Here is a 55,650-nt window from a genome sequence, read left to right on the forward strand (position 1 = left end):
GTCCCGGTAGCGATCCCTGTCGGAGGGCAGCCACCATGAGAACGCGATGTAGCAGAGCACCGCCGATATCAGAGCCAGCAGGATCAGCAGCACGCCCGTGGACCGGATCCGGCCCGGCGACCGCCGACGGGCACCGTCCTTGTCCAGCCGCCCGCCCACGCCCTGAGCCGTGGCCCTCGCCCGTTCCGTCATGGCCCACCCCCTCCGCCCCATCCTCCGTGAGACGGAAACGGGGATACAACGAGGTCGGACGGCAGTCCGTGGGAGCTGCCGGCTTCCGCATCCCGGCAACCGGAAGCGGGCCTACAGCCGTGCCACGCCGTCGGGCACTCGCCCCCGCAGGCACTCGCCGCAGAATTCCTCGTCGCCCTCCGGCCGGAACAGGCGCGCCTGCGTATGCACGCCCTCACATTCCCGCAGCTGGGCGATACGTGGCTGTACGGGTCCGGGGCAGCGGGACTCTTCCTCGACAGGCGCCGGTGGTACGTCGCTCAGGATGTACCGCAGCAGGCCGCCCGGCTTATGGATCGGCTGCTTCGGGCCCGGCAAGCTGCGCCGCACATGCGCCCGCACGCCACCTGGCGTGTGCCCCGCCTCCATCCAGGCGCTTGCCAGGGCCGCCAGCTGCGGCAGTATGCCGCGCGGTACGCGGAGCCTTGGCTCCAAGTCCATGATCGTGGCGATGAGTTGGCGCCCGGCTTCCGTGGCCGCGGGAGCCTCGGGCGCCTCCGTCTCCGGAGGCGTCTCGGGATGGTGGGGGGTGTTCTCAAGAACGGGTTCTTCTGGATGACGGCCGACGGTCCGGCCGGTCGGCTCACCGGCGGCCGGGTTTCCGCCCACCGGAGCCCCGTCCCGTAAGACAAGCGCCTGCTCCGGCTTCAGCGGCACATTCGAGACGAGCTGCACGGTCGACCACAGCCCACGAACGCCCTGCTGGCGCCACTCGTGCAGATAGCCCTCGCGCTTCAGTTCGCCCTTGGCGCGGTTGAAGGCGCACTTGCCGATCCCGGCCTGACGGGCGGTTTTCGACAACGGGTCCTTGGCGTCATCGGGGAGTGACAACTGCCAGGTCAACAGCCGGACGGCGTCCGACGAGAGGCGGGGATGGCGGAGGATTTCGTTCGGCACCTGACTGAAGAAACGGGCAGGCGCGATAGCATGACGGAGCATTTTCCGGTGGCTTCTTCCACTGGTGATGAAGGCCCTCTTCGCTGGCTGGAACCGGCGTTGAGGGCCGCCTCATGTCCGATCGAAATGACTTTGAGGCGTGCTGTCGCGCTCACCGTACCGCAACTTGCGTATGCGAACGGTCACTTGACGTAGTCACCACTGTCCGCCGTATCTCTGCGCGCGCTCCCGCAGCCACGCCCGCACCCACACCTCTTCGCTTTCCGAGGCCGGCCGCAGGTCTCGCGCCGCGATGGTCGCCACGAAGTACACGAAGCGCACGCGCCGCGATTCCCCGTCGACACCGAGCACCTTGCCGGGCCCGTAGACGTCCGTACCGGTGTGGGCGACGAACGCACCTTCCCCGTGCTGCATCTTCCGCACTGCCTCTCGATCTCGCTCTGCGTATGAAACCGATCACAGATTGAGGTCGGCGCAGCTAGGCTCGCCAGTGGTCCGAGCGTGACAACGCAAGTCGCACATGCGGGAGTTGCGGATGGCGATCGAGGACAATCCCGGTTCCCGGACGAGTTACGGGGATGAGCTGCGGCGGCGCCGTGAGGCCGCCGGATTCACCCAAGAAGAGCTGAGCGCGCGGGCGATCATGTCCCGCACGCACATCGCCCACATCGAGGCGGGGCGCCGCCGGCCGTCGCTTGAGGACGCTCGCCGTCTCGATCAGGTACTCAAGACGGGCGGGGTATTCGAGAACTTCCTGCCGACGCAGGGGGAGGGCCGGGTCGCCGAACACTTCGCGGAAGCACTGGAGTTGGAGCGCCAGGCGACGGCGATCAGGACGTACGCGCCGAAGCTCGTGCCCGGCATGCTCCAGACCGAGGCGTACGCCCGCGAAGTGCTCCAGTCCGGCTTCCCGCCGAAGACTGACGAGGAACGTGACAGCCTCCTTGTCACACGCCTGGCAAGGGCCCGTGTCCTGGACGACTTCAAGTCACCAGTGACGTGGTTCCTCCTGGACGAAGCGGTGTTGCGCCGCCCCGTGGGAGGCCCTGCAGTGATGTGCGAGCAGCTCCGTCACATAGTGGAATTGGGCGAAAGCCGCCGCATTCGCGTCCACGTGCTGCCCTTCTCTGTGGGCTTGCACGCTCTCCTGGAGGGCCCGGTGTCCCTCATGTGGTTCGAGGACCTGCCGCAGGTCGCGTACGTGGAGGGCCTCACTTGGGGTCGGGTCCTCGAACTCCCCTCCGTGGTACGCGAATGCCAGACGGCCTACGATCACGCCATGGGCGACGCCCTGTCGCACCGTAAGTCCCTGGCGCTGATCAGGTCCGTCGCGGAGGATTGCGAGCATGACGCACAGCAGCAGTGAGCAGCAGTGGCAGGGCATCCGCGTCCCCGACGCCTCAGTTCTGCCGATGTGGCGTAAGTCGAGTTACAGCGGTGGCGAGAGCGGCCAGTGCCTCGAAGTAAGCGACGCCTGGCGCAAGTCCACGTACAGCGGCGGCGACAGCGGGGACTGCCTCGAAGCCAACGACCACGCCTGCGCCGCCCACGTCCCCGTACGTGACAGCAAGAACCCTCACGGTCCGGCCGTCGTGTTCACCAGCGGCGCGTGGACGGCGTTCCTCGGTGCGGTGAAGGCGACCGACCGCCCGCGCCACTGAGCGGCGGGCCTACTGGCCCACCCTTCCGTCGATGCACTCGCGCAGCAGGTCGGCGTGGCCGCAGTGGCGGGCGTACTCCTCGACCCGGTGCACCAGCAGTTCCCGGACCGGGATCTCGACCTTCCCGAGGCGCTCGCCCAGATCCGCGTGCCCCGCGAGCGCGGCGTCCGTCGCGGCCTGCTCGCGCTCCAGATCGGCGTACGCGGCGTCGATCACGGCCTGCTCGGCGACGGCGCCGTTGAAGTCCCCGTCACGCTCGCCGTACAGCTTCCGCAGCGGTTCGCCGTCGGTTATCCAGTTGAGCCAGTCCCGCTCCGCCTCGGCGAGATGCCGGAGCAGGCCGAGCAGCGACATCGTCGACGGCGGAACCGACCGGCGCGCCAGCTGCTCCGGGTCCAGGCCCTCGCACTTCATCCGCAGGGTCAGGCGGTAGTCCGTCAGGAAGGTCCGGAGCGTCTCCAGTTCGCCCTCTGCACTGACGCCTTCGGCGCTGCGGGGGTCGTCGTCCGGGTCGGCCCACATGTCGGGGTAGACGGACGCCTGGCTCCATCGTGCGGGTTGGTCAGTCATACGTCGCATGGTCGTCGGTGGGGGCCGGGCCCGCCACTGATTTGCGGTACGCGTATCCGACGGAGTCCTGCGGGACTCCGAGCGACAACCGAGTGCACGAGGCCGAACCTCGGCTGGGCCGGCACTCCGCGAGACATCGACGACGTGCCGTCACCTCGGACCTACTCCTCGTCCTCGAAACTCTGGAACCAGTGCCTGTCGTAATAGCGGGCGACCGAGTGCGGATGCGAGCGCTCGGTGAGCATGCGGAAGACGAACTCGGCGGCGGTGCCGTCGAATCGCGTCCAGGTGTCGGCGATGTCCTGCGACGCCAGGACGGGCCAGCGGTCGGGGTCGTCGCCTTCGGTCAGCCAGTAGTACTGGTCCGCCTGCTCGGACGCCCCCCACTCCAGGAGTCCGCCGGGCGCCGGATGGATGCCGTACGGCCTCCACAGGCTCGTGCCCGAGCGGGCCGCGAACCCGGCCAGATGCTCCGCGTTCTCCACGAAGTCCATGCCGGGGACGTCGGACTCGGGCACGTAGAGGGTGAGGAAGCCGTCGAAGGCGCCGTAACCGAAGATCTCGGCAAGCTGCTTGAAGTCCGTGGGCAGCCGGGTGCCGACCCGCGCCTCCACCGCATCCCAGTCGACCGTACGGGCCTCACCCGCCCACCCGGTCACGGCCACGACCCGCTCGACCCACGTGGCGTCGTCGGACAGCTCCTCCACAACGGGCACGTCCCGCTCGGCGACCAGGACGACGTGCCGTATGTCGTCCCCCACCCGGACCGTCCCGGCCCCGATCCACTGGTCGGCGTGCGCCCAGGCCCGCATGTCGATCACCTCGGTGCCGAAGGGCGCGAGCAGGGGCAGCCCGGTCGTAGCGTCCACGGTGGGATCGGCGAAGCCGCGCATGGCGAGGTTGCGGGAGGCCCCGTACCGGCCGCTGATCCCGTCGATCAGTTCGAGGAGGCCGAGCTCTTCGGAGAGGGCGAGGCATACATGCCCCGAGCCGTGCCCCTCCTCGCAGCACTCGAAGCGCCGAGCGCCTTTGCCGACCAACCGCGTCACGGCATCAACGAGTTCATCCGGTTCCATGACCGCCTCCCGCCTCCTGCGCTCGCCTCGTGCGAGTCTGCTGTCTTCCTTGATCGCCCGGGCCTCCCGCCGGATGCGGAATCCGATGTAGCCCCACGCGGGGAGCGTCCCGACGAGGGCCGCCAGCCGGTCGCTCAGGTCCTCACCGGCCCCGAAAGTGATCGCCCCCATGAGTGCCACCCAGCACATGGCGTAGCCGAGTGAGCGATTACGAGCGACTCCTCCGGTTCTCCTCGGGGAAACCGGGCCGGTTCTACAGCACGCCACCCTCAGCGCGCGAGCGGCCGGAGCTTTCGGACATCGCTACGCGTGACGGCCGGTTCCGGCAGGACGTCCGGGCGCGTACCGGGGACGGCCGGCCGTCGCTCCTCGCGCCTGCCCAGCGCCGCGAGAGCCAGCGTCACGGTGACCGAACCGGCCGCCATCAGCGTGATCGCAGTGGCAGAGGAGGTGAGTTGGGCCAGCGTGCCCGCGAGGAGGGCGCCGATGCCTTGGAAGGCGGCCATGCCGGTGGCGTGCAGGCCGAGGGCCTGGCCCGCGAGGTCGTCCGGGGTGAGGGACAACAGCGGACTGGGGGTCGTGTTCACTGTTTCGCCGACACGCGAAAGGTCGTACGTGCGCATGGGCTTGTGGCAGATCGACGCGGACAGCCTCGCCCGCCGCCGGTTCGTGCTCCCGCTGTTCGCCGAGACCTCCGCGAGCCTGAGGCTGCTGCACGCGGGGACCGGTTCCCATCCGGGCGAGGACGCCTGGCTGCGCACGCACCTGCCCGGCCACCGTGCGCGCCTGGCGGCCGAACCGGTGGCCGCACTCCTCGTACAGGCGGTCGGGCTGAGTGCCCGTCAGCCCACGTCTGTGGGAAGGCTGATGCTCTCTTTGAACACCCCGCCGTTCACCTCACCCACGTCCTGCCGGTAGTTGATGTACCCGCCGTTGTGCGGAATGAGGAAGGTGAACCCGAGCCGATGGGCTTCGATCCGCCCGGTCCTGGCGTCCAGGGTCAGCGTCTCGTTGAGCCGGGCGAGCGTGATCTGGGACTTGCTGATGGTGATGCCGGCGGCCTGGAGCCGGGTGAGGACGGGGTCGAGCTCGCGGACGGCGGTCTTCACGTAGGCGCGGTCCTGCACGTCCTTCAAGCTCGATGGCTGGAGCCTGACTTGAAGCTCGGCCGTGTCGCCCTTCTTCACTGCGGTGACGTCCTTGTTGCCCGCCTTGAGATAACCCCGGTACGCGTCGATGGCGGCCACCGAGTCCTCGACCTTGTTCTCCATCGCGGGGTCGGTGGAGGCGCCCTTCTTCCAGGCGGCGGCCCCCTCCTTGACGTAGGTCGTACCGCCGACGACAAACACCTTCTCCGCCTTCTGTACACCCTTGCTGCTGGTGATGACACCCTGCGAACGGAGGGCCTTTGGCTTCCCGGTGCGCGACACGGTGGCCTCGTAGGACGCGCCGCTCTCCTGCTCCTCGAGGGTGAGAGCCTCGGCGCCCTCCACGGCGAAGGTCCAGCCGGGTTCGGCGGCCATGGCTTTGTCGGCGAGGTCGAGGAAGTCGGCGGGGGTGGTGGGCGCGGGGGCTTTCGCCTCTCCCTCCGCCTTCTCCTGCACCTTCGCGTCGGCCTGCTTCGTTGCGGTGGGCCTGGCCGCGTCCGAGCCACCCACCCCCACGCCGCAACCGGCCAACACGACGCACAGGGGCGATATAGCCGTCAGATGTCCCAGACGAAATCTCTTCACTTTGCGGCCTACTCCTCGTCCTCGTAACTCTGGAACCAGTGGGTGTCGTACCTGGCGATCGAGTGGGGGTGCGAGCGCTCGGTGAGCATACGGAAGATGAACTCGGCGACGGTGCCGTCGAAGCGCATCTACATCCGGATCTGGTCGCGTCTGCGGCCGTCCGTCGACCGGTTCGGGTCCGCCGTCACCGTCGCCGGACTCACCGGGGACGGCGTCGCAGGCCTCGCGATCGGCGCCGAGGGCGAGCACGCGGGCGACGGAACCGTGATGACCGTGAGCGGCGGGACGGGTGCCTCTTACGGGCCCACCGCGCTCGGGACGGCCGCCGGTGCCGGTATCGGTGGCGAACCGACCCGGTGACTTACGGGTGATTACCGGGCGATTTCCAGGTGGATTCCAGGTGACGTGCAGCACACCAGCACAACCAGTGACGTTTCCCGATGGTCGATCGCTGGATAGAGCAGCTACCCGCGTGACGGGTGTGGCATTTGTGAACTTATTCGAGGGGTGGGGCATTTGAGCCCGCGTAATCCGCGTGCGCGCAGATCACATGCGTACAAACCGCTGAGTCTCAAGCGCAGGGCCTGGGTGACGGTGGGGGCCGTCGTCCTCGGTGGCGCGGGCGTGGTGACGTACGCCGTCGCCAGCCCGGAGGCGTCCGGCGGCTCCGGCCCCTCCGCGACGACTCCGCGGCCGGTCAAGGTGCGCTCCGCCGAACTGAAGGCCGACGGCAGCACCAAGCGGGAGCTCCCGCGCACCGGCACGGAGCCGTTCTCTCTGGTCGGGGTGACCTGGGACAAGCAGAGCGCCGAGCTCAAGGGCACCGCCCAGGTCCGCACGCGCAGCAGCGTGACCGGGAAGTGGACCGACTGGGTGTCCGTGAACACGGACTCGCACCTGCCCGACCCCGACACCGCCGAGAGTAAGAACGGCGTGCGGGGCATGTCCGAGTCCCGGTGGGTCGGGCCCTCGGACGGCGTCGAGGCACGCGTGGTCGCCGCCGACGGGTCGTCGACCGCGCTGCCCAAGGGGCTCACCCTTGCGATGGTCGACCCGGGTGTCACCTCGAAGGAGGCCAAGGCCGCCAAGACCTCCGCCGCGGCCGGTGGGCCGCAGAACGCGGCGTACACCACCGACCTCGCCGAGTCCCCCTCGCCGTCTCCCTCGGACTCCGCCCCGGAGAGCCCCTCGCCGTCGGCATCGCCCAGTGACTCGGCTCCGGCCGGCTCCCCGAGCCCGTCGGACTCCGCCTCGGCGAGCGCGAGCCCCAGCCCGTCGCCGACGCCCACCAAGCCCCCGGCCCCGCCCTCCACGGTGAAGCAGCCGCCGATCATCATGCGGTCGGAGTGGAAGCCGGACACCTCTCTCGCGGTCAACTACAGCCCGCCGGAGTACATCGACAAGGTCCAGGCCGCGTTCATCCACCACACCGTGGACGCGAACGACTACAGCTGCGCCGACTCGGCCAAGCTGATCCGCGCCGACTACGCGTACCACGTGAAGCCGGAGCCGGACGGCAACGGCTGGAAGGACATCGGCTACAACTTCCTGGTCGACAAGTGCGGCCAGATATTCGAGGGCCGCGAGGGCGGCATCGACGAGCCCGTCCTCGGCGCGCACACGTACGGCTTCAACTCGTACTCGACCGGCATCGCGATCCTCGGCAACTTCGTGGACTCCAAGCCCTCGCGGGCCGCGATGGAGTCCGCCGCACGCGTCGCCGCGTACAAGCTCGGCCAGTACGGCGTCGACCCGAACGGCTCGGTGAACCTCGTCGCCGCCGCTGACACCGGCGTCTACAAGACCGGCGAGACCGCGACCCTGCGCACCGTCTCCGGCCACCAGGACGCGTACGCCACCGAGTGCCCGGGCAAGCAGCTCGAGGACCGGCTCGGCACGATCCGCTCCTTCGCCGCCGGCGCGGGCCGCAGCTCCGCCATCCCCACCGCCGACGTGAACCGCGACGGCATCAGCGACCTCGTCACCGGCCTGCCCAGCGCCTCCAGCGGCGGCCGCGTCGTCGTCGTGCCGGGCGGCGCGAGCGGCCCCGACAGCGCCAAGAAGATCTCGCTCACGCAGTCCAGCCCGGGCGTGCCCGGCGCCGGTGAGACCGGCGACCAGTGGGGCGCAGCCGTGGCCACCGGCGACATCAACGGCGACGGCCGCGCCGACCTCGCGATCGGCCAGCCCGGCGAGAACGACACCTCCTCGCACGCCGACCGCGGCGCCGTCACCATCCTGTACGGCCCCGCCTTCACCACCGGCGCGCAGATGAACCTCGACGAGGGCTTCTACGCCAACGGCGCCAAGTACGGCTCCGCCGTGGCAGTCGGCGACTTCAACGCCGACGGCAAGGCGGACGTCTTCGCGTCCTCCACCGGTACCGGTGGCACCTGGACCGCGCGCTACGCCGAGGGCCAGGAGAGCAGCTCCAACATCACCAGCGGTGACACGGCGCTCTCCTACGAGGACGCCACCAGCGGCGACTTCAACAAGGACGGCTACGCGGACGTCGCGCTCAACTACCGCGACTCGACATCCATCGGCCGGGTCGTCTGGTTCAAGGGCGGCAGGAACGGCCTCACCAAGGCCGGCACCCTCACCGTGAAGGGCGGCCGCTCCATCGCCGCCGGCGACATCAACGGCAACGGCGTCGACGACATCGTCATCGGCCAGCCCTACACCGCCGAGTCCGGTGCGTACGCGGGCGGCCAGGTCACCGCCGTCTACGGCACGGCGGGCACGGGCCTCACCGCCACCGGCGCCAAGGTCATCCACCAGGCCACCACCGGCGTCCCCGGCTCCGCCGAGTCCGGCGACGCCCTGGGCGCGTCCGTCTCCGTCGGCGACTACAACGCCGACGGCTACGCGGACGTCCTGGCGGGCGCCCCGAACGAGGACATCACCCGCACCAGCAACCGTTCCAACGCGGGTACGTCGCTGCTGTTCAAGGGCTCGTCGACCGGCCTCACCGGCACCGGCGCCATCGCCGTATCGCAGGACGAGCCCGGCGTCGCCGGCTCGACGGAGACCAACGACAACCTGGGCTCCGCCGTCTCCCTCACCGACCTGACCGGCTTCGGCCGCGCGGACCTGGTGATCGGCGCCGCGGGCGAGGACGCGGGCAACGGCACGCTCCTGTACGTCCCGAGCAACAGCACGGGGCTCGGCCTGTCGACGTCCAAGTACTACGGACTGACACAGCTCGGCACCGCGACGGGCAACCACCTGGGCACCACGCTGGCGCCGTAGGACTGTCCTGCAGAACCTCTCGCCGCGCGGCTCCCGACACTCTCGGGCGACCGCGCGGCGAGAGCCGTTTCGGCCCCCGACGGTCACGTCCGCTTTGTGCCCGTACTTGCGCCGCCACGCCCGAATGGGTTACTCACTACCTTCCACGGAGGCGGACCCGACCGCAGGAGGGGGCGGCCGGGCCCGGTTCCGTTCAGGTCCCGGAGATCCCGTGCATCAGACGCGGCCCCGCGCCCGCCGCGACACGACGGCCCGCAGGATGCGCCGGCCCTCCGTCGACACGTCGAGCGCCTGGCGCAGGCCGCTCGCGCCCCGGCCCGCGAGCAGCTCAAGGATCCTGACCTGACGCCGAAGTTCGGCCGCCACCAGCGGGGACATGCCGTCCGTGCGGCCCTCGCGCCGGGACCGTACCGAGCCCGCGCCGTCCTCCATCGTGTCCAGCATGCGGTGGATCTGGAGCGCGCCGACCGAGCAGGCGTCGGCCCACTCGCGCAGCGCGGGCGCCGACGGGGTGTCCGGCACGGCGGCCAGCATGCGCCGGGCGAGCCCGGACGCCTCGTCCGCGTCGTCGTCCGGCCCGGCCGGGAACGCGGCCCGCGCCTTCGCCAGGCACTCGCCCCACTCCGGACCGCCCTCGGCGAGGCTTGCCCACAGCGGGCGCAGCGCCTCGTCGTCCTCAGCGCCCAGCAGCGGCACGCAGCGGTCGAGGCAGGCGAGACCGCTGGCCGCGAGACCCCGCTCGTCGGCCTGCGCGATCAGCTCCACCAGGCTCATGAAGTACGCCCTTTCCCTGCCGACCCGGCATTTCGTCTCTACTGGGCTCTACTGCGTGCCGGGGCGCAGGAACGTCACAGCGGTGCGACGCCGAGCCGGTCCAGGAAGCGGAAGAAGAGCGGCTCGGCGAACGGGTCGGGGTCCTGGCCCAGGACGTCGGCGAGCGGACCCTGCTCGACGGTGCGGCCGCACTCCTGCGCCCACGCGACCGCGCGCCGCGCGGCGTCCGCGGGCTCCAGGAAGTAGTCCTCCAGGGTCAGTTCGTCCGCGGAGAGATATCCGGCCATGGCATCGCGCGCCAGACACGTGGTCCACGCGCCGCTCTCCGGCGCGGCCGCCTCGATGACGACGCAGTCGCTGTCCATGACGTAGCCGAACAGGGCGGGCGCGCCGGTCTCGGTGGCCAGCGCGTTCATGCTGCCGACGTCGTGGCGCCGGTCCCCGCCGTCCGGGCACTCCCAGACCTGCCAGCCGTCGGCCCGCCGCTCCAGGAGCGTGAGCCCGTCGCGCGCCCCGCCCAGCGCGTCGAGCTCGGCGAGCGGCCGCTGACTCCTGGCCACGACGTAATAGCCCCAGTAACCCATGCCGGTGTCCCCCCGGTGCCTTCGAAAGCGGCTGATCTCGGCTCGGGCCGAATACACCACAGCCGTACGTGGCTCCGCCACCGAAAACACAGATCCGGCGATTCAGGCAGGGAACGGCGCCATCGCGGGCCCGCGCAGAGCCTTCTCGTTCTGCATGCGGGTCAGGGCGCGGACGAACATGATGGCGGCGACGGCGGCAGCGATGTCGAGCGCGTCGGAGAGCATCAGCATCTCGGTGGCCGTCTTGATCTCGCCGATGCTTTCGGCCTTGTCGTACTGGCTGCCCGCCAAGCGGCCGATGACATTGCTCACCAGCCACAGCGACCACCAGCTGTTGATGACCTTGCGCGAGTACTTCCGCGGGATCAGGCCGGCCTCCGGAACGCTGGCGTCCCAGGTGTCGGTGGCGACCTGGCGCGGCGCCCACAGGTTCACGACGGGCACGAACCAGCCCCAGGAGGCCCAGCCGCGCGACCTGCTGTGCCCGTCGGGCCGGAACACCTCGGCGTTGATGCGCACCCGCCGGAACCACACGATGAAGACGACCGCGGTCGCCACCATGGCACACAGCTGTGCGACGCCCGCCGCCGAGTACAGCGAGTCGATGCGGTCGGCGTCCGCATCACTGCCCGCCGAGAAGCGCCCGGCCACGAAGTCCGCCGCGAGGCTGCGCTGCTCGAACCCCACCCACAGCGCGAACAGGTCGATCGCGCCCGTCACCCCCAGCAGCACGACGACAGCCTTCGAGACGCCGACCGGCGACTTGAGCACAGGAAAACCACTTTTGGACACGAGGGACCCCCCACGGGTTCACGGTGAGCCGGTCGCGCGCATCTCCCCAGAGCGCGTCGATCACCGGCCAGCGGAACATACGGTTCAGGCCACCGCGCTGTCCACTGCTAAGCCGCTCAGGATCCCAGCCGGTTCGCGAGCGCCACGAACTGCGGCCACGTGAGCGGCGGTTTGCCCGGATACCAGAGCTTCTGGATCGTGGCCCGCAGCGGCATGCGGATCCCCTGCGCGACCTGCGCCTGCGTCTGCGAGTTCGCCAGGTCGCACCACACGGCGAACGTGCCGCCCAGGATCTGGCTGTCGTACTTCGCGGGCACCGGCGTCGTGCCGCGCACGACGAGCGGCGTCCAGCTCTCGTAGATCCGCTGCCCGGTCGGGTACACGAAGTCGTTGGGCTGACCGAGGACGTAGTAGAGGAACTCGTCGTTGTAGTTGGTCATCTTGCGGCCCTCGGCCAGGTACTCCTCCGGCGGGCGCGCCCCGATCTCCTTGCCCGTCCAGTAGGCGACCTCCAGGCCCTTGTCGGCCTTGACGACACCGCCCCGGAAGAACCCGTCGTTCCACGCCTTGAGGGAGCGGTTGAACGGCTTCATCGTGGCGACCCGGTCGTTCAGCCAGCCCGTCGTGAGGTCCTCGACCGTCGCGTTCGCCCCGTACTTCTTCTGGGCGGCGGCCGCGAGCTGCGGGAAGGACGCCTCGGGGTTCTTCACCGTCAGGGCCTGGTACTCGTCGCCACCCAGGTGCCAGAACGCGCCGGGGAAGAGGGGAGCGTACTCACGCAGCAGATCGTCGACGATCTTCGCCGACTCGGGGTTCGAGATGTCGACGGCGCCGCGCGTCGCGACACCTGCCGTGTTCCGCAGCTGGAGCTCCGGGTGCGCCGCGATCACGGCACCGAGGTGTCCGGGCGAGTCGATCTCGGGGATCACGGTGATGTGCCGCTCGGCGGCGAGCGAGACGATCTCGCGGACCTGCGCCTTGGTCAGGTGGTCGGGCGAGACGATCTCGGGGTGCGAGTCCGACTGGATACGGAAGGCCTGGTCGTCGGAGAAGTGCAGACCGAACTGGTTGTACTTCAGGTCGCCGATCTCCCGGATCTGTTCCTTGATCCATCCGACCGTGAAGGGCTTGCGCGCGATGTCCAGCATGAATCCGCGCTGCGGCTTCGCCGGCGCGTCCTTCACCACGCCCTCCGGCGCGGTCCCCCCGCCGTGCACCTCCTGCTTGAGCGTGCGCGTGCCGTAGAAGACACCCGCGTCACCCGGCCCCACGATCCGCACCCGGCCGTCCTTCACGGCCATCGTGTACGACTCCGGGTTGCCGCTCCCGCCGAGTGCCAGCTCCACGTCACCGGCGCCGGCCCTGACCTTGCCCGCGTACTTCAGCTTCAGCTCGCCGGCGATGAGCTTGCCCTCGTCGGAGAGCTTCGCGTCCCCGATGACGACACGGCCGCCGGTGGGGCGCCACCCGGTCCCGCGCGCCGCCGTGTGCTCGCGCACGGAGGGGATGGTCTGCGGGGTTTTCGACAGGGCGTACGACTTCGAGGGCGAGGGCTCCGCCGAGGTCTGGGCCGAGTCGGAGGTGGGGGACGCGGACCTTCCGTCGGAGGGGCGCCCGGCACGGGTGGCGTTTGCGCCACCCCCGTCGCCGGCGCAGCCGACGAGGACCATGGTCAGCGCGACCGTCCCCGCCGTGACAACTCCCGCGCCGACCGTCGATCGACTCCGCGTGCCCATCAGTGACCGCCCTCCGGTTTCGACAGCAACCTCGAGATCGAATTCCGCGTCCTAGGAGGCGACCGTAAGGCCCCGCTCCCCCGACCTCCTGTCCACCACACGCCCCCAAACTCTCCCGTCCGGGTGAAATCGGTGCATCCGCCAGACAACTCCAAGCCCGGATCGCTAGCGTGTACGCACATCCGTCACACCCTCACCACATGTCCCGTGACACTCCTGACTGACGTCTCGTCCCAGTGTCAGCCCAGCCACGTCCCACGTCTCGCCGAGGAGCGCACGCTGCCTTCGCACCGTTTCTCCCGCCTCCCCGGGCATGCCGCCATACCGGTGCAGTGCTCACCAGGGCATGCGTCGCCGCTGCAGTCGTCCCCGCACGGCCTCACGCGGTTCAACACGCTGCCCGCGACCGAGGCCGAGCGCGCGCTCCTGACCTGCTGCGGATCACTCCACTGGGCCTGCCGCCTCGTCGCCCACCGGCCTTACCCGGACCTCGACGCCCTGCTCGCCGCCGCCGACGAGGCGGTCTACGACTTCGCGCCCGCCGACCTCGACGAGGCCCTGTCCCGCGAGTCGCTCCCCCTGACCCCGCACCGCTCGTACTCCGTCGCGCACACCGCGCTCGGCGCCGCGCACAGCGCGTACGAGAGCCGCTTCGGTCACGCGTTCGTCATCTGCCTCGACGGCTACGGGCCCGACGAGGCCCTGGACCAGCTCCTGGCCGGAATCCGGTCACGCCTTGGCAACGATCCCGAGGAGGAGCGCGTCCTGTCCTGGGACGAGCTGCGACGACTCGCCCGGGGACGACTCGTCCGGCTCGTACGGTCGCTCGATGCCCGGACAGAGCCCCAGGAAGCGATAGACCCGCAGGAACCAGCGGATTCCGGGCGCCCCGACAGCGCGTCCGATAGCCCGTACGTGGCTGTTTGATTGCCTGTTTGATCACACCGGCGGCCCCCGGGCGAGCGAGCCGACAACTCGTCGATACGATGACGAGCGGCCGGTGGACCGTACCCGGCCGGGCCCGACCGACAGAGAAGCCGGCGCGGCCCCAATCCCCGCTCCCGGAGGGTTCTTCCGTGCCGGCTGGAACGCTGTACCGCGGCCGGGAAGGCATGTGGTCGTGGGTGGCTCATCGAGTCACCGGTGTCCTCATTTTCTTCTTCCTGTTCGTACACGTCCTGGACACCGCTCTCGTCCGCGTCTCCCCCGAGTCGTACGACGACGTCGTTTCCACCTACAAGACGCCGATCGTCGCGCTCCTCGAGTACGGCCTCGTCGCCGCCATCCTCTTCCACGCGCTCAACGGCCTGCGTGTCATCGCCGTCGACTTCTGGTCGAAGGGCCCGCGCTACCAGAAGCAGATGCTCTGGACCGTCGTCGGCATCTGGGTCGTGCTGATGGTGGGCGCGCTGTACCCGGTCCTCGGCCACGCCGTCCGTGAACTCTTCGGGAGCTGACGCCAGACATGTCTGCTGACACCACCCCTGCGAAGACGCCCGGCGTCGGACCCGTCGAGGGCGTCGCCGTCTATGACGTCGACAACCCGGCGCCCTTCATCGAGGCCCCCCGCAAGCGCACCTCGAAGACCCCGCGCTCGACGCGCGGCAACTTCGAGATGGCCGCATGGCTCTTCATGCGCCTGTCCGGCGTCGTCCTCGTCGTCCTGGTCCTCGGCCACCTGCTCATCCAGCTCGTCCTCGACGGCGGCGTGAGCAAGATCGGCTTCGCGTTCGTCGCGGGCCGCTGGGCCTCGCCGTTCTGGCAGGGCTGGGACCTCCTGATGCTGTGGCTCGCGATGCTGCACGGCGCGAACGGCCTGCGCACGGTCATCAACGACTACGCCGAGCGCCCGAACACGCGCCTGTGGCTGAAGGGCCTCCTGTACACCGCCACGGTGTTCACGATCCTGCTGGGCACGCTGGTGATCTTCACCTTCGACCCGAACATCCGATAGGCACGGGGCTGAGGCAACCACTCATGAAGATCCACAAGTACGACACCGTCATCGTCGGCGCCGGCGGCGCGGGCATGCGCGCGGCCATCGAGTCGACGAAGCGCAGCCGCACCGCGGTCCTGACGAAGCTCTACCCCACCCGCTCCCACACGGGCGCGGCGCAGGGCGGCATGGCCGCCGCGCTCGCCAACGTGGAGGAGGACAACTGGGAGTGGCACACCTTCGACACGATCAAGGGCGGTGACTACCTGGTCGACCAGGACGCCGCCGAGATCCTCGCGAAGGAGGCCATCGACTCCGTCCTCGACCTGGAGAAGATGGGCCTGCCGTTCAACCGCACCCCGGACGGCACCATCGACCAGCGCCGCTTCGGCGGCCACTCGCGCAACCACGGCGAGGCCCCGGTCCGCCGGTCCTGCTACGCCGCGGACCGCACCGGCCACATGATCCTTCAGACGCTGTATCAGAACTGCGTGAAGGAGGGCGTGGAGTTCTTCAACGAGTTCTACGTCCTGGACCAGCTCATCACCGAGATCGACGGCGTCAAGCACTCCGCCGGTGTCGTCGCGTACGAGCTGGCGACCGGCGAGATCCACATCTTCCAGGCCAAGTCGGTCATCTACGCCTCGGGCGGCACCGGCAAGTTCTTCAAGGTGACGTCGAACGCGCACACCCTGACCGGTGACGGCCAGGCGGCCTGCTACCGGCGCGGTCTGCCGCTGGAGGACATGGAGTTCTTCCAGTTCCACCCGACCGGCATCTGGCGCATGGGCATCCTTCTCACGGAGGGCGCCCGCGGTGAGGGCGGCATCCTCCGCAACAAGGACGGCGAGCGCTTCATGGAGAAGTACGCGCCCGTCATGAAGGACCTCGCGTCCCGTGACGTCGTGTCCCGCTCCATCTACACGGAGATCCGTGAGGGCCGCGGCTGCGGTCCCGAGGGCGACCACGTCTACCTCGACCTCACGCACCTCCCGCCGGAGCAGCTCGACGCCAAGCTCCCGGACATCACGGAGTTCGCGCGCACGTACCTCGGTATCGAGCCCTACACGGACCCGATCCCGATCCAGCCGACCGCGCACTACGCCATGGGCGGCATCCCGACGAACGTCGAGGGTGAGGTCCTGTCGGACAACACCACCGTCGTCCCCGGTCTGTACGCCGCCGGCGAGGTCGCCTGCGTGTCCGTGCACGGCGCCAACCGCCTCGGCACCAACTCGCTGCTCGACATCAACGTCTTCGGGCGTCGTGCGGGCATCGCGGCCGCCGAGTACTCCGAGAAGGCCGACTACGTCGAGCTGCCCGAGGACCCGGCTTCGATGGTCGTCGCGCAGGTCGAGCGCCTGCGCAACTCCACGGGCACGGAGCGCGTCGCGGTGATCCGCAACGAGCTCCAGGAGTGCATGGACGCCAACGTGATGGTGTTCCGCACCGAGCAGACGATCAAGACGGCCGTCGAGAAGATCGCCGAGCTGCGCGAGCGGTACCGGAACGTCTCGATCCAGGACAAGGGCAAGCGGTTCAACACCGACCTCCTGGAGGCCATCGAGCTGGGCAACCTGCTCGACCTGGCCGAGGTCATGGCGACCTCCGCCCTGGCGCGCAAGGAGTCCCGCGGCGGCCACTACCGCGAGGACTTCCCGAACCGCGACGACGTCAACTTCATGCGCCACACCATGGCGTACCGCGAGGTCGGCGACGACGGCTCCGAGTCCATCCGTCTGGACTACAAGCCGGTCGTCCAGACCCGCTACCAGCCGATGGAGCGTAAGTACTGATGGCTACCCCGACCATGGACAAGCTCGAGGCTCTCGAGGCGGACAACGGCTCGCACCTCATCACGGTCACCTTCCGCATCCGCCGGTTCAACCCGGAGGTCTCCGCGGACGCGGTCTGGGAGGACTTCCAGCTCGACATCGATCCGAAGGAGCGTGTCCTCGACGCCCTCCACAAGATCAAGTGGGAGCTCGACGGCTCGCTGACCTTCCGGCGCTCCTGCGCGCACGGCATCTGCGGCTCGGATGCCATGCGCATCAACGGCCGCAACCGCCTGGCCTGCAAGACGCTGATCAAGGACATCAGCCCGGAGAAGCCGATCACGGTCGAGGCCATCAAGGGCCTCACGGTCCTCAAGGACCTCGTGGTCGACATGGACCCGTTCTTCCAGGCCTACCGGGACGTCATGCCGTTCCTGATCACGACGGGCAACGAGCCGACGCGCGAGCGTCTGCAGTCCGCCGAGGACCGCGAGCGCTTCGACGACACGACCAAGTGCATCCTGTGCGCCGCGTGCACGTCCTCGTGCCCGGTCTTCTGGAACGACGGCCAGTACTTCGGCCCGGCCGCGATCGTCAACGCGCACCGCTTCATCTTCGACTCGCGTGACGAGGCGGGCGAGCAGCGCCTGGAGATCCTCAACGACAAGGACGGCGTGTGGCGTTGCCGCACGACGTTCAACTGCACGGACGCCTGCCCGCGCGGTATCGAGGTCACCAAGGCGATCCAGGAAGTCAAGCGCGCGCTGATCACGCGACGCTACTGACCTTCCCGGTCGTACATCTCGTACATCCCTGAGGGCCCCGCTCCCGGTTTCGCACCGGGGGCGGGGCCCTCGGTGCGTCACGTGACAACTGGCCGCTCGAAGAACGTCTCCAGGGCCACCGTCGCCTGTGTGCCGCTGACGCCCTCGATCGCGTACAACCGCCGGAGCACGTCCTGGAGTTGCTGCGTCGTCTCCGTTCGCACCTTCACCAGGACCGACGCGCTGCCGGCGATCACGTGCGCCTCCTGGATCTCGGGGATCGCGGCGAACTCCCCGGCCGACTCGCCCATCCACGACGACGACTCGACCATCACGAACGCGAGCACCCCCTGCCCGAGCGCGGCCGGGTCCACGTCGACGGTCGTCCGCCGGATCACGCCCCGCTCGCGCAGCTTGCGCACCCGCTCGTGGGCCGCGCCGGCCGAGAGGCCGACCTCCTTGCCGAGCGCCGCGTACGCCGTCGTCGCGTCCCGCTGGAGCAGCGCGACCAGCTTCCGGTCGATCTCATCCACTGCCACTGTGACCCACTCCCGCTCCGTCGACCATGGCGTAACCGTATCCCGTTCTGCCATAGTCCCATACGACAGGATGTCATTCGGTCTACAGTTCCTGGGGGATAACCATGTCTGGCCAGAACCAGCCCAGCGTGTACGAGATTCTGGACGAGCGCTTCCGTACCGGACGGTGCGCTTTCGGGGACGACAGCCTCACCACCCTGCACACCGGCAGCCGTTGGGCCGAAGGGCCCGTCTACCTGCCCGCCTGGCGCCAGCTCATCTGGAGCGACATCCCCAACGACCGCCTGCTGCGCTGGGACGAGGCGACCGGCGCGGTCAGCCTCTTCCGCACCCCTGCCGGACACACCAACGGCAACACCCTCGACCGCGAGGGGCGCCTCGTCAGCGCCGAACAGGGCGGCCGCCGCGTCACCCGCACCGAGGCCGACGGCCGGATCACCGTCCTCGCCGACCGCTTCGAGGGCAAGCGGCTCAACAGCCCGAACGACGCGGTGGTCCGCTCGGACGGCTCGATCTGGTTCTCCGACCCGGACTTCGGGATCACCAGCGACTACGAGGGCTTCCGCGCCGAGTCCGAGATCGGCGCCAACAACGTCTACCGGATCGACCCCGCCACCGGCGAGGTGCGCCAGGTCGCCGACGGCTTCGGGGCGCCGAACGGCCTCGTCTTCTCGCCCGACGAGCGCCAGTTGTACGTCTCCGACACCCGGGCCGGATGCATCCGCGTCTTCGACGTCCAGGACGACGGCGAGAGCCTGAGTGACGGCAAGGTCTTCGCCGAGACCAGTGGCGACGACGGCCGCTTCGACAACATCCGCTTCGACGACGGCGGACGGCTGTGGGCCGCCGCCATGCACGGCGGTGTGCACTGCTACGACCCGGACGGCACGCGGATCGGCCGCATCGACGTCCCGGAGCCCGTCTCGAACGTCGCGTTCGGCGGCCCCAAGAACAACATCCTCTTCATCACCGCGACGACGTCCCTGTACTGCCTGATGACCTCCGTGACCGGCGCGCCACGTATCCGCCGCTGACGATGTACCGTCCCGTTCGCCCGAAACATGGCTAATCTGACGGTATGTCACTTGAGCTTGAGCTGCTCGGCTTCGACAACGTGCTGTTCCCCGTCGGCGATCTCGGCGAGGCGGTCTCCTTCTACGAGCGGGCCGGTTTCCACGTGAAGTTCCGCCTCGACGAGGCCGGGATCGCCCTCCTCGAAGCCGGCAAGGAGACGCCCGGCGTACTGCTGCGCGCGGAGGAGGACTTCGACCGCCGGCCCCCTCCGCAGCCGGGGCCACGCGTATGGCTGGAGGTGCGCGACGCGAAGGCGGCGGCCCGCGCGCTGACGGAGGCCGGGATCCCGCCGGCCGACCCGCCGTTCTCCACCTCCACCGGTTACGTCGTGGAGTTCGCGGATCCGTGGGGCAACGTCATCGGCCTCACGGACTATCTCAAGCGGCCCGAACTGGCGCGGAGTTGATAGCCGGGTTCGTCGATCCCCATCGGCCGACCCTCGCTTGAACATGTTCAAAAACAGGTCTACAGTCCTTCTCGACAGCGTTTTTGAACGCGTTCAAGGAGGGGTGGGGAAATGGACCTCACAGTCGTCGCATACGTCGTCTACCTCGTCGTCAGCATCAGCCTGACCGTCTGGGTGGCGCGCACCCTGAGCCGTAACGGAAGGGTCTTCCTCGCCGACGTGCTGCACGGGAACGAGAAGCTCGCGGATGCCGTCAACCATCTGCTGGTGGTCGGCTTCTACCTCGTCAACCTCGGCTTCGTGGCGCTCTACCTGAGCGGGGACGACGACATCGCCGACACCCGCGGCATCTTCGAGGCCCTGTCGACGAAGCTCGGCGTGGTGCTCCTGGTGCTGGGGGTCATGCACCTGGGGAACGTGTGGGTGCTCAACAAGATCCGGCGGCGGGGGGTCATGGAGCGGGAGCAGCAGCCGCCCGTTCCCCCGCAGGGCTGGGCCGCGCCGCCGGTGGCCGGGGCGTGACGGCGATGAGCGGGGTCGCGGACCGGGGCACCACGGGGGCCCCGGTCCGCCGGCTCGTCCTCCTCTACGACGCCCAGTGCCCGCTCTGCACATTCCTGCGGAACTGGCTCGCCCGGCAGCGGCAGCTCGTCCCGCTCGACCTGGTGCCGGCCGGGTCCGAAGAAGCCCGGCGCCGCTGCCCCGGGATCGACCACATCTCCACGCTCTCGGAGATCACGCTCGTCGGCGACAGCGGCCAGATCTACCGCGGACCCGCCGCCTGGGTCGTCACCCTGTGGGCACTGTCCGAGTACCGGCCGCTGTCCCACAAATTCAGCAGCCCGGCCGGCGCCCGCCTCGCGCGCGCTGCGGTCCTCGCCGCCGCCAAGTACCGCCAGGCGCACCGGGACCAGCAGGTCAGGAAGGCCGGGGGCGGCGCCTACCGCAGGACGGACGGCTGGGTGTACGACCGCGTCGACGGCTGGACGTACTACGGCCCCGCGGCCTGCGACAGCGGCTGCCCCGTGCCCGATTAGGCTCTGAGCGTGCCAGCAGAGAAAGAGACCCCCAGCCCGGCAGCCGCCGAGAGCCCCGCGAAGAGTCCCGCCAAGAGTGAGCAGACGCGGGCGCTGATCCTGGAGACCGCGATGCGGATGTTCCGGGAGCGGGGCTACGACAAGACGACGATGCGGGCCATCGCGAAGGAGGCGGGGGTCTCCGTCGGCAACGCGTACTACTACTTCGCGGGCAAGGAACACCTCATCCAGGGGTTCTACGACCAGATCTCCGCGGAGCACCGGGCGGCCGTACGGCCCGTGCTCGACCGGGAGAGCGACCTGGAGAAGCGTATCGCCGGGGTGCTCCGCGCCTGGCTGGAGATCGCGGAGCCGTACCACGAGTTCGCGGCCCAGTTCTTCAAGACCGCCGCGGACCCGACCAGCCCGCTCAGCCCCTTCTCGCCCGAGTCGGAGCACGCCCGCGAGACGGCGATCGACGTGCACCGCGAGGTGCTGTCCGGCTCGAAGGCGAAGGTTCCGGCCGAACTCGCCGCGATCCTGCCGGAGTTGATGTGGCTCTCCCAGATGGGGCTCGTCCTGTACTGGGTCTTCGACAGCTCCGAGGACCGGGAGCGCAGCCGGCGCCTCGCCGAACGGGGGGCACGCCTGACCACGCGCGGGGTCGCCCTCGCCCGGTTCCGGGTGCTGCGGCCGCTCGTCCTCGAGGTGCACGAGCTGTTCACGGACTTCCTGCCGGGGATGACGGAGGCGTCTACGGCGGCGCGGGAGAAGGGGAACGGGACGGGGAACGGGGCAGTCTGATCTTCGGGGGCTGCGGGGCCGGCGGGGGGCTCTTACCTTTGGTTCATGCGCGGCTTGTACGGTCGTCTGATGCCCGGCTCCTCTTCATCGCACCACGTCAGCCGCCGCGCCGCGCTCGCCCTCGGTCTCGGCGCCGCGGCCTCCGTCACCCTGCCAGGGCCGCGCGCCGCGGCCTCGGTCTCCGCCGTCGGCGGGGAGCGGCTCGGCAGGTCCGGTGTCCAGGTGGCGTCCGGCACGCCCCGGCTGCCGAAGCTCGCCGCGCAGGCGTGGCTCGTCGCCGACCACGACAGCGGCGACGTCCTCGCCTCGTACGACGCGCACCGCGCGCTGCCCCCGGCGTCGACGCTCAAGATGCTGTTCGCGGACACGGTCCTGCCGAAGTTCGGGCGGGCCTCGGTCCACAAGGTGACCGCCGCCGATCTCGCCGGGATCCCGTACGGCAGCAGCCTCGTCGGTGTCCAGGCCGGGACCTCGTACACCGTCGAGCAGCTGTGGCAGGGCGTCTTCCTGCGCTCCGGGAACGACGCGGTGCATGTGCTCGCCAGCATGAACGGCGGGGTGGGCGAGACCGTCCGCCAGATGCAGGCCCGCGCGAAGGACCTCCAGGCGAACGACACGCATGTGGTCAGCCCCGACGGCTTCGACCACAAGGGACAGGTGTCGTCGGCGTACGACCTGACGCTGTTCGCGCGCGCCGGGCTCAAGAACGAGGACTTCCGCGGCTACTGCGCCACGAAGACGGCCGACTTCCCGGCCGGGGGCAAGAAGACGTTCCAGATCCAGAACACGGACCGCCTCCTCACCGGGCAGGGGGTGGCCGCGTACCAGGGGCTCATCGGCGTCAAGAACGGCTACACCTCGCACGCCGGCAACACGTTCACCGGCGCGGCGACCCGCGGCGGGCGCACCCTGCTCGTCACCGTGATGCACCCCAGGTCGGGGTACGAGGCGGTGTACGAGGAGACGGCGGCGCTGCTCGACTGGGGGTTCGCGGCGGCGAGCAAGGCAGATCCGGTCGGCACGCTGGTCACGCCGCTGAGCGAGCAGCCCAAGGGCGCGGCGGCGGCCAAGCCGGGTGCGGGGGCCGCGGGCTCGGTGGGCGCTGCGGGCGCTCCCGTCGCCGCGTCGACCACGTCTCACACGGACGACTGGGCGTTCGGCGGCTCGGCGGCGGTCGCGATGCTCGCGGGCGGCGGGCTGCTGGCGCTGCGGCGTCGGGGGCGGGAGCGGCCGAGCGGGCGTCGGCGGCGTCAGGGCTGACGCCGGGCCAGTGGCGGGGCGCGATGTGAGGGCTGGCGCCGTCCAGTGGGCGGGGCGCGGCGTCAGGGCTGACGCGGCCCAATGAGCGAGGTACGGCGTCAGGGCTCTCGTCTCTGACGGCGTGCCCGTCAGGGTCGGCGGCCGCCGGGGCCCGATTCGGCGGCCACCATCACCCGCCGCAGCAGGTCCGAGAGCTGCTTGCGCTCCTTCGCGTCGAGCGCGCCGAGCACCCGGTGCTCCTCGCCCCCGAGCCGGTCCATCGCCTTGCGCCAGATCGCGTGGCCCGCTTCGGTCAGCTCCACGTCGACCCGGCGCCGGTCGGTCCTGGACGGCGTACGGACGACGAGGCCGCGGCGTTCGAGGCCGTCGAGGCGGCCCGTGACGGAAGCCGGGGCGAGGCCCAGGTCCGAGGCGAGTTCCGAGGGCGCCGCGCGTCCGCCGCGCCCCGCGAGCTTGTGCAGCGTGTCGTACTCGAACCGCTCCAGCTCCACGTCGACCAGGGCCTGTTCACGGATCCTGCGCAGATGCCGGGTGAGCTCACCGGCACGCGTGATCGCGCCCTCGACGTCCGGGTCGAGGTCCGGCATGACCGGCAGCCAGCGCGCCAGGTGCCCATCGGTCCAGTCGCGTTCCATGGGGGCAGTTTACGGCCAGATCCTTCGGTGCCGGATATTTTGATTCCCGATACTTCGTTGACGAATACTTCGGCGACGAAATACATTCGCCCGCATGCCGCGCCCCAGCCTCCGCCACCCGCTGTTGAGCAACGCCCGCTTCCGCCGCTTCTTCCTCGGCCGCCTCCTCTCCCTGGTCGGCGACGCCGTCATCCCCTCCGCCCTCGCCCTCGCCGTGCTGCGCGCCACCGGCTCGGCCTCGGCGCTCGCGCTGGTCCTGGGCTGCGCGATGGTGCCGCGGCTCGTACTCCTCCCCCTGGGCGGCGTGATCGCCGACCGCTTCAACCCGCGCATCGTGGCCCTGACCACCGATCTCATACGGTGCGCCGGCCAGCTCTTCGTGGGCATCGAACTCCTCTCCGGGAAACCGGAGTTGTGGCAGATCGCGGTCGCCGAGGCGATCGGCGGCGCGGCCTCAGCCTTCGCCATGCCGACGCTCGCCTCACTGATCGTCGGCATCGTCGGCGAGAAGGACCGGCAGGCCGCCAACTCCGCCCTAGCCGTGGTCCGCAGCGGCACGCTGGCGGGCGGTCCGGCGCTCGCCGGGCTGCTTGTCCTGACCGCGGGTCCCGGCTGGGCGTTCGTGCTGGACGCCGCCTCGTTCGCCGTCAGCGCCGCCCTGCTCGCCACCCTGCGGCTCAGCCGCACCACGGCACCCGCCGAGGAACACCGCTCTCTCCGGTCCGACCTCGTCGAGGGCTGGCACGAGGTGCGCTCGCGCGGCTGGTACTGGACGAGCCTCATCGCCCACGCCACCTGGAACGGCGCGGCAGCCGTGTTCGCCACCCTCGGACCGGCCGTCGCCGTCAAGGAACTGGGCGGCGACGGCGCCTGGATCGTGATCGCCCAGGCCGGCGCCGTCGGCCTCCTCCTCGGATCACTCCTGTCCGGGCGGGCCCGGCCCCGCCGCCCGGTCCTCACGGGCAACCTGGTCCTGACCACGTACGTCCTGCCGCTGGGGCTGCTCGCCCTGCACGCCCCCGCACCGGCGGTCGCCGCCGCGTTCGGCGTCGCCCTGGCCGGTCTCGGCTTCTTCAATCCCCTGTGGGAGACGGCGGTGCAAACGGCCGTTCCCGCGTCGGTCCTCGCCCGCGTCACCTCGTACGACTGGCTGCTCTCGCTGGCCGCGATGCCCCTCGGCTACGTCCTCGCCCCGCTCGCCGCCGACGCCTGGGGCGAGGCGACCCCGCTGTGGATCGCGGCGGCGGCCGTGGGCCTGGCCTGCTTGGCCACGGCGGGGGTGCCCGGCGTACGGCACTTCACGCTGAACACCCCTGCCAACCCGCCTGACGCAGACGTCAGTTCACCAGATCTGCACCGTCGTCCGTCAGCTCCACGTCGTACACCAGCGGATCGCCCCCGACGGTGATGTGGCGGGCGCGCGGCACCACTCCGTGCGCCGTCACCGCCAGGACGTACGCCCCCGGCGCGGGCACCGACACGATGTACGAGCCGTCGGCGAGGGACGTGACGCGGTCGAGCTGGCGGCCGCCCCTGGAGACGAGGGTCACGGAGGCGCCGGCCAAGGAGTCGCCGTCGGGGGTGCGCAGGAATCCGTGGACGACCGTGGCTCCGCCGGTGCTGCTCTCCATGGGCTCCGCGGTCCTGACGAGGCCGGCGCTTTTGACGGGCTCGGTCGGCGGTGCGGCGGGCGGCTCGGCCGCCTCCACGGCCAGGTGCGGGAGCCGGCGGTCCAGCCAGTCCGGCAGCCACCAGTTGGAGCGGCCGAGGAGATGCATCGCCGCCGGAACCAGCGCCGTACGCAGGATGAACGCGTCGAGCGCGACCGCAGCGGCCAGCCCGATGCCCGCCATCGCGCCCTCCATGTCGCCGCTCAGGACGAACGCGGAGAACACGCAGATCATGATGAGAGCCGCGCAGTTGATGACCCGGCTCGTCTCGGCGAGGCCGACGCGCACGGCCCGCGCGTTGTCCCCGGTGTGCACCCACTCCTCGTGCATCCGGCTCACCAGGAACACCTGGTAGTCCATCGAGAGGCCGAACAGCAGCGACAGCATGATCACCGGCAGGAATGCGGTGATCGGCCCCTCCTTCCCGATGCCGAGGAACTCCGTCCCCCAGCCCCACTGGAAGACCGCCACCAGGACGCCGAACGACGCGGCCGCCGCGATCAGGTTCATCAGCGCGGCCGTGAGCGGCACCACGAACGAGCGGAACGCGATCAGGAGCAGCAGGAAGCCGAGCCCGATGATGGCGCCCACGAAGTAGGGCAGCCGGTCGCCGGTCACCGACGCGAAGTCCTTGAAGACGGCCGTCACCCCGCCGACGTGCGCCTCGACACCGGCTTCCGGGATCACATCGTCCCGCAGCCGGTCGATGAGCCGGTCCGTCCCGACGGACTGCGGGGACGTCTCCGGCACGACCTGGATGACCGTGATGCCCCCGGCGGGCGGGGCCGCGGCGGCCTGCGCGACGTCGTCCGTCGCACGGATCGTCCTGACCAGCTCCGTGGTGTCGGCGCCGCCCGGCACGACGACCTGAAGCGGCCCGTTGAAGCCGGGCCCGAAGCCCTCCGCGAGCAGGTCGTACGCCTGCCGGGTCGTCGTCGACTCCTGGTTGTTGCCCTGGTCGGTGGCGCCGAGCCGCAGCGACAGTACGGGCAGCGCGAGCACCGCCATGACGACCAGCGCCATCGTCGCGATCGAGCGCGGGCGCTTTTGCACATACGCCGACCAGCGCGCCGCGGGACCGCTCGCCTCGGCGGGATCCGGCCCCGCCGCCGCGAGCTTCCGCCGCTGCTTGCGGCTGAGGACGCGCGGGCCGAGCAGGCCGAGGAGCGCGGGCAGGAGGGTGATCGCCGCCAGGACGCTGAGCACGACCGTGAGGGACGTGGCGATGACGACACCGTCCAGGAAGCGCAGGTTCATGACCAGCATCCCGGCGAGCGCGATGCACACGGTGCCGCCCGCGAACAGGACCGCGCGCCCCGACGTGTTGAGGGCGCGCACCGCCGACTCCTCCGGTCCGAGCCCTCGCTGGATGCCGCGCCGGTGCCGGGTGACGATGAAGAGCGCGTAGTCGATGCCGACGCCGAGACCGATCAACGAGCCGAGCAGTGGGGCCACTTCGGGCACGTTCGTCACATGGCTGAGCAGCATCGTCGCCATCATTCCGCTGCCGACGCCCATGATCGCGACGACGATCGGAAGCAGCATCGCGAACAGCGAGCCGAAGGCCAGGAAGAGGACGACGGCCGCCGCCGCGATGCCGACCACCTCGGATACGCCGGTGGGCGGCTCCTGGATACGGGTGATGGCCTGGCCGCCCAACTCGACCTGGAGTCCGTCGCGTTCGGCGCCCTGGGCCGTGTCGACGACTTTCTGGACGAGGTCCTTGGGGACCTCGTTCGCCTGGTCGGTGAAGGTGATCTGCGCGTAGGCGGTGCGGCCGTCGCGGCTGATCTGCGCGGCGCCGTTCCTCTCGTAGGGGCCCGCGACCTGGCCGACACCCCGCATTCCGGCGATCTCCTTCAGCGCGGGCTCGATCCGGGACCGTACGGCTTTGTTCGTCACCGACCCCGCATCGCCGGACGCCCGCCACACCACGGTGTCCGTGTCGCCCGAACTCTGCGGGAACGCCTTCGTCATCAGGTCGTACGCCTGCTTGGAGTCCGTGTCGGGGAGGGAGAACACGTTCGAGTAGTCGGTCCCCGCCGAGGTGCCCGCGGCCCCCAGGCCGAACAGCGCCCCCACCCACAGCACCAGGACCACCAGGCGGTGCCGGTAGCACCACCGTGCCAATGCCGTCACGTTTGCCACTCCTTCGGTCTTCCGTCACCGGGAGCGCGGCCGTAACTCCGGCGCGGGCTCCGCGGGTTCCCCCGGGCCTGCCTCGGCCTCAGCATCCGTGGGCGCGGGGGCACGGCGGCACGACGCGGCCATGACTCTCAAGGAACTCCAAGGGGCAGGCAGCCCCGAGCGGGGGCGGGCGCGCCGATACTGGACTTATGAACGCTGGGGGTATGAGTGCCGGGCATGTGAACGAGGGACCTGTCGAATCGGGGCACGCGAAGGGTGGGTCGGTGGCCTCGGGGCACGCGGACGCCGGTCCCGTGAACGCCGGGCACGCGAACGCCGGGCACGCGGACGCCGGGCACGCGGACGCCGGTCCTGTGGGTGCCGGGCCCGTGAGCAACGCGGAGCACCCCGCGGGAGCCACCGTGCTCATCGTCGAGGACGAGCCGAGCATCACCGACGTCCTCGCGATAGCCCTGCGCTACCACCGCTTCGAGGTCATGACGGCGGGCACCGTCCGCGAGGGCCTCGCCCTGGCCACACGCACCCGGCCCGACGCCGCGCTCCTCGACGTGATGCTTCCGGACGGCGACGGCCGGGCGCTCGGGCGCGAACTGCGCGCCCGCAGGCCCGATCTGGCCCTCGTCTTCCTGACCGCGCGCGACGCGCCCGCCGAGATCGTGGGCGCGCTCGGTTTCGGCGACGACTACATCACCAAGCCGTTCAACATCGACGAGGTCGTGGCCAGACTGGGCGCCGTCCTGCGCCGCACCCGGTCGGCCGACGTCCTGCCCGAACGGCCGCCGCTGCGCTACGGCGACCTCGAACTCGACGAAACGGCCTACACCGTCCACCGCTCGGGCCACACGGTCCAGCTCACGCCCACCGAGTACGCGCTCCTGCGCTTCCTCGTGCGCAACGGCGGCCGCGTCGTTCCCAAGGAACAACTCCTGCGGCACGTATGGCAGTACGAGCACACGGCGGAGTCGACCGTCGTCGAGACCTACATCAGCTACCTACGGCGCAAACTCGAAGCGCTGGGGCCGCCGTTGATCACTACGCGGCGGGGGGTCGGGTACGGGCTTGCGGGTGGGGCGTGAAGCGGGGGCGGGGGCACGTGCCCGGTCGGAGCCGGCGGTTCCACTCCCTGCGCGCCAAACTCACCCTCGTCAACGTGGCGCTGCTCGCCCTCGGCATCGTCGCCGCGACCGCCGTCAGCCTCATGGGCATGCGCCACTATCTCCTCGCGAACGTCGACGCCGAGCTGACCTCGTCCCGCACCTCGCTCCAGCGCACCGGTCTCACCCTCAAGCAGATCGAGTCGCTCAGCGAACTGGGCATCGCCCTCGACAAACTCTCCCCCGGCCCCAACTCCACCGATTCTGGGGCGAGTTCACTACCGCGCAACGAAACCGTGTTCGTGGCGGTCGACCGGGCCGGCGAGCCCATCACCGTAGGCACCCTGCGCCCCACCGCCCGCCAGCGCGACCTCGCCTCCGCGGTCGACGATCCGAAGGCGCTCGCCACCGCCGACGAGCCACGCGACGTCACTGTGCACGGCGACCCGTACCGCGCGGTGGGCGCTCGGCTCGCCGACGGCACGACCGTGCTGCTCGCCACCTCGACGGCCAACGTCCAGACCGGCATCCACAAGGCGCTCAGGCTCGACATCGCCCTCGGCACGGGCCTGCTCACGCTGCTCGCCGTCCTCACGATGATCGGCGTCAGCCACCGGATGCGGCCCCTCGAAGACATGGTCGAGACCGCGTCGGCCATCGCCGACGGAGACCTCGCACGGCGCGTGCCGCCGCACCACGACACCGCCCTGGAGGTCGAACAGCTGCGGCTCGCCCTCAACTCCATGCTCCACCAGGTCGAAACGGCCTTCGAGACCCGCGAGCGCAGCTCCGCCCAGCTCCGGCGGTTCGTCGCCGACGCCTCCCACGAACTGCGTACGCCGCTCGCCGCGATCCGCGGCTACCTCCAGCTCTACGACAAGGGGATGCTCCGCGACCCGGCCGAACGCACCCGCGCCCTGGGCCGCGTCCACGCCGAGGCCGACCGCATGAGCCGACTCGTCGACGAACTCCTCACCCTGGCCCGCCTCGACCAGGGCCCCGAACTGCGCCTGCGGAACGTCGATCTGAGCCGGCTGGTCCGCGAAGCCGCCGACGACCTTCGCGTGCAGCAGCCGGACCGCCCGGTCCACGTCGCCGCGGACGGCGCGCTGCTCGTCCGCGCCGACGAGTCGGGCCTGCGCCAGATCCTCGGGAACCTCCTTGCCAACGTACGTACCCACACACCGGAGGACGCCCCCGTCAGCGTCTCGCTCGAACGCGCGGACGGGACGGTGCGGCTGTGCGTGGCCGACGAGGGCCCCGGGCTTGACGAGGAGGACGCGGCACGGATCTTCGACCGCTTCTTCCGGGCGGGCGGGGGTGCCGGCAGCGGTCTGGGCCTGGCGATCGTGCAGGGGGTGGTGTCGGCGCACGGCGGCGAGGTGTCCGTGCGCACGGCTCCGGGGACGGGGGTGCGGGTGACGGTGGTGCTGCCGGGGGGTGGGGGGCCTGTTGGTTCGGCTCTGGCTGAGGGGGATCCCGTGAGTGAGGTTCCTGCTGGGGCTGAGGGGATCCCGTGAGCGAGGTTCCTGCCGGGGCTTAGGGGGATCCCGTGAGTGAGGCCTTCTCGGAGCCGGTCAGATCCAGCCGAGCTGCCACAGCCGGAACACCCCGGTCCCGTCCGACAGATACTGCCCGCCGGTGATGTCCTCCGTGCTGAGCACGTACTCCTTGCGCTGCCACAGAGGGATGAGCGGGACGTCGCGTGCGACCGCTTCCTGGAGCTTGCGGAAGTCGCCCATGGTGCGGCTGCGGTCCTCGTACTGCTGACTGGCCTGGATCAGGCCGTCGACCTCTTTGCTGCTGTATCCGTTGTGCATGCCGGACCCGGTGCGCACGAGCTGCGCGGTGAACGTGTCCGGATCGGGGAAGTCCGGCAGCCAGCCGACCGCGTACGCGTCGAGCTTCCCGCTCGCGTACCGCGTCTGGAAATCGGTCCACTCGTAGTAGCGCAGGCTCACCTTGAACAGCCCGCTCGCCTCCAGCTGCCGCTTGATCTCCTTCGCCTCGGACGCGGACGCGGCGCCGCGCGAGTACGCGAACTCGAAGCGGACCGGCGCGCTCACCCCGGCTTCCTGGAGCAGCTTGCGGGCACGGGCGGCGTCCGGCTTCGGATACGCGTCGAAGAACGCGGTCGTGTGCCCGGTGATGCCGCGCGGGATCAGGGAGTAGAGGGAGTCGACGGTGCCTTGGTACGTCGAGGCGACCAGCCGGTCCCGGTCCAGGAGCGTGGCGAGGGCTTGTCGCACCCGGCGGTCGTGCAACGGGCGGCCCGTCCGCACATTGAGGACGAGATTGCGGGTCTCCGCGCTCTCGACCTCGGTGAGCCGCTCCCCCTTGTCGCTCGGCGCGTACGAGGCGAGCAGCGCGGGCGGCAGCTGCCGAGCGGCGACGTCGACCGAACGGGCCTTCCAGGCGGCCTCGAGGGCGGCCGAGTCCTTGAAGTAGCGCAGGGTGGTGGGCTTCCCGACGCTCTTGACCGCGCCCTGGTAGCGGGAGTTGGGGACGAGCTTGGCCTGCTTGCCGGGCGTGTACGAGCTGAGGCTGTAGGGGCCGGTGCCGTCGACGCGGGTACGGGTACGCAGGCTGCGCGCCGGGTACTGGGTGCTGTCGACGATGGAACCGGCGCCCGTGGCGACCTTGAACGGGAACGTCGCGTCGGGCGAGGACAGCTGGAAGGTCACCGTCCGCGCCCCGCTCGTCTCGACCTTGCCGAGTGTGTCGAGCAGAGTGGCGGGGCCCACCGGCGAGTCGATGGCCTTGACCCGGTCGAAGGAGAACTTCACGTCCTTGGCCGTGACCGCGCGACCACTCGGGAACGTCAGCCCGTCACGCAGCTCGCAACGGTAGGTGAGCAGCCCCTGGCCGACGAACCCGCAGTGCTTCGCGGCATCCGGCACGGGCGCGGCGCCACCCGCGTCGAACGTCAGCAGTGACTGGAACACGTTGCTGTACAGCGCCCATGATCCGGCGTCGTACGCACCGGCCGGATCGAGCGACGTCACGGCATCGGTCGTCCCGACCGTGATCGTCTTGCCCTGCTCATCCCGATCCGGAAGCAGCTGCCATGCGCCGGCTCCGGCGGCGGCAAGCACCATGAACGTGGCAAATACCCGCATGCGAATCGACCGCATCGCGCCCCTCCCCAGTGACGTGGATCACTGAATCACAGGAGTTTGAGCCGTGGGAAGGGGAGGTGATGAGCTTTTGAAGACCTTGAGGCACCCTGTGAGCAACTTGTGGGCAAGGGGGTTTCGAGCCTGTTTCGCGGCGGGGTCTTTTGGGGGGACGGAGGGCGGCTGACGGGCTCCTTTTGGGGGCGGCGGGCTTTCGGGGCGGTGGCTCTTTTGGGGGGCGGCGGGCTTTCCGGGACGGTGGCCTTTTTGGGAGCCGGGGGGAGATATCTCCCCGGCTCCCACCTCACGCCTGCTTCGACGCCAGCTCGACGAGCGTGATGTCCGAGGGGGCGCCCACCCGGACCGGCGGGCCCCAGGCGCCGGCGCCCCGGCTCACGTACAACTGCGTGTCGCCGTACCGCTCCAGGCCCGCGAGCGTCGGGTTCGCCGCGTCGGCGATGAAGTTGCCCGGCCAGAGCTGGCCGCCGTGGGTGTGACCCGACAACTGGAGGTCGACGCCGTGCTTCACCGCCTCGTGGATCATCACGGGCTGGTGGGCGAGGAGGACGGCGGCGCGGCCGGGGTCGCGGTCGCCGAGCGCCTTGTCGTAGTCGGGCCCGTCGCCGTAGTTCTCGCCGGTCACGTCGTTCACACCGGCCAGGTCGAACGCGCCCATCTCCACGCGCGCGTTCTCCAGGGGCCGCAGGCCGATCTCACGGACGTGCTCGACCCACGGCTCAGCGCCAGAGAAGTACTCGTGGTTGCCCGTCACGAAGTACGTGCCGTGGCGGGCCCGCAGTCCCGCGAGCGGCGCGACGGCCGGCGCCAGGTCCTCGACACTGCCGTCGACCAGGTCTCCGACGACCGCGATGAGGTCGGGCTGCGTGGAGTTGATCGTGTCGACCACCTTCTGGGCGAACCCCCGCCCCAGAACCGGTCCCAGATGGATGTCGCTGACGACCGCGATCCTGAACCCGTGCGCCGAACGCGGCAGCCGGGCCAGCGGAACCGTGACCCGCTTCACCTTGGGCCCGCGCAGCACGCCGTAGGCACCGTTCCCGACGATCCCGGTGGTCGCGACGACGGCGGCACCACCGACAACGCGAGAGACAAAGAGCCGACGCGAGGGCTCGGACGCGACCGGGGATGTATCGGGCTTGGGGGTACTGGCGCTGGTGTTGGCGCTGGTGGGGGTGGAGGACGCGGCGGACGGCTCGTCGGGCTCGCGCGTCGGAACCAGTACGGGCTCCGGCAAGGGCCCCGCCTCCGCGCCGCCCGGCGCGGACCTGCGATCGAGGAAACGCCGCAGCAGGGGGCGCACCACCTCACCCACGAGGACCGCGAGCACCAGATAGATGGAGAAGGCCATCCACAGGAACCCGGGCCAGGACAGGACCTGCTGCAACCAGAACGGCGCACCGGCCCGCTCGCTCGCCACCGCCGCGAACATCAGCAACGGCCCCAACACGAACACGACCGTGCCCGCTCGCCGCACGAGACCAGCCCGAGCCGTGGTGTCGCGCACCAGGCGGCGCCACGCGTACCAGTGCAGACCGGCGAACACCGCGAGCGACGCAAGTCCTGCGACCACTAATACGGCGATCACGACGCCGCTCCCCCCATTGCGTTCATCGCGGTGTCCGTTGCGGTGTTCTTCACGTCACGCCCGACGCAGGGCACGCAGTCCGCGGAACCCGATGACCCCAACCACCGTCCCCAAGACAAAGGAGACAACGGCGAGCGTCAGATGCACCCAGAAGTACGCGGTCGGGTCGCCGGCGTCGTCAAAGGCAAGCCCGCTCCCGTCCTTCCACAGGTTCTTGACGAAAGTGACCCAGATGACCCAGCTCCAGACACCGAAGGCGAGCAGGAACCAGGAGACGGGGCGGCTGAGCTTCATACCCTCAGTATCGCCAGTCCTCCGTCCGCACCGCCGCCGGGGTGGGGAGCAGGGGACACAGGACACCTCGGCGAAGACTTACGGGCCCCAGCCATGTACGTTCTCGACCGTGCCTGCCTCGAATGAGTCGTATTTCACGACCGCCCCTGCCAAGACCGAGTCTCTTTCCGAGCGTTCCGGTCTGAAGCGTTCCGGTCCTCGGCGTGCCGGGCGCTGGTCCGCCGTAGCCGCCACGGTCGCCGCCTCCGCCACTCTCATCTCGGTCTGCTGCGCATCACCCGCACTGGCAGACGACAAGCCGGGGTCTTCCAAGGGCAAGGCGAAGCCGCCGGCCTCGATGTCGACGGTGGGCGGCGCACAGCTGGGCAAGCCGGGCACGCAGGTGGATCTGGCGAACGGCGCCCCCGTCCTGCCCAAGGATCTGAGCGCGCGCTCCTGGATCGTCACGGACGCCGAGTCGGGCCAGGTACTCGCCTCGCACAACGCGCACTGGCGCCTGCCCCCCGCCAGCACCCTCAAGATGCTCTTCGCCGACACGGTCCTCCCCAAGTTCCCCAAGTCGCAGACGCACAAGGTCGTCCCTTCCGACCTGGCCGGCATCGGCGATGGCTCCAGCATGGTCGGCGTCAAGGAGGGCTACACCTACACCGTCCACGACCTGTGGCTCGGCGTGTTCCTCCGCTCCGGCAACGACGCGGTCCACGTCCTGTCCGCCCTCAACGGTGGTGTCCCGCAGACCGTCAAGGACATGCAGTCCCACGCCGACGAGCTCCAAGCCCTCGACACCCACGTGGTCAGCCCCGACGGCTACGACGCCCCCGGCCAGGTCTCCTCCGCCTACGACCTCACTCTCTTCGCCCGCTCGGGCCTGCAGAAGGCGGACTTCCGCGAGTACTGCGCGACGGCGACCGCGAAGTTCCCCGAGTCACAGAAGAAGGGCAAGACCACCAGCACCTTCCAGATCCAGAACACCAACCGGCTCATCACCGGCGACATGGGCCTCGACCCCTACAAGGGCATCGCCGGGGTCAAGAACGGCAACACCACCAACGCCGGCGCCACCTTCACCGGAGTCGCCGAACGCAACGGCAAGGTCCTTCTCGTCACCGTCATGAACCCCGACTCCGGCGAGAACCAGGCCGTTTACCAGGAGACGGCCCGTCTCCTCGACTGGGGTTTCAAGGCCGACGGCAAGGTCACCCCGGTGGGACAGCTCGTCGCGCCCAAGAGCGCCGACACCGGCGGCTCCGACGGCTCCCCCGCCGGCCCGAAGGGTGACAAGGGGGCTGCGGCACCCGGCAAGGCGTCGACCGCCCACGCCTCCGTCCAGAACGGCTCCAGCGGCGTGGGTACTGCCCTGGCCATCACGGGCGGCGCCCTGTTCCTCCTGGCCGCGGCCGCCTTCCTCGTCAACCGCCGCTGGCCCCTGCCCGAACTGGTACGCCGCCTCCCCCGGCGCTGACGGGCCTCACCCGGGGCGCCACCTCTGTCCGGCTCAAGTGCACCGGCACCGTCTGTCTCAGGCGGCGCCGGCCCGCGCCACCCCCGGCGGTTCCGCCCCCGGCTCGGCCTCGTCCGGTACCTCCGAATCGGGCCGCGCCCACGTGGCCGTCCAGGCCGCGCAGAACAACAGCAGCTTCGCCGTGAAGTTGATCCACAGCATCAGGGCCACCGGCGTACCGAACGCCCCGTACATGCTCTTCGACGCCACCTCCTTCATATAGCTGCCGAGCAACAGCTTCAGCAGCTCGAACCCCGCCGCCCCGATCAGCGCCGCCGTCAACAGCTCCCGCCGATGCGGGTGAACACCCGGCAGCAGCGTCAGGACATAGAGCAGCAGCAGGAAGTCCGCGAGCACAGCGATCGCGAACGCCACCGCCCTGAGCAGCGCGCCGCCCCATCCGTCATGGGCGATGCCGAGCTGGTCCGCCGTCCACCCCACTGCGGTCGAGGCGAGCATCGACGCCGCCAGCGAGGCGAGCCCGGCCCCACCCAGCCCCACCAGAACTCCGGCGTCCGTGACCTTGCGCATGACCGGGTTCTCGTCCGGGTCCTCCAGCTCCCAGACGGCGCGCAGACACTCTCTTATCGAGCCGACCCACCCGATGCCGGTGAAGAGCAGCAACGCCCCCGCCACCAGACCCACCGTGCCCGCGTTCGCGACGAGCGAGCCCAGGTCCAACTGGTCGGAGATGCCGGGCACCTGCTCCGCGATCTTGTCCTGGAGCGTCTTCTGCCGCTCCGCGCTGAGCGTGCCGGCCGCAATCGCCGCGGCCACGGTCAGCAGCGGGAACAGCGCCAGAAAGCTGATGAACGTCATCGCCGCCGCGAGCCGCGTCCAGTGCACCTGGTCGAGCCGCTCGTAGGCGCACCACGCGTGCGTACGCATGAGCCGTACGACGATCGGCCCGACGCCGGGGAGTCTCTTCAGCCAGTCCATGATCCGAGCCTGCCCTCCCTGACCGTTCTCGCACGTCTCGCCGGAATCGCCGCCCGGAAGACAAGGGTCCGAGTGCCCCAGAACCGCAAAGCCGTGGCCAGCATCATGCCCACCCCCGCCCCGGACACCGTGTCCGCACGCTGCGACGTGAGCCCCAGCCCGTAGTGCGACACGGCGATACACAACAACTGCACCAGCGCCCCCGCAACATTGACCGCGAAGAACACCCCGTACTGCCGCACCCGTGACACCTCGACCACCGCCCGGCGATAGGTACCGAGCGCGTTCCCCACGTACGCGGCCGTGCAACCAGCAAGGAACGAAAGCGACTTGGCGGCGATCGGATCCCACCCCACCGGCCCTCTCAGCCACACGAAGATCCCCAGGTCGGCGACGTACGCGCAGCTCCCCACAACCGCGAACCCCACCAGCTCGCGCCCAAGACTCCTCACCCCTGACCACCCCCGAACCTCACCACGACCGTTCCTCCCCCACGCCCCCGTGTGCCGCGCCCTCCGGGACGGGCCTTCCCCCAGCACGCCCTCGCTCGACACGCCCTCACTCGACACTCACCAGTTGGCGACCGCGAGCCCGTACATCGCCACCCACACCAGGCCGATCACGGCCAGTGCTCTGTCCCGCAGAACGACGTCCTCCGGCTCACCCGCCGTGCCGCGGTCGGCGAAGACCGCGTAGCGCAGGACGGCGAGAATGAAGGCCACCATCGACAGCTGCCTCCACGGCAGCAGACTCGTTCTCGCCACCCCGCCTTCCTCCATGGCCCAGAGGCAGTAGGCGAGAACGGCCACCCCTGCGGCGAGCTGCCAGACGAACCGCAGATAGCCGGTCGTGTACTCCGACAGCAACGCCCGCGTCGCCCCCGCCTTCCCGGCCATCTGCACGGCCTCGGAGTACCGCTTGGCCGACACCATGAAGAGCGCCCCGAACCCCGTCGTGATCAGGAACCACCGCGACAGGGGAATCCCCAGCGCGAGCCCGCCGATCATGGCCCGCATCAGAAACCCGGTGGTCACCACGACAAGATCGACGACGAGAACGTGCTTGAGGCTGATGCAGTACGCCAGTTGCATCCCGACGTAGGCGGTCAGCAGCACCGCCGTCATCGGGGTGCACAGGGCCGCGGCCATCAGCGGCGCGAGAACCGCGAGCGTGCCCCCGACCACATAGGCCACCGCCACCGGAACGCGCCCCGCGGCCACGGGCCTGTTCCGCTTGACCGGGTGCGCCCTGTCCGCCTCGGCGTCCCGCGCATCATTGATCAAATACACGGCGGAGGAAGCCGCCGTGAACAGCAGGAAGACCATGCCCAGTTGTGCCGCCGCGTGCCACGAGAACAGCTCACCGGCCGACGCTGGCGCGGCCACAACGAGCACGTTCTTCACCCATTGCCGCGGCCTCGCCGTTTTCAACAAGCCGGCCGGCAAGCCGAGCGTCGTCGCCGCGCGCGGCCCCGGCACCGACTGCCCCCGCGGCCGGTCCAACAACGCCGTGGGCGCCCCGTGCCGGGCATGTTCGGACGCATGCGCCAACGACGTCCCGTCTTCCGCTCCCCCCGCGTCCATCGCGTCCCCCACCTCTTCCCTTCGCTCAGTCCGTTTCGTCATCGCCGGATACCCCCGGCCACCCAATGAGCCCCGAGCCGCGCGGCGACCGCCCCGAGCGCAGCCCCCGCGGCCACGTCCGACGGGTAGTGCACCCCGACGACCATGCGCGAGACGCACATCGCCGCCGCCAACGGCGGAACGAGCCGCGCCCCCAGGGGCCGCAACGCCCCGTACGCCACTGCCGCAGCGGCGGCCGAAGCCGCGTGCGAGCTGGGGAAGGAATGCCGCCCCGCCGTCCGCACAAGCGGTTCCACACCGATCTCCACGCCCGGCCTCGGCCTCCGGACGACCCGCTTGACCCCCATGCTGGCCAGGTGCGCCGCGGCGGTCAGCGCCGTACCGCGCAGCCACGCCCCTCGCCGCTCCCGGTCGACCACTGCCCCCAGCAGCCCCGCGCCGAGCCAGAGCGCCCCGTGCTCCCCGCTCCAGGACAGTGCGCGCGCGGCCATTGCCACGCGCCGGTCCGTACCGCAGTCGCGCAATGCCGACAGCAATCGGCGGTCCATGTCGTCCACGTGGCTCACTCTGCGGGTCAAAATCCCCATAACTCAGACAATTTGGGATGACATCCTCTCAATCACCCATTTCAGTGAGAGCTTGGTTCGTTTGGGGCGAAGGCCCTATCTATGGGCGATACCGTCGCATTCATGGCCGCCGATCCCGCTCCCCCCTCTGCCCGCACACCCACCACCGCCCCCGGCGTCACACCCCCCGGCCCAGCCGCCCCTGCCGCGCCGCCCACCCCTGCGCCCGCACCCGCACCCGTCTCGCCGGCCGTCCCGGCACCCAGCGCTCCCCCCACCGCTTCGCCTTACCCCGACGCCGCCCACGACGGTCCCTCCGGCGGCATCCTCGACACCGTCCCCGTGACCGGCTGGGGCCGCACCGCCCCCACCGCCGCCCGCATCGTGCGCCCCCGTTCCTACGCGGAAGCAGCAGCCGTGGTCCGTGCGTGCGGGACGTCGGGTCACCGGGGCAACATCGCCCGCGGCCTGGGCCGGGCCTATGGAGACGCGGCGCAGAACGCCGGCGGCAGCGTCCTGGACATGACCGGCCTGAACCGCATTCACGCGATCGACGCGTCCGGCGGGACCGTGCTGTGCGACGCGGGCGTCTCCCTGCACCGCCTGACGGAAGTCCTCCTCCCCCTGGGCTGGTTCGTGCCCGTGACCCCCGGCACCCGCTACGTCACGGTGGGCGGCGCGATCGGCACCGATATCCACGGCAAGAACCACCACGTCTCGGGCTCGTTCTCCCGCCACGTCCTCGCCCTGGAACTGCTCACGGCCGACGGTGAGGTGCGGATCGTCGAGCGCGGCAGCGAGCTCTTCGACGCCACGGCCGGCGGCATGGGACTGACCGGGATCATCCTCACCGTCACCCTCCAACTCCTCCCTGTCGAAACCTCGTTCATGTTGGTCGACACCGAACGTGTCGTTGACCTCGACGGCTTGATGGCCCGCCTCACCGAGACCGATCACCTCTACCGCTACTCAGTCGCCTGGATCGACCTCCTGGCCCGCGGTGCCTCGATGGGCCGCTCGGTACTCACACGCGGTGATCACGCCCCGCTGGATGCCGTTCCCGCACGGGCCCGCAGGGCGCCTCTGACGTTCCGCCCCGGACAGCTCCCAGCACCACCCGGATTCGTGCCCGAGGGACTCCTGGGCCGGAGGACCGTCGGCCTCTTCAACGAGCTCTGGTATCGCAAGGCCCCTAAGTCACGCGTCGGCGAGATCCAGAAGCTCTCCTCGTTCTTCCACCCCCTCGACGGCGTACCGCACTGGAATCGCATCTATGGACGCAGTGGATTCGTCCAGTACCAATTCGTCGTCGGATTCGGCCAGGAGGAAGCGCTTCGCCGCATCGTGCAGCGCATCTCCGAGCGCCGGTGCCCCTCCTTCCTGGCGGTTCTCAAGCGCTTCGGCGCCGGAGATCCCGGCTGGCTTTCCTTTCCGATGCCCGGCTGGACGCTGGCCCTCGACATTCCTGCGAACCTGCCTGGACTCGGCGCGTTCCTCGACGAACTCGACGAGGAAGTGGCCGCGGCGGACGGACGCGTCTACCTCGCCAAGGACGCGCGGCTAAGGCCCGAACTGCTCCCGACGATGTATCCCCGCCTCGACGAATTCCGTGCCCTGCGAGCCACGTTGGACCCGCGAGGCGTGTTCCGCTCGGATCTGTCCCGGCGCCTCGGACTCTGAATGGATCGAGAACGAGCGCCACGACCAGGGCCCTCGCACATCCCGGCAATCGCTCCCCCACATCGCGCGCACGTCGTACCCCTCTCACTCGGCACGGCCCCTCCGCACCGATTCACTTTTGGTACACCGCTCGGGCCGTCCGGGTTCCTATCCCGCCCCCACCGATTTCGGTCCCGCCTATTTCGGTCCCGCCTATTTGGAGTTCGGTTCTCATGAAGGACGCCTTCGGCACCCCCCAGTCCCTGCTCGTCCTCGGCGGCACCTCCGAGATCGCCCTCGCCACCGCCCGACGCCTCGTGGCACGGCGGACCCGAACGGTGTGGCTGGCCGGCCGCCCGTCCCCCGCCCTCGACCGTGCGGCCGCCGAACTCCGAGACATGGGCGCCGACGCCCGTACCGTCGCCTTCGACGCACTCGATTCCGAGGCCCACGAGGTGACGCTGGGCAAAGTGTTCGCCGAGGGCGACATCGACATGGTGCTGCTGGCTTTCGGGATCCTCGGCGACCAGGCCCGCGACGAGGACGAGCCGCTCTCCGCGGTGCGCGTCGCGCAGACCAACTACACCGGCGCGGTATCGGCGGGCCTCATCTGCGCCCGCGCCCTGCAGTCCCAGGGCCACGGCTCGCTGGTGGTGCTCTCGTCGGTCGCGGGCGAGCGGGCCCGCCGGTCCAACTTCATCTACGGGTCGAGCAAGGCCGGCCTGGACGCCTTCGCGCAGGGCCTCGGCGACGCGCTCCACGGCACCGGCGTGCATGTGATGGTCGTGCGCCCCGGCTTCGTACGGTCAAAGATGACAGCGGGCATGGCGGAGGCGCCGATGGCCACCACGCCGGAGGCGGTGGCACAGGCTATCGAGACGGGGCTCAGGCGTCGGTCGGAGACCGTGTGGGTGCCGGGGGCGCTGCGCATGGTGATGTCGGCGCTGAGGCATGTCCCGCGTCCGGTGTTCCGGCGCCTGCCGATGTAAGCCGCGTCGGACAGCGGCCGGCCGACTCGCGTCGCGTCAGCGAGCCGGCTGTCGGCCCCGCTTCGAGCGGTCGGGACCCTGCGCGGGCACGGCCGGGCCGCCGAAGGGGAACTCGCGCAGCTTGCGCCAGATACCGTCGGCGCCCTGCTCGTACAGCGCGAATCCGGTGCACTGCCAGGCCGCCTCATATCCGGCGAGGTCCTCGTACGCCCGGTCCATCGCTTCCTCTGCGATGCCGTGCGCCACCGTGACGTGCGGGTGATACGGAAACTGCAGCTCACGCGCGACCGGACCCGACGCGTCACGTACCTGCTTCTGCAGCCATGCGCAGGCCTCGGCACCCTCCGCCACCTGTACGAACACAACGGGAGACAGCGGACGGAAGGTTCCCGTCCCCGCGAGCCGCATCGCAAAGTTCCGCCCCGCGGCGGCGACCTCCTCGAGATGGGCCTCGATCGAAGGCAGCGACCCGTCCTCCACCTCGGTCGGCGGGAGCAGAGTGACGTGCGTGGGGATGCCGTGCGCCGCGGGGTCACCGAAGCCCGCGCGCAGCTCCTGGAGCTGGCTGCCGTGTGGCTCCGGGACCGCGATCGAAACGCCGATCGTTACGGTCCCCACGTCGTACTCCTGTCGTCGTGCGGTGGGCGGGTGGCGGTAAGGCCGTTCAGCCGGGGCTGGGGCTCAGTGCTTCGCGGGCAGCAGCCCGACCTTGTCGTATGCCTGGGCGAGGGTTTCGGCGGCGACAGCACGCGCCTTCTCCGCGCCCTTGGCCAGGATCGAGTCGAGCGTCTCCGGGTCGTCCAGGTACTCCTGGGTACGGGTCCGGAACGGTGTCACGAAGTCCACCATGACCTCTGCCAGGTCCGTCTTGAGCGCACCGTACATCTTGCCCTCGTAGTTCTGCTCCAGTTCCGGGATACCTGTGCCGGTGAGGGTGGAGTAGATGGCGAGGAGGTTGCTGACACCCGGCTTGTTCTCCGGGTCGAACCGGATCACGGTGTCGGTGTCGGTGACCGCGCTCTTGACCTTCTTGGCGGTGATCTTCGGCTCGTCGAGAAGGTTGACGAGCCCCTTCGGCGTCGACGCCGACTTGCTCATCTTGATCGACGGGTCCTGGAGGTCGTAGATCTTCGCCGTCTCCTTGAGGATGTACGGCGCCGGGACCGTGAAGGTCTCGCCGAAGCGGCCGTTGAAGCGCTCGGCGAGGTCGCGCGTCAGCTCGATGTGCTGACGCTGGTCCTCGCCTACGGGCACCTGGTCGGCCTGGTACAGCAGGATGTCCGCGACCTGGAGGATCGGGTAGGTGAAGAGGCCGACGGTCGCGCGGTCGGTGCCCTGCTTGGCGGACTTGTCCTTGAACTGCGTCATGCGGGAGGCCTCGCCGAAGCCCGTCAGACAGTTCATGACCCAGCCGAGCTGCGCGTGCTCGGGGACGTGGCTCTGCACGAACAGCGTGCAGCGGTCCGGGTCCAGGCCGGCGGCGAGGAGCTGCGCCGCGGCGAGCCGGGTGTTGGCCCGGAGCTCCTTCGGGTCCTGCGGCACGGTGATCGCGTGCAGGTCCACAACCATGTAGAACGCGTCGTGAGACTCCTGCAGCGCCACCCACTGGCGGACCGCGCCGAGGTAGTTGCCGAGGTGGAACGAGCCTGCGGTGGGCTGGATTCCGGAGAGCACGCGGGGACGATCAGAGGCCATGCTCCTCATTGTCTCAGGTGTCTCTCATTGGTTGGAAACAGGTGGGCGGCGGGTGTACGACAAGTGCCGATCCGTGTACGGAGAGCCGTCGCCCACCCCGCCCGGCGTGTCGCCGGGATCTGGCTCCGAGATCTCCCTTCGGACCTGCCTGCGCAGCGAGTTCGGAAAAACCTGTGCGACGGGTGGGAACCGATGCGCGGGGTGCGGTGTATCAACGATGTGAGGACACAGGGGGAGGTCCTGGAGGGGGGCCGCGTCGTCGACGACGAGCGTGCGGTGATCGCTCGCGTGCGCGCCGGAGATGTGGAGGCGTACGCGGTGTTGGTGCGCGCCTTCACCGGGCTGGCGCTGCGGGCGGCCCGGGCCCTCGGGGCGGGCGCGGACGCGGAGGACGTGGTGCAGCAGGCCTTTTTCAAGGCCTACCGCGCCCTGGGACAGTTTCGGGACGACTCGTCGTTCAAGCCGTGGCTGCTCGCGATCGTCGCCAATGAGACGAGGAACACAGTGCGCTCGGCGGTGCGACAGCGTTCGGTCGTGGGGCGGGAAGCGACGTTGATAGAGGCCGAGCCGCTGATACCCGAGACCACGGATCCGGCGGTCGCGGCCGTCCACGACGAGCGGCGGACGGCATTGCTCGCCGCACTCGAGGAGCTGAGCGAGGAGCATCGGCTGGTCGTGACGTACCGGTATCTGCTGGAGATGGACGAGGCGGAGACGGCCGAGGCGCTCGGCTGGCCGCGCGGCACAGTGAAGTCGAGGCTCAATCGCGCGCTGCGGAAGCTGAAGCGGATTCTTCCGGCCGAGCTGGACCCGCGGGAGGGAGGTGATGAGCATGAGTGAGCCGCGCCACGAGGACGACGGGAGCCACGGCCCCGGCAAGGAGCACGGGCCCCGCGCGGGCCGTGGGCTGCCGGATGAGCTACGGGCGCTGGGCAGGTCCCTGGACGGTCTGGGCCCCGGCGGCGAGTCGATGGCCGAGCGGGTACTGGCGCAGATACTCGCCGAGTCGGTTCCGGCGCCGGTGGCCGAGCCGGAGGCGGCCCCTGCCCGGGTGCGGCGGGCACGCCGCTGGATACGGAAGCGGTGGCGGATGCTCACTGCGGGGATGTGCGGGGTGCTGACCGTGCTCGTGCTCACGCCTCCGGTGCGGGCCGCGGTCGCCGACTGGTTCGGCTTCGGCGGGGTGGAGGTCCGGTACGACCCCTCGGCCCTGCCGTCGGGTGCTCATGTCCCCGGGTGCGGTACGTCGCTCTCGCTGGGTGAGGCCCGACGAGAAGCCGGATTCGAACCCCTGGTGCCGGACGAGCTGGGGATGCCGGACGTCGTCACGGTGACGCGGGAACCGAAGTCGCGTTTCTTGATCACGCTGTGCTGGCGCGAGGACGGGCACACGATCCGACTCGACGAGTACCCGGCCCAGCTCGACATCGGGTACACGAAATCGGTGCGTATGCAGCCGCGCTGGGTCGGCCTCGGCCCGGATACGGGGCTGTGGTTCGCCCAGCCCCATCTGCTCAGTTTCTGGATGCTCGACGGCAACGGCGACCGGTGGACCCGCTCGGAACGCACCGCGGGCCCGACGCTCCTGTGGACCCGTCGGCAGCAGGTGACACTCCGCCTGGAGGGAATCGACTCCCAGCAGCGGGCGATGGAGATCGCACGGTCGGTACGGAAGCCGGACGCTGTCCGCTGATATCCGCGGGCTGGGCCGACGGCTCCCGCACACCCGAGAACTCACGCGCCAAAGTTGGGAACCCGGTCGGGTCGAGCGGTGTACCAGAAGTGAATCGGCACGGGCGAGCCGTGCCGGGACCAGCTGGGGGGAACGGATGCGAACAGTACGAAGGCTGGCAGCGCTCGCGGTGGCACTGACGGCGGCACTCGCCGCGATGCTGCTGAGCGCGTCAGGGGCGTCGGCCGGCGGACCGACGAGCGTTCTGGTGGTGTCGCCCGAGAGCGGCCAGAGCGCGTCGCTCTACTTCAGTGACAAGAAGTACGGGCCGCTGGAAAGCCTCCTTGGAGAGCCGGGCCAGGGCCGACGGGAGGAGCCGCCCGGCTTGGGCATAGGCGCGGGGCGTCAGCTCAATGTCACCTGGCTGGCGCACGACGTGCTGCCGTGGCGGGTCGACCGGGTCTATCCGGACTCGCCGGGCACGAAGGACGTCTGGATACACACAGCAACGCACGTGCCGGACTCCTACAACGGGTACTGGCACAAGGCGCAGAAGCCGGCAGAGCTGCGCGCGCTGCTGAAGGACCTCGGAGTCATGGGCGAGCGGTCCCAAAAGGGCGGGAGCCCGATCTTCCCGGCACCCTGGCAGTCGCCCGACCGGTCCAAGGAAGCGCTCGGTGGAGCTCCGGCTCCGGCAGCCGACAGCCGCGATGCCGGGCAGTCCGTAGGCGCGCGGGCCTCCGCAGCCCGGGCGGGCGAGGGGACGGACTGGTGGTGGGCGATACCGGGGCTGGCGGCGGGTGCCGCGCTGGCTCTGCTGCTGCGGCCGCTGGCCGGCAGGCTGCCGCGTCGTCGCGGGACGGGCGAGACCCCGCCGGACACCGGACCACGGCAGCAGCTGATCGACTCCTGAGAGTCGCCATTCAGCTCTCACGGCTGCGAGTACGCACTGACCGGCCCGTCGGTGCGGCTGGTGACGGGCCGGTCAGGAGATCACGGAGCTAGGGGCGAGCGATCAGGTGAGGTCGACTTCCGGGTAGAGCGGGAAGCCGCTCAGCAGGTCGGACGCTCGCGCGGAGACCTCGTCGGAGACCTTCTCGGCCAGGATGTGCTGGGCCTTGGAGGGCGCGCCCTTGCTGGTGGTGCCCGGTTCGGCGGCGGTGAGCACGCGGTCGATGAGGCCGGCGACCTCGTCCATCTCCGCGGTGCCCAGGCCCCGGGTGGTCAGAGCGGGGGTGCCGATGCGGATGCCGGAGGTGTACCAGGCCCCGTTGGGGTCGGAGGGGATGGAGTTGCGGTTGGTGACGATGCCGGAGTCGAGGAGCGCGTTCTCGGCCTGGCGGCCGGTGACCCCGTAGGAGGTGGCGACATCGATCAGGTTGAGGTGGTTGTCCGTGCCGCCCGTGACGAGGGTGGCGCCGCGGCGGGTCAGTCCCTCTGCGAGGGCGCGGGCGTTGTCGACGACGGACTGGGCGTAGTCGCGGAATTCGGGTCGGCGGGCCTCGGCAAGAGCCACGGCCTTGGCGGCCATGACGTGGGGCAGCGGACCTCCGAGGACCATCGGGCAGCCGCGGTCGACCTGGGCGGCGAGCGAGTCGTCACAGAGCACCATGCCGCCGCGCGGGCCGCGCAGCGACTTGTGCGTCGTGGTGGTGACGATCTGGGCATGCGGCACCGGGTCGAAGTCGCCGGTGAGGACCTTGCCGGCGACGAGGCCCGCGAAGTGCGCCATGTCGACCATGAGGGTCGCCCCGACCTCGTCGGCGATCTCGCGCATGATGCGGAAGTTCACGAGGCGGGGGTACGCGGAGTAGCCGGCGACGATGATCAACGGCTTGAAGTCGCGGGCGGTGGCGCGCAGGGCTTCGTAGTCGACGAGGCCGGTCTGCGGGTCGGTGCCATAGCTGCGCTGGTCGAACATCTTGCCGGAGATGTTGGGGCGGAAGCCGTGGGTGAGGTGGCCGCCGGCGTCCAGGGACATGCCGAGCATGCGCTGGTTGCCGAAGGCCTGACGGAGCTCGGCCCAGTCGGCATCGGAGAGGTCGTTCACGTTGCGGACGCCGGCCAGCTCCAGGGCGGGGGCCTCGACGCGCTGGGCGAGGACGGCCCAGAAGGCGACGAGGTTGGCGTCGATACCGGAGTGCGGCTGGACATAGGCATGGCGGGCGCCGAAGAGCTCGCGGGCGTGTTCGGCGGCGAGAGCCTCGACGGTGTCGACGTTGCGGCAGCCGGCATAGAAGCGGCGGGCGATGGTGCCCTCGGCGTACTTGTCGCTGAACCAGTTGCCCATCGCGAGGAGGGTGGCCGGGGAGGCGTAGTTCTCGCTGGCGATCAGCTTGAGCATCTCGCGCTGGTCGGCGAGCTCCTGGCCGATGGCGTCGGCCACGCGGGGCTCGACGGCGCGAATCACGTCGAGAGCGCTGCGGAACGCTACGGATTCGGTGGAGAGGGTGGGCTCTGACATGACGGACCTCCGGACGGATGGGACCTCCACTGCCCGAGCGAAGTCGAGAGCGGGAGGTTCACGGGTCGGCCCAGGCGCACGGCACACAGTTCACAGGCCGCTCCCCGATGGTCGGTCCCATCCCAGCGCGCCAGTCACGGCCCTGCGGGCCACCCTACCGGGCGCGCCGGGAGGCGAGGTGTCCCGGTCCACGATGCGAGCGACGATAGGAAGGGGCCACAGGCCCACGTCTTCGCGTCATAAGAGCCGTAAGAACGGAGACCCCGTGACTGCTGTGACTCCTCCGAATGCCGTAACGGAAACCTTCATCACCGCCTCCGAAGCGCACAGTGCGCACAACTACCATCCGCTACCCGTCGTGGTCGCCACGGCGGAGGGGGCGTGGATGACGGATGTCGAGGGGCGCCGGTACCTCGACCTGCTCGCCGGCTACTCGGCTCTCAACTTCGGCCACGGGAACCGGCGGCTCATCGAGGCCGCGAAGGCGCAGATGGATCGGGTGACGCTGACGTCCCGCGCCTTCTACCACGACCGGTTCGCCGAGTTCTGCGCCCAGCTCGCGGAGCTGTGCGGCATGGACATGGTGCTGCCGATGAACACAGGGGCGGAGGCAGTGGAGACCGCCGTGAAGACGGCGAGAAAGTGGGGGTACCAGGTCAAGGGGGTGCTCGACGGCAGGGCGAAGATCGTCGTTGCGGGCAACAACTTCCACGGGCGCACCACGACCATCGTCAGCTTCTCCACGGACCAGGAGGCGCGCGCGGACTTCGGTCCCTACACGCCAGGGTTCGAGATCGTGCCTTACGGCGATCTGACGGCTCTGCGCGGCGCTGTCACCGAGAACACCGTCGCTGTGCTGCTCGAACCGATCCAGGGCGAGGCCGGTGTCCTCGTACCACCGGCCGGATACCTGCCAGCGGTAAGGGAGTTGACTCGTGAGCGGAACGTGCTGTTCATCGCCGACGAGATCCAGTCGGGGCTCGGGCGGACCGGGCGGACGTTCGCCTGTGAGCACGAGGGCGTGGTGCCCGACATGTACGTGCTGGGCAAGGCGCTCGGCGGTGGGGTCGTGCCGGTGTCGGCGGTGGTGTCGAGCAGCGAGGTACTGGGGGTGTTCAAGCCGGGTGAGCACGGGTCGACGTTCGGCGGGAATCCGCTGGCCTGTGCGGTGGCGCTCGAGGTCATCGCGATGCTGCGCACCGGGGAGTTCCAGCAGCGGGCGACTGAGCTGGGCGAGCATCTGCACGCGGAGCTCGGACTGCTGGCGGGCACGGGCAAGGTGACGCAGGTGCGGGGACGCGGGCTGTGGGCGGGGGTCGACATCGATCCGTCGTACGGGACGGGGAGGGAGATCTCGGAGAAGTTGATGGACAAGGGCGTCCTGGTCAAAGACACCCATGGGAGCACGATCCGGATCGCTCCCCCTCTGGTGATCAGTAAGGAAGACCTGGACTGGGGGCTCGACCAGCTTCGGGCGGTCCTGGCGGTCTGACGGTGGTGCGCCTCCGACAGGGGCGGCCGACTCGTGGTCCGGCCGTTCACGGGGACGCCCCCGGAGGGTGGGCCGCCCGCGGGCCGGCTGGTGCGAGGCACCCTCTACAGTCGCTTTGTGCTTCTTGGAATGGTTTGCGCGCTCGGGGCTGCGGTCTGTTTCGGTACGGCTTCCGTGTTGCAGGCGATGGCGGCGCGGGCCTCGGAGCCGGGGTCGGGGTCCGGCGTCGACGCCGCATTGTTGCTGCGGGCGCTGCGGCAGTGGCGTTATGTCGCCGGGCTGGGACTCGACCTCCTCGGGTTCGTGTTGCAGGTCGTGGCTCTGCGGTCCATTCCGATCTATGCCGTCGGCGCGGCGCTCGCCGCGAGTCTGGCGGTGACGGCGGTGGTTGCCTCGCGGCTGCTGGACGTGCGGTTGAGTGCTGTCGAGTGGGGCGCCGTCGGAGTAGTGGTGGCGGGGCTTGCGATGTTGGGGCTGGCGTCGGGGACGGAGGGGGACAAGGCCGGTTCGGACGCGTTGCGGTACGCGATGCTGGGGACAGCACTGGGCGTGTTGTTGATCGGGGCGGTGGCCGGGCGGCTTCCGGGGCGGGGGCGGGCGCTCGCGCTGGGGCTCGGTTCGGGGTTCGGGTTCGGGGTGGTGGAGGTGTCGGTGCGGCTCATCGACGACGTGTCGCCCGGCGCGTTGCTGAGCAATCCGGCGACATACGCGTTGCTGCTCGGTGGGGGCTCGGCGTTTCTGCTGCTGACCTCGGCGCTGCAGAAGGGGTCGGTGACCACGGCCACCGCGGGGATGGTCGTGGGCGAGACAGTGGGACCAGCGCTGGTCGGGGTGATCTGGCTCGGGGATCGCACGCGCGAGGGGTTGGCCTGGCTGGCGGTTCTCGGGTTCGTGGTGGCCGTGGCGGGGGCGTTGGCTCTGGCGCGCTTCGGGGAGGCGCCGGTGGGGGACCCGTCCGCACCGGCCCGGGTCTGACCCGAAACCGCCCGACCCGAACCCGTTCCGGCCCGCCCCGACCCGAACCCGTTCTGACCCGACCCCACCCGAACCCGTTCCGGCCCGCCCCGACCCGAACCCGCTCTGACCCGACCCCACCCGACCCGGAGCTGACCCCGAACCGACCCGACCGTGAGCTGACCGTCCCCGACCGCCCATGGCCGCCCGGCCCGACCGCGGGCCGCGCAAGCCGCGACGTCGACCGCCCGATGCCCGCCCCCTAAGGCAGCACCCGGCACAACGCCTCAAGTGCGCTGGTCCAGGCGTGGTCCGGTGGGGTTCCGTAGCCGACTACCAGGGCGTCCAGGGGTGGTTCGGCGGGGGCCGCTTCGTGGCGGAAGCTGGAGAGGCCGGCGACTCCGAGGCGCTGCCAGGCGGCGGCGCGGACCACGGACTGTTCGGTGCCGGGCGGGAGTCGGAGGACGGCGTGCAGGCCGGCGGCGATTCCGGTGGCGCGGACGTCGGGGGCGCGTTCGGCGAGGGCGGTGACGAGCTGATCGCGGCGGCGGCGGTAACGCAGGCGGGCGCCGCGGACGTGGCGGTCGTAGGCGCCTGAGTCGATGAACTCCGCGAGGGTCAGCTGGTCGAGGACGCCGCATGACCAGTCGGCGACGCCCTTCGCCTCGATCACCTCCCCGATGACGGAGGGCGGCAGCACCAGCCAGCCGAGGCGGAGGCCGGGTGCGAGGGATTTGCTGGCCGTGCCGAAGTAGACGACGCGGTCGGGGTCGAGGCCCTGGAGGGCGCCGACGGGCTGGCGGTCGTAGCGGAACTCGCCGTCGTAGTCGTCCTCCAGGATCAGTCCGCCGGTGCGGCGGGCCCAGTCGACGACGGCTGTCCGGCGGTCGGGGTGCAGGGCCCCGCCCACCGGGAACTGATGGGCGGGGGTCAGGAGGGCGGCGTCCACGTCCGGTTCGCCGGTCGCCAACTCATCGGTGCAGGTGCCGAGTTGATCGAGGGGAAGGGGGTGGGTGCGCAGGCCTGACCGCGTCAGGACGTCCCAGTGGATGTCGAGCCCGTATGTCTCCACGGCAACATCGCGCACGCCCCTGTTGCGCAGCACCTCGCCGAGCAGCATCAGACCGTGGACGAAGCCGGAGCAGATCACGATGCGGTCCGGGTCGGCGTGGACGCCGCGGGCGCGGGCGAGGTAGCCGGCGAGGGCGGTGCGCAGTTCGATGCGGCCGCGGGCATCGCCGTAACCGAGGGCATCGTTCGGGGCGGCGTTGAGGGAGCGGCGCGATGCCTTGAGCCATTCGGCGCGCGGGAACGAGGAGAGGTCGGGGGTGCCGGGGTGCAGGTCGTGGCGGAGTCCGGCAGGAGCGCGTCGGCCGCGGGTCGGGGCCGGCCGGGGCGCCTCCACCGGCCTCTCCGCGACGCGCGTCCCCGAGCCCTGGCGCGCGGTGAGCCAGCCCTCGGCGACGAGGTCGGCGTAGGCGTCGGCGACCGTGTTGCGGGCGATGCCCAGATCGGCTGCGAGCGTGCGGGACGATGGGAGGCGGACACCGGGGGCGAGGCGGCCGCCGCGTACGGCGTCACGGAGCGCGTCGGTCAGGCCTTTGCGCAGGCCGGCGCCGGTCGGCTCGACGTGCAGATCGATACCGAGCGCTTGACCGGAGGGCGAAGTGGCCCAGGTTTCCACCATGGAAATGGACCATACCCGTGGGCTACTCCGCTCGTAGGGTCAATGTCATGACGACGAACGAGAACACCACCGACAGCACCCGCCCGACCACCGACGCCGGCCGGACCACCAAGGAGTACGTCCACGAGCACGCGCCCCGGCTGGCCTGGGCCAAGCACGCTCCGGAGGTCTACAAGGCCATGATCCGGCTCGACGCGGAGGCCCGTAAGGGCGTCGACCCGGTGACGCTGGAGCTGGTCAAGATCCGCGCTTCGCAGATCAACCACTGCGCGTTCTGCCTCGACATGCACTCCAAGGACGCGCTCGCCGCGGGCGAGAGCGTCGAGCGGATCATCCAGCTGGCCGCGTGGGAGGAGTCGCAGCACTTCTACACGCCCAGGGAGATCGCGGCGATCGAGCTGACCGAGGCGATCACCGTGCTCACCGACGGGTTCGTGCCGGACGAGACGTACGAGAAGGCGGCGAAGCTGTACGACGAGAAGGAGCTGACGCAGCTGATCGCCGCGATCACGGTGATCAACGCATGGAACCGGTTCGGTGTGTCGACGCGGATGGTGCCCGGGCACTACACCGCGGGCGACTTCAAGTGACAGCCCGTACGACGCACTTGGACATGGGTGTGCGCGACGCGATGATCGCGCTCGGCGCCGCCGCGAAGAAGGGGCTCGGCGACCCGGTTCTCGCCGAGCTGGTGATGATTCGGGCCTCGCAGATCAACGAGTGCGCGTTCTGCCTGGACATGCACGTGGACCTCGCCGTCGAGAAGAACGGCGAGAGTGCGGTGGGGGTATCCCCTGCTCGAGCGAAGTCGGCAGCTTGGGGAAGGATCGCGCTGCTCAATGCCTGGGCGGAGGCCCCCGAGCACTTCACCGAGCGCGAGCAGGCGGCGCTCGCGCTGACCGAGGCCGTCACCGTCCTCACCGACGGGTTCGTGCCGGACGCGACGTACGAGGCGGCGGCCAAGCACTTCGGCGAGGACGAGCTCGCCCATCTCCTCGGCGTGATCACCGTCATCAACAGCTGGAACCGGCTCATGGTGAGCCGCCGGATCGTGCCCGGCGGACCGCAGTGGTGACGTGCCCCCACGCCTCCACCCGCATAAGCCCGCACACAGACGTACCGGGTGCCCCCGTCAGGAAAGGCACCCGGCACGCGCGCGGGAAGGAGCCCTACGGCTACTTCGGCAGCCAGGACCGCCAAGTCGACTCGTGCTCGTCGATCCACTTCTTCGCCGCCTCGTCCGGCGACAGCTTCTGATCGGCGATGAGCAGAGAGACCTCGTTCTGGTCCTCGGTCGTCCACTTGAAGTTCTTCAGGAAGGCCGCCGCCTTGCCGCCGGTCTTCGAGAAGTCCGCGTTGAGGTACTTCTGCAGCGGCGTCTTCGGATAGGCGCAGGCCACCTTCTTCGGGTCGGCGTCACAGCCCTCCTTGTACGCGGGCAGCTTCACCTCCGTCATCGGCACCTTCTTGAACAGCCACTGCGGCTGGTACCAGTACGTCAGGAACGGCTTCTTGGCCTTGGCGAACTGCTTGATCTGGGTGATCTGAGCCGCCTCGGAACCGGAGAACACGACCTGGTACTTCAGCTTCAGGTTGTTGACCAGCGCCTTGTCGTTGGTGACGTACGACGGGGAGCCGTCGAGGAGCTGGCCCTTGCCGCCGCTCTCGGCGGTGCGCAGCTGGGACGCGTACTTGTTGAGGTTCTTCCAGTCGGTGACGTCCGGGTGCTGCTTGGCGAAGTACGTGGGGACGAACCAGCCGATGTGTCCGGTGACGCCGAGGTCGCCGCCGTTCACGATCGTCTTCTTGTCCTTGACGTACCGCTGCTCCTGGTCGGGGTGGCCCCAGTCCTCCATGATCGCGTCGACGCGGCCCTGGCTGAGCGCGTCCCACGCGGGGACCTCGTCGACCTGGACGGTGTCGACGCGGTAGCCGAGCTCGTGCTCTAGCAGATACTGGGCCACCGCGATATTGGCCTGCGCGCCGACCCAGGACTGGACCGACAGGGTCACCGTCTTGGCGCCCTGGGCGTTGGCGTACGGGGAGGACTGCTTGGTCATGTCGGCGGCGCCGCAACCGGTCGCCACCAGGAGGGTGCCCGCGGCCGCGAGCCCCATGGTCATCCTGCGTGCCCGCACCGGGCGGAAAGATCGAAGTGTTCGCATCGCGATCACGCTCCCTTCTTCGCGCGGCGTTCGGTCGGCTGGGTGACCCGGTCGAGCATGAGGCCGAGACACACGATCGCCGCGCCGCCGACGAGCCCGGTCGCCAGGTCGCCCTGGGCGAGGCCGAACACGACGTCGTAGCCGAGCGCGCCACCGCCCACCAGACCGCCGATGATCACGACGGCGAGGACGAGGACGACACCCTGGTTCACGGCCAGGAGCAGCGCCGACCGGGCCAGCGGCAGCTGGACCTGGCGCAGTTGCTGCCCGCTCGTCGCGCCCATCGACCGGGCCGACTCCATGGCGGCCCCGTCGACGTGGCGCAGCCCCTGCGTCGTGATGCGGACCACGGCCGGCAGCGCGTAGACGACGGCGGCGGCGACCGCGGGGGCGCGGCCGACGCCGAACAGCGCGACCACCGGGATCAGATACACGAACTGCGGCATCGTCTGGAAGACGTCGAGCACGGGCCTGAGCACGCGTTCGAGTCGCTCGCTGCGCGCGGCCGCGATCCCGACCGCGAAGCCGACGACGAGCGTCACGGCGACGGCCGCGAGCACCTGCGACAGCGTGTCGAGGGACGGCTTCCACACACCGAGGACACCGATGGCGGCCATGGCGAGCACGGCCGTCACGGCGGTGCGCCAGGTGCCGATCAGCCAGGCCAGCGCGGCGACGATGAGGAGCACGGACCACCAGGGCAGCCACTGCAGCCCGTCGCGGATCGGGTCGAGAACCCAGGTGGTGAAGTGCCCGGCCCAGTCGGCGGTTCCGCCGATGTAGGGGACACCGGAGTAGAGGTGGTCGGTCATCCAGTCGACGGTGTTGTTGACCGGGTCCGCGATGTTCACGGTCCAGGTGTCGGGCCAGTCGATCCGGTCCGCGAGGCGGGCCACGAGGGCGACGACCACCGTGAGAACGGCGGCGACCACCCAGCCGTACGGGCCGTGCAGGCGGCGGCCGTCGGGTTCGGCGGCGCCGAGGCGCGTTCCCGCCGCGGCCGTCGTACGGTCCAGGATCACGGCGAGCAGCACGATCGGGATGCCGGCCGCGAGGGCCGCGCCGACGTCCACGGAGGCCAGTGCCTGGTACACGCGGTCGCCGAGGCCGCCCGCGCCGATCACCGACGCGATGACGGCCATCGAGAGCGCCATCATGATCGTCTGGTTGAGCCCGAGGAGGAGTTGCTTGCGGGCGAGCGGGATCCGGGCCGTCAGGAGCCGCTGCCGCGCGGTGGCGCCGAGCGAGGCGACGGCCTCCATCACGCCGCCGTCGGCGCCGCGCAGGCCGAGCGCCGTCAGACGGGCCATCGGCGGGGCGGCGTAGACGACGGTCGCGAGGACGGCCGCGGGCACGCCGATGCCGAACACGAGAACGACCGGCAGCAGATACGCGTACGCGGGAAAGACCTGCATCGTGTCGAGGACGGGCCGCAGCGCACGGTACGTGCGGTCGGAGAGTCCGGCCGCGAGTCCGAGGACCACGCCGAGCACGACCGAGGCGAGAACCGCGACGATCATCAGCGCGAGGGTCTGCATGGTCGGCACCCACATGCCGAACGAGCCGCACACGAGGAGCGCGGCGACGGCGGCCGCCGCGAGCTTCAGGCCCGCGACGCGCCAGGCGATGAGCCCGGCCGCGGCGGTGACGCCGGCCCAGCCCGCCGCGAGGAGCACCAGGTACGCGCCGCGCACGCTCAGGACGACGGCGTTGCTGATGTGGCCGAAGAAGTAGAGGAACAGCGGGTGGCTGTCCCGGTTGTCGATGATCCAGTCACTGGTCTTGCCCAGTGGTTCGGTCAGGTCGACGGTGAGCGCGTGCGGCCAACTGCCGCTCGCCCACTTGGCGTTCACGATCGGTACGAGGACGGCCGCGACGACGGCGAGCAGCAGGAGCTTGCCGAGGGCGCGGTTGCGCAGAAGCGCGCCGAAGCGCGGGGTGTCCGCCGCGGGGGCGGTGGCGGTACTGGCGGCAGCCATCAGGCGACCTCCTCGCCCGGCGGCGTGACGGGCGCGGGCGCGTCGGCCACGGCCGCACCGGAACCGGGCGCGTCGGCCACGGCCGCACCGGAACCGGCGCCGCCGCCCGAGTCGGACCCGGCCACACCCCCGTCTCCGGAGGCCCCCGTCTCCGTCCCCGCCACCACACCCAGCAGCCGCGCATGGTCCACGACCCCCAGGCACCGCCCCTCGTCCATGACCCGCACCGCGAACCCGGTCCTGGCGACCGCCTCGATCGCCTCCGACACGGTCGCGCCGGGCGCGATGGCGGGGCCGCGATCCTGCTCGTCGGCGTCGGCGGGCCGCATCGCGCGGCGCACGGTCATGACCTGCTCGCGCGGCACGTCCCGCACGAACTCGCGTACGTAGTCGTCGGCGGGCGAGCCCACGATCTCCTCGGGCGTGCCCAGCTGCACGATCCGGCCGTCGCGCATCAGCGCGATCCGGTCGCCGAGCCGCAGCGCCTCGTTGAGGTCGTGCGTGATGAAGACCATGGTCCGGCCCTCCTCGCGGTGGAGCCGGATGACCTCCTCCTGCATGTCACGGCGGATCAGCGGGTCGAGGGCGCTGAACGGCTCGTCGAACAGCAGCACTTCGGGATCGACCGCGAGGGCGCGCGCGAGCCCGACACGCTGCTGCTGACCGCCGGACAGCTGCCCGGGCCGCCGCTGCTCAAGGCCGTCGAGGCCGACCTTCGCGACGACCTCCGCCGCCCTGGCGCGCCGCTCGGCGCGGCCCACGCCCTGGATCTCCAGGCCGTACGCGACGTTGTCGAGCACGGTGCGGTGCGGAAGGAGCCCGAAGTGCTGGAAGACCATGGCGGCGCGGTGCCGGCGCAGTT

56 protein-coding genes, 1 pseudogene and 1 riboswitch (2 of these 58 running past the window's edge) are annotated in these 55,650 nt (G+C 70.3%); of the genes and pseudogenes, 29 read left to right on the plus strand and 28 right to left on the minus strand.

All coding sequences use genetic code 11. The features are described 5' to 3' along the window. The 3 genes from CG723_RS19465 to CG723_RS19475 all read right to left on the minus strand — a co-directional run. Positions 1-192 carry the 5' end (the start) of a hypothetical protein gene (locus CG723_RS19465; RefSeq protein WP_234374399.1) on the minus strand. The gene continues 642 nt to the left of window position 1, outside the view, so only the first 192 of its 834 coding nucleotides appear in the window; it begins with the start codon at positions 190-192; its stop codon lies off the left edge, out of view. 111 nt (positions 193-303) lie between these two features. After that, complete coding sequence (locus tag CG723_RS19470; protein ID WP_234374400.1) at positions 304-1,128, minus strand: hypothetical protein; 825 nt, start codon at positions 1,126-1,128, stop codon at positions 304-306. A gap of 195 nt (positions 1,129-1,323) precedes the next feature. Beyond that, a complete protein-coding gene (locus CG723_RS19475; RefSeq protein ID WP_100594949.1) occupies positions 1,324-1,542 on the minus strand; it encodes a hypothetical protein in 219 nt (72 codons plus the stop codon). 121 nt (positions 1,543-1,663) lie between these two features. Between CG723_RS19475 and CG723_RS19480 the strand changes: the two genes are divergently transcribed. Next, complete coding sequence (locus CG723_RS19480; protein WP_100594747.1) at positions 1,664-2,494, plus strand: helix-turn-helix domain-containing protein; 831 nt, start codon at positions 1,664-1,666, stop codon at positions 2,492-2,494. Between the two features lie 46 nt (positions 2,495-2,540). Then, positions 2,541-2,789 carry a DUF397 domain-containing protein gene (locus CG723_RS19485; RefSeq protein WP_199841834.1) on the plus strand — a complete coding sequence of 83 codons (249 nt, stop codon included), beginning with the start codon at positions 2,541-2,543 and terminating at the stop codon, positions 2,787-2,789. Positions 2,790-2,798: 9 nt separating this feature from the next. Here CG723_RS19485 and CG723_RS19490 read toward each other — a convergent pair whose 3' ends face one another. From CG723_RS19490 to CG723_RS19500, 3 genes are all read right to left on the minus strand, one after another. Then, positions 2,799-3,368 carry a DinB family protein gene (locus tag CG723_RS19490; RefSeq protein ID WP_199841821.1) on the minus strand — a complete coding sequence of 190 codons (570 nt, stop codon included), beginning with the start codon at positions 3,366-3,368 and terminating at the stop codon, positions 2,799-2,801. Between the two features lie 152 nt (positions 3,369-3,520). Then, positions 3,521-4,606 carry a hypothetical protein gene (locus tag CG723_RS19495; protein ID WP_159032490.1) on the minus strand — a complete coding sequence of 362 codons (1,086 nt, stop codon included), beginning with the start codon at positions 4,604-4,606 and terminating at the stop codon, positions 3,521-3,523. Between the two features lie 98 nt (positions 4,607-4,704). After that, the gene (locus CG723_RS19500; RefSeq protein ID WP_442802574.1) at positions 4,705-5,058 is read right to left on the minus strand and encodes a hypothetical protein; all 354 of its coding nucleotides are present in this window, start codon (positions 5,056-5,058) and stop codon (positions 4,705-4,707) included. On the opposite strand from CG723_RS19500, the pseudogene CG723_RS19505 reads away from it, so the two are divergent. Further along, positions 5,057-5,260: pseudogene (locus tag CG723_RS19505) on the plus strand (transcriptional regulator); the annotation flags it as partial. The gene CG723_RS19500 and the pseudogene CG723_RS19505 overlap by 2 nt on opposite strands. A 17-nt stretch (positions 5,261-5,277) precedes the next feature. Here CG723_RS19505 and CG723_RS19510 read toward each other — a convergent pair. Next, complete coding sequence (locus CG723_RS19510; protein WP_100594751.1) at positions 5,278-6,093, minus strand: hypothetical protein; 816 nt, start codon at positions 6,091-6,093, stop codon at positions 5,278-5,280. Positions 6,094-6,264: 171 nt separating this feature from the next. Between CG723_RS19510 and CG723_RS19515 the strand changes: the two genes are divergently transcribed. Together CG723_RS19515 and CG723_RS19520 are read left to right on the plus strand one after the other, a co-directional pair. After that, positions 6,265-6,528, plus strand: coding sequence for an FG-GAP repeat protein (locus CG723_RS19515; RefSeq protein WP_159032491.1), 264 nt, complete (start codon positions 6,265-6,267; stop codon positions 6,526-6,528). Between the two features lie 228 nt (positions 6,529-6,756). Continuing rightward, positions 6,757-9,420 (plus strand): FG-GAP-like repeat-containing protein, encoded by a 2,664-nt coding sequence (locus CG723_RS19520; RefSeq protein WP_234374401.1) that lies wholly within the window; start codon positions 6,757-6,759, stop codon positions 9,418-9,420. A gap of 216 nt (positions 9,421-9,636) precedes the next feature. Here the strand turns inward: CG723_RS19520 and CG723_RS19525 are convergent, their stop codons facing one another. From CG723_RS19525 to CG723_RS19540, 4 genes are all read right to left on the minus strand, one after another. After that, on the minus strand, positions 9,637-10,194 hold the full coding sequence (locus CG723_RS19525; protein WP_100594754.1) for a hypothetical protein: 558 nt from the start codon (positions 10,192-10,194) through the stop codon (positions 9,637-9,639). A gap of 74 nt (positions 10,195-10,268) precedes the next feature. Then, positions 10,269-10,778, minus strand: coding sequence for a hypothetical protein (locus CG723_RS19530; RefSeq protein WP_100594755.1), 510 nt, complete (start codon positions 10,776-10,778; stop codon positions 10,269-10,271). A gap of 102 nt (positions 10,779-10,880) precedes the next feature. Next, the gene (locus CG723_RS19535) at positions 10,881-11,549 is read right to left on the minus strand and encodes a DUF4328 domain-containing protein (protein ID WP_100594756.1); all 669 of its coding nucleotides are present in this window, start codon (positions 11,547-11,549) and stop codon (positions 10,881-10,883) included. 137 nt (positions 11,550-11,686) lie between these two features. Next, positions 11,687-13,306, minus strand: a complete 1,620-nt coding sequence (locus CG723_RS19540) for a beta-N-acetylhexosaminidase (RefSeq protein ID WP_100594757.1) — start codon at positions 13,304-13,306, stop codon at positions 11,687-11,689. A 207-nt stretch (positions 13,307-13,513) separates the two neighbouring features. On the opposite strand from CG723_RS19540, the gene CG723_RS19545 reads away from it, so the two are divergent. From CG723_RS19545 to CG723_RS19565, 5 genes are all read left to right on the plus strand, one after another. Then, on the plus strand, positions 13,514-14,233 hold the full coding sequence (locus CG723_RS19545) for a 2-oxo-4-hydroxy-4-carboxy-5-ureidoimidazoline decarboxylase (RefSeq protein ID WP_442802575.1): 720 nt from the start codon (positions 13,514-13,516) through the stop codon (positions 14,231-14,233). 149 nt (positions 14,234-14,382) lie between these two features. Continuing rightward, complete coding sequence (gene sdhC / locus CG723_RS19550; RefSeq protein ID WP_100594758.1) at positions 14,383-14,763, plus strand: succinate dehydrogenase, cytochrome b556 subunit; 381 nt, start codon at positions 14,383-14,385, stop codon at positions 14,761-14,763. A gap of 8 nt (positions 14,764-14,771) precedes the next feature. After that, positions 14,772-15,260, plus strand: coding sequence for a succinate dehydrogenase hydrophobic membrane anchor subunit (locus CG723_RS19555; protein WP_100594759.1), 489 nt, complete (start codon positions 14,772-14,774; stop codon positions 15,258-15,260). A gap of 23 nt (positions 15,261-15,283) precedes the next feature. Beyond that, the gene (gene sdhA / locus CG723_RS19560; RefSeq protein ID WP_100594760.1) at positions 15,284-17,038 is read left to right on the plus strand and encodes a succinate dehydrogenase flavoprotein subunit; all 1,755 of its coding nucleotides are present in this window, start codon (positions 15,284-15,286) and stop codon (positions 17,036-17,038) included. Continuing rightward, entirely contained in the window at positions 17,038-17,802 is a 765-nt protein-coding gene (locus tag CG723_RS19565; RefSeq protein WP_100594761.1) for a succinate dehydrogenase iron-sulfur subunit, read from the plus strand. Before sdhA ends, CG723_RS19565 begins: the two co-directional genes overlap by 1 nt. A gap of 77 nt (positions 17,803-17,879) precedes the next feature. Here CG723_RS19565 and CG723_RS19570 read toward each other — a convergent pair whose 3' ends face one another. Further along, positions 17,880-18,314, minus strand: coding sequence for an Lrp/AsnC family transcriptional regulator (locus tag CG723_RS19570; protein WP_100594762.1), 435 nt, complete (start codon positions 18,312-18,314; stop codon positions 17,880-17,882). Between the two features lie 110 nt (positions 18,315-18,424). Here CG723_RS19570 and CG723_RS19575 point away from each other — a divergent pair, with 110 nt between their 5' ends. From CG723_RS19575 to CG723_RS19600, 6 genes are all read left to right on the plus strand, one after another. Continuing rightward, positions 18,425-19,354, plus strand: a complete 930-nt coding sequence (locus CG723_RS19575; protein ID WP_100594763.1) for an SMP-30/gluconolactonase/LRE family protein — start codon at positions 18,425-18,427, stop codon at positions 19,352-19,354. Between the two features lie 44 nt (positions 19,355-19,398). Continuing rightward, positions 19,399-19,800 (plus strand): VOC family protein, encoded by a 402-nt coding sequence (locus CG723_RS19580; RefSeq protein ID WP_100594764.1) that lies wholly within the window; start codon positions 19,399-19,401, stop codon positions 19,798-19,800. A 111-nt stretch (positions 19,801-19,911) separates the two neighbouring features. After that, on the plus strand, positions 19,912-20,322 hold the full coding sequence (locus tag CG723_RS19585) for a hypothetical protein (protein WP_100594765.1): 411 nt from the start codon (positions 19,912-19,914) through the stop codon (positions 20,320-20,322). 5 nt (positions 20,323-20,327) lie between these two features. Next, a complete protein-coding gene (locus CG723_RS19590; protein ID WP_100594951.1) occupies positions 20,328-20,837 on the plus strand; it encodes a thiol-disulfide oxidoreductase DCC family protein in 510 nt (169 codons plus the stop codon). Positions 20,838-20,846: 9 nt separating this feature from the next. Then, entirely contained in the window at positions 20,847-21,620 is a 774-nt protein-coding gene (locus CG723_RS19595; protein ID WP_100594766.1) for a TetR/AcrR family transcriptional regulator, read from the plus strand. Positions 21,621-21,665: 45 nt separating this feature from the next. Next, on the plus strand, positions 21,666-22,880 hold the full coding sequence (locus CG723_RS19600; protein WP_100594767.1) for a D-alanyl-D-alanine carboxypeptidase family protein: 1,215 nt from the start codon (positions 21,666-21,668) through the stop codon (positions 22,878-22,880). A 128-nt stretch (positions 22,881-23,008) separates the two neighbouring features. Here the strand turns inward: CG723_RS19600 and CG723_RS19605 are convergent, their stop codons facing one another. Continuing rightward, positions 23,009-23,515, minus strand: a complete 507-nt coding sequence (locus CG723_RS19605; protein ID WP_100594768.1) for a MarR family winged helix-turn-helix transcriptional regulator — start codon at positions 23,513-23,515, stop codon at positions 23,009-23,011. A gap of 94 nt (positions 23,516-23,609) precedes the next feature. On the opposite strand from CG723_RS19605, the gene CG723_RS19610 reads away from it, so the two are divergent. Then, positions 23,610-24,923 carry an MFS transporter gene (locus tag CG723_RS19610; RefSeq protein WP_100594769.1) on the plus strand — a complete coding sequence of 438 codons (1,314 nt, stop codon included), beginning with the start codon at positions 23,610-23,612 and terminating at the stop codon, positions 24,921-24,923. Here CG723_RS19610 and CG723_RS19615 read toward each other — a convergent pair. Then, positions 24,853-27,315, minus strand: a complete 2,463-nt coding sequence (locus tag CG723_RS19615; RefSeq protein ID WP_100594770.1) for an MMPL family transporter — start codon at positions 27,313-27,315, stop codon at positions 24,853-24,855. The genes CG723_RS19610 and CG723_RS19615 overlap by 71 nt on opposite strands. A gap of 419 nt (positions 27,316-27,734) precedes the next feature. On the opposite strand from CG723_RS19615, the gene CG723_RS19620 reads away from it, so the two are divergent. Together CG723_RS19620 and CG723_RS19625 are read left to right on the plus strand one after the other, a co-directional pair. Next, the gene (locus tag CG723_RS19620) at positions 27,735-28,409 is read left to right on the plus strand and encodes a response regulator transcription factor (RefSeq protein WP_100594952.1); all 675 of its coding nucleotides are present in this window, start codon (positions 27,735-27,737) and stop codon (positions 28,407-28,409) included. 17 nt (positions 28,410-28,426) lie between these two features. Further along, complete coding sequence (locus CG723_RS19625) at positions 28,427-29,947, plus strand: sensor histidine kinase (protein ID WP_234374402.1); 1,521 nt, start codon at positions 28,427-28,429, stop codon at positions 29,945-29,947. Positions 29,948-30,004: 57 nt separating this feature from the next. On the opposite strand, the gene CG723_RS19630 is transcribed toward CG723_RS19625, so the two are convergent. From CG723_RS19630 to CG723_RS47610, 3 genes are all read right to left on the minus strand, one after another. Then, entirely contained in the window at positions 30,005-31,561 is a 1,557-nt protein-coding gene (locus CG723_RS19630) for an ABC transporter substrate-binding protein (RefSeq protein WP_100594771.1), read from the minus strand. Between the two features lie 286 nt (positions 31,562-31,847). After that, positions 31,848-33,149 carry a metallophosphoesterase gene (locus tag CG723_RS19635; protein WP_100594772.1) on the minus strand — a complete coding sequence of 434 codons (1,302 nt, stop codon included), beginning with the start codon at positions 33,147-33,149 and terminating at the stop codon, positions 31,848-31,850. Positions 33,150-33,203: 54 nt separating this feature from the next. Next, positions 33,204-33,443 carry an SCO4848 family membrane protein gene (locus CG723_RS47610; protein WP_234374403.1) on the minus strand — a complete coding sequence of 80 codons (240 nt, stop codon included), beginning with the start codon at positions 33,441-33,443 and terminating at the stop codon, positions 33,204-33,206. Between CG723_RS47610 and CG723_RS19640 the strand changes: the two genes are divergently transcribed. Beyond that, on the plus strand, positions 33,382-34,905 hold the full coding sequence (locus CG723_RS19640) for a D-alanyl-D-alanine carboxypeptidase (RefSeq protein ID WP_234374404.1): 1,524 nt from the start codon (positions 33,382-33,384) through the stop codon (positions 34,903-34,905). The genes CG723_RS47610 and CG723_RS19640 overlap by 62 nt on opposite strands. A gap of 57 nt (positions 34,906-34,962) precedes the next feature. Here CG723_RS19640 and CG723_RS19645 read toward each other — a convergent pair whose 3' ends face one another. From CG723_RS19645 to CG723_RS19660, 4 genes are all read right to left on the minus strand, one after another. Then, positions 34,963-35,883 (minus strand): YihY/virulence factor BrkB family protein, encoded by a 921-nt coding sequence (locus CG723_RS19645; protein WP_100594774.1) that lies wholly within the window; start codon positions 35,881-35,883, stop codon positions 34,963-34,965. Further along, positions 35,871-36,335, minus strand: coding sequence for a GtrA family protein (locus CG723_RS19650; RefSeq protein ID WP_100594775.1), 465 nt, complete (start codon positions 36,333-36,335; stop codon positions 35,871-35,873). Before CG723_RS19650 ends, CG723_RS19645 begins: the two co-directional genes overlap by 13 nt. 117 nt (positions 36,336-36,452) lie before the next feature. Further along, complete coding sequence (locus CG723_RS19655) at positions 36,453-37,466, minus strand: decaprenyl-phosphate phosphoribosyltransferase (RefSeq protein ID WP_100594954.1); 1,014 nt, start codon at positions 37,464-37,466, stop codon at positions 36,453-36,455. A gap of 38 nt (positions 37,467-37,504) precedes the next feature. Next, positions 37,505-38,053: a phosphatase PAP2 family protein gene (locus CG723_RS19660; protein WP_199841822.1), complete on the minus strand. Its 549-nt coding sequence runs from the start codon at positions 38,051-38,053 to the stop codon at positions 37,505-37,507. A 102-nt stretch (positions 38,054-38,155) separates the two neighbouring features. Between CG723_RS19660 and CG723_RS19665 the strand changes: the two genes are divergently transcribed. Beyond that, the gene (locus CG723_RS19665) at positions 38,156-39,712 is read left to right on the plus strand and encodes an FAD-binding oxidoreductase (RefSeq protein WP_234374405.1); all 1,557 of its coding nucleotides are present in this window, start codon (positions 38,156-38,158) and stop codon (positions 39,710-39,712) included. A gap of 212 nt (positions 39,713-39,924) precedes the next feature. Further along, positions 39,925-40,680 (plus strand): decaprenylphospho-beta-D-erythro-pentofuranosid-2-ulose 2-reductase, encoded by a 756-nt coding sequence (locus CG723_RS19670; protein ID WP_100594776.1) that lies wholly within the window; start codon positions 39,925-39,927, stop codon positions 40,678-40,680. A gap of 36 nt (positions 40,681-40,716) precedes the next feature. Here CG723_RS19670 and CG723_RS19675 read toward each other — a convergent pair whose 3' ends face one another. Continuing rightward, positions 40,717-41,298, minus strand: a complete 582-nt coding sequence (locus tag CG723_RS19675) for a 2'-5' RNA ligase family protein (RefSeq protein ID WP_100594777.1) — start codon at positions 41,296-41,298, stop codon at positions 40,717-40,719. A gap of 63 nt (positions 41,299-41,361) precedes the next feature. Further along, the gene (trpS, locus tag CG723_RS19680; RefSeq protein WP_100594778.1) at positions 41,362-42,375 is read right to left on the minus strand and encodes a tryptophan--tRNA ligase; all 1,014 of its coding nucleotides are present in this window, start codon (positions 42,373-42,375) and stop codon (positions 41,362-41,364) included. Positions 42,376-42,567: 192 nt separating this feature from the next. Here trpS and CG723_RS19685 point away from each other — a divergent pair, with 192 nt between their 5' ends. The 3 genes from CG723_RS19685 (at position 42,568) to CG723_RS19695 (ending at position 44,960) form a co-directional block, all read left to right on the plus strand. Beyond that, positions 42,568-43,215: an RNA polymerase sigma factor gene (locus CG723_RS19685; protein ID WP_199841823.1), complete on the plus strand. Its 648-nt coding sequence runs from the start codon at positions 42,568-42,570 to the stop codon at positions 43,213-43,215. Beyond that, on the plus strand, positions 43,208-44,068 hold the full coding sequence (locus tag CG723_RS19690) for a hypothetical protein (protein ID WP_100594779.1): 861 nt from the start codon (positions 43,208-43,210) through the stop codon (positions 44,066-44,068). The genes CG723_RS19685 and CG723_RS19690 overlap by 8 nt, the downstream gene beginning before the upstream one ends. 136 nt (positions 44,069-44,204) lie before the next feature. After that, positions 44,205-44,960 carry a hypothetical protein gene (locus CG723_RS19695; RefSeq protein WP_100594780.1) on the plus strand — a complete coding sequence of 252 codons (756 nt, stop codon included), beginning with the start codon at positions 44,205-44,207 and terminating at the stop codon, positions 44,958-44,960. Between the two features lie 102 nt (positions 44,961-45,062). Here the strand turns inward: CG723_RS19695 and CG723_RS19700 are convergent, their stop codons facing one another. Beyond that, positions 45,063-46,511, minus strand: coding sequence for a glycine hydroxymethyltransferase (locus CG723_RS19700; protein WP_100594781.1), 1,449 nt, complete (start codon positions 46,509-46,511; stop codon positions 45,063-45,065). A 61-nt stretch (positions 46,512-46,572) separates the two neighbouring features. Then, positions 46,573-46,659, minus strand: a riboswitch (ZMP/ZTP riboswitch). Between the two features lie 45 nt (positions 46,660-46,704). Between CG723_RS19700 and rocD the strand changes: the two genes are divergently transcribed. Together rocD and CG723_RS19710 are read left to right on the plus strand one after the other, a co-directional pair. Further along, positions 46,705-48,003: an ornithine--oxo-acid transaminase gene (rocD, locus tag CG723_RS19705; RefSeq protein WP_442802576.1), complete on the plus strand. Its 1,299-nt coding sequence runs from the start codon at positions 46,705-46,707 to the stop codon at positions 48,001-48,003. Positions 48,004-48,132: 129 nt separating this feature from the next. Continuing rightward, entirely contained in the window at positions 48,133-48,978 is an 846-nt protein-coding gene (locus CG723_RS19710; RefSeq protein WP_100594958.1) for a hypothetical protein, read from the plus strand. 241 nt (positions 48,979-49,219) lie between these two features. Here the strand turns inward: CG723_RS19710 and pdxR are convergent, their stop codons facing one another. Beyond that, complete coding sequence (gene pdxR / locus CG723_RS19715; protein ID WP_100594783.1) at positions 49,220-50,644, minus strand: MocR-like pyridoxine biosynthesis transcription factor PdxR; 1,425 nt, start codon at positions 50,642-50,644, stop codon at positions 49,220-49,222. A 47-nt stretch (positions 50,645-50,691) separates the two neighbouring features. Between pdxR and CG723_RS19720 the strand changes: the two genes are divergently transcribed. Further along, positions 50,692-51,234: a carboxymuconolactone decarboxylase family protein gene (locus CG723_RS19720; RefSeq protein WP_100594784.1), complete on the plus strand. Its 543-nt coding sequence runs from the start codon at positions 50,692-50,694 to the stop codon at positions 51,232-51,234. Further along, complete coding sequence (locus CG723_RS19725; RefSeq protein ID WP_234374406.1) at positions 51,231-51,719, plus strand: carboxymuconolactone decarboxylase family protein; 489 nt, start codon at positions 51,231-51,233, stop codon at positions 51,717-51,719. Before CG723_RS19720 ends, CG723_RS19725 begins: the two co-directional genes overlap by 4 nt. A 100-nt stretch (positions 51,720-51,819) precedes the next feature. Here CG723_RS19725 and CG723_RS19730 read toward each other — a convergent pair whose 3' ends face one another. The 3 genes in view from CG723_RS19730 to CG723_RS19740 are tightly spaced (at most 53 nt apart) and all read right to left on the minus strand, a layout consistent with a single transcriptional unit that may run on beyond the window. Next, on the minus strand, positions 51,820-52,761 hold the full coding sequence (locus CG723_RS19730) for an ABC transporter substrate-binding protein (protein ID WP_100594786.1): 942 nt from the start codon (positions 52,759-52,761) through the stop codon (positions 51,820-51,822). Between the two features lie 53 nt (positions 52,762-52,814). Further along, complete coding sequence (locus CG723_RS19735; protein WP_100594787.1) at positions 52,815-54,788, minus strand: ABC transporter permease; 1,974 nt, start codon at positions 54,786-54,788, stop codon at positions 52,815-52,817. Beyond that, a protein-coding gene (locus tag CG723_RS19740) for a quaternary amine ABC transporter ATP-binding protein (RefSeq protein ID WP_100594788.1) crosses the window boundary here: on the minus strand, positions 54,788-55,650 show its 3' portion. 355 nt of this gene lie beyond the right edge of the window; only the last 863 of its 1,218 coding nucleotides appear in the window; its start codon lies off the right edge, out of view; the stop codon is at positions 54,788-54,790. The genes CG723_RS19735 and CG723_RS19740 overlap by 1 nt, the downstream gene beginning before the upstream one ends.

The organism is Streptomyces sp. CB01635 (assembly GCF_002803065.1).
Lineage (GTDB): Bacteria > Actinomycetota > Actinomycetes > Streptomycetales > Streptomycetaceae > Streptomyces.

What these genes read in the sequence shown, in the direction of transcription:
- CG723_RS19475 (WP_100594949.1), bottom strand. Translation starts at nt 1,542, where the DNA reads ATGCAGCACGGGGAAGGTGCGTTCGTCGCCCACACCGGTACGGACGTC.
- CG723_RS19480 (WP_100594747.1), top strand. Translation starts at nt 1,664, where the DNA reads ATGGCGATCGAGGACAATCCCGGTTCCCGGACGAGTTACGGGGATGAG.
- CG723_RS19485 (WP_199841834.1), top strand. Translation starts at nt 2,541, where the DNA reads ATGTGGCGTAAGTCGAGTTACAGCGGTGGCGAGAGCGGCCAGTGCCTC.
- CG723_RS19490 (WP_199841821.1), bottom strand. Translation starts at nt 3,368, where the DNA reads ATGCGACGTATGACTGACCAACCCGCACGATGGAGCCAGGCGTCCGTC.
- CG723_RS19495 (WP_159032490.1), bottom strand. Translation starts at nt 4,606, where the DNA reads ATGGGGGCGATCACTTTCGGGGCCGGTGAGGACCTGAGCGACCGGCTG.
- CG723_RS19500 (WP_442802574.1), bottom strand. Translation starts at nt 5,058, where the DNA reads ATGCGCACGTACGACCTTTCGCGTGTCGGCGAAACAGTGAACACGACC.
- CG723_RS19515 (WP_159032491.1), top strand. Translation starts at nt 6,265, where the DNA reads ATGAACTCGGCGACGGTGCCGTCGAAGCGCATCTACATCCGGATCTGG.
- CG723_RS19525 (WP_100594754.1), bottom strand. Translation starts at nt 10,194, where the DNA reads ATGAGCCTGGTGGAGCTGATCGCGCAGGCCGACGAGCGGGGTCTCGCG.
- CG723_RS19530 (WP_100594755.1), bottom strand. Translation starts at nt 10,778, where the DNA reads ATGGGTTACTGGGGCTATTACGTCGTGGCCAGGAGTCAGCGGCCGCTC.
- CG723_RS19540 (WP_100594757.1), bottom strand. Translation starts at nt 13,306, where the DNA reads ATGGGCACGCGGAGTCGATCGACGGTCGGCGCGGGAGTTGTCACGGCG.
- CG723_RS19555 (WP_100594759.1), top strand. Translation starts at nt 14,772, where the DNA reads ATGTCTGCTGACACCACCCCTGCGAAGACGCCCGGCGTCGGACCCGTC.
- sdhA (WP_100594760.1), top strand. Translation starts at nt 15,284, where the DNA reads ATGAAGATCCACAAGTACGACACCGTCATCGTCGGCGCCGGCGGCGCG.
- CG723_RS19565 (WP_100594761.1), top strand. Translation starts at nt 17,038, where the DNA reads ATGGCTACCCCGACCATGGACAAGCTCGAGGCTCTCGAGGCGGACAAC.
- CG723_RS19575 (WP_100594763.1), top strand. Translation starts at nt 18,425, where the DNA reads ATGTCTGGCCAGAACCAGCCCAGCGTGTACGAGATTCTGGACGAGCGC.
- CG723_RS19580 (WP_100594764.1), top strand. Translation starts at nt 19,399, where the DNA reads ATGTCACTTGAGCTTGAGCTGCTCGGCTTCGACAACGTGCTGTTCCCC.
- CG723_RS19585 (WP_100594765.1), top strand. Translation starts at nt 19,912, where the DNA reads ATGGACCTCACAGTCGTCGCATACGTCGTCTACCTCGTCGTCAGCATC.
- CG723_RS19590 (WP_100594951.1), top strand. Translation starts at nt 20,328, where the DNA reads ATGAGCGGGGTCGCGGACCGGGGCACCACGGGGGCCCCGGTCCGCCGG.
- CG723_RS19600 (WP_100594767.1), top strand. Translation starts at nt 21,666, where the DNA reads ATGCGCGGCTTGTACGGTCGTCTGATGCCCGGCTCCTCTTCATCGCAC.
- CG723_RS19605 (WP_100594768.1), bottom strand. Translation starts at nt 23,515, where the DNA reads ATGGAACGCGACTGGACCGATGGGCACCTGGCGCGCTGGCTGCCGGTC.
- CG723_RS19610 (WP_100594769.1), top strand. Translation starts at nt 23,610, where the DNA reads ATGCCGCGCCCCAGCCTCCGCCACCCGCTGTTGAGCAACGCCCGCTTC.
- CG723_RS19630 (WP_100594771.1), bottom strand. Translation starts at nt 31,561, where the DNA reads ATGCGGTCGATTCGCATGCGGGTATTTGCCACGTTCATGGTGCTTGCC.
- CG723_RS19640 (WP_234374404.1), top strand. Translation starts at nt 33,382, where the DNA reads ATGACCCAGCTCCAGACACCGAAGGCGAGCAGGAACCAGGAGACGGGG.
- CG723_RS47610 (WP_234374403.1), bottom strand. Translation starts at nt 33,443, where the DNA reads ATGAAGCTCAGCCGCCCCGTCTCCTGGTTCCTGCTCGCCTTCGGTGTC.
- CG723_RS19645 (WP_100594774.1), bottom strand. Translation starts at nt 35,883, where the DNA reads ATGGACTGGCTGAAGAGACTCCCCGGCGTCGGGCCGATCGTCGTACGG.
- CG723_RS19655 (WP_100594954.1), bottom strand. Translation starts at nt 37,466, where the DNA reads ATGGACGCGGGGGGAGCGGAAGACGGGACGTCGTTGGCGCATGCGTCC.
- CG723_RS19660 (WP_199841822.1), bottom strand. Translation starts at nt 38,053, where the DNA reads ATGGGGATTTTGACCCGCAGAGTGAGCCACGTGGACGACATGGACCGC.
- CG723_RS19665 (WP_234374405.1), top strand. Translation starts at nt 38,156, where the DNA reads ATGGCCGCCGATCCCGCTCCCCCCTCTGCCCGCACACCCACCACCGCC.
- CG723_RS19670 (WP_100594776.1), top strand. Translation starts at nt 39,925, where the DNA reads ATGAAGGACGCCTTCGGCACCCCCCAGTCCCTGCTCGTCCTCGGCGGC.
- trpS (WP_100594778.1), bottom strand. Translation starts at nt 42,375, where the DNA reads ATGGCCTCTGATCGTCCCCGCGTGCTCTCCGGAATCCAGCCCACCGCA.
- CG723_RS19685 (WP_199841823.1), top strand. Translation starts at nt 42,568, where the DNA reads ATGCGCGGGGTGCGGTGTATCAACGATGTGAGGACACAGGGGGAGGTC.
- CG723_RS19690 (WP_100594779.1), top strand. Translation starts at nt 43,208, where the DNA reads ATGAGTGAGCCGCGCCACGAGGACGACGGGAGCCACGGCCCCGGCAAG.
- CG723_RS19695 (WP_100594780.1), top strand. Translation starts at nt 44,205, where the DNA reads ATGCGAACAGTACGAAGGCTGGCAGCGCTCGCGGTGGCACTGACGGCG.
- CG723_RS19700 (WP_100594781.1), bottom strand. Translation starts at nt 46,511, where the DNA reads ATGTCAGAGCCCACCCTCTCCACCGAATCCGTAGCGTTCCGCAGCGCT.
- rocD (WP_442802576.1), top strand. Translation starts at nt 46,705, where the DNA reads ATGCGAGCGACGATAGGAAGGGGCCACAGGCCCACGTCTTCGCGTCAT.
- CG723_RS19710 (WP_100594958.1), top strand. Translation starts at nt 48,133, where the DNA reads ATGGTTTGCGCGCTCGGGGCTGCGGTCTGTTTCGGTACGGCTTCCGTG.
- pdxR (WP_100594783.1), bottom strand. Translation starts at nt 50,644, where the DNA reads ATGGTGGAAACCTGGGCCACTTCGCCCTCCGGTCAAGCGCTCGGTATC.
- CG723_RS19720 (WP_100594784.1), top strand. Translation starts at nt 50,692, where the DNA reads ATGACGACGAACGAGAACACCACCGACAGCACCCGCCCGACCACCGAC.
- CG723_RS19730 (WP_100594786.1), bottom strand. Translation starts at nt 52,761, where the DNA reads ATGGGGCTCGCGGCCGCGGGCACCCTCCTGGTGGCGACCGGTTGCGGC.
- CG723_RS19735 (WP_100594787.1), bottom strand. Translation starts at nt 54,788, where the DNA reads ATGGCTGCCGCCAGTACCGCCACCGCCCCCGCGGCGGACACCCCGCGC.